Origin of the sequence: Gemmatimonas sp. (assembly GCF_031426495.1) — a bacterium.
Classification (GTDB): Bacteria; Gemmatimonadota; Gemmatimonadetes; order Gemmatimonadales; family Gemmatimonadaceae; genus Gemmatimonas.
Window position 1 is genome coordinate 57672 of sequence record NZ_JANPLK010000027.1, and the last position, 57671, is coordinate 115342.

Consider the following 57671-nt stretch of genomic DNA (forward strand, 5'->3'; position numbering starts at 1 on the left):
ACGGCGGTGAGCTGTTCGGCGCGCTGACGGTAGTAGTTTCCATCGATGCGCACGGTCTCGATCTGCTCGTTCAGCAGCTCGAGCACCCCGCGATACGACGCGCCGAGCGGCCGCCCGCAGGTCGGGCACGGCGACTCCTCACCGAGTCCCTCGAGCGTGTCGCGCTGTTCCGACAGCTCCGCATACTGTCCTCGAAGTCCTTCAAGTCGGGTGGCCGCTTCTTGACCATCTCTGGTCCAGGCTTTGCTCTCCGCGTCGAGCGTCCGCTCCGTCTCCGTGAGCGTGCCGCGCAGTGTCGCAAGCTGCAGTTGCGTATCACGCTCCAGCGTCGGCGCCGACTCCAGACGCACGGCGCGCTCGGCAAGCTTGGCATCTTCCTCTGCCACCGTGCGCACCCGCTCCATCAGCGCCTGCCGTCGCGCATCGGCGGCCGCGAGCTGTTCGAGCGACTCCAGTTCCGCGCGCAACGACAGCAGCGGCAGAATCGCCAGCCGCAACGGCGCCAGTTCGTTGTGCGCGAGGGCCACGGCGTCGAGTTCACGATCGAGCCGCTCGACCTCGCGGGCGAAGCTCATTGCTTCGCTCTCGGCCACGCGCAGCTCCGCCAGCAGCTGCTGCATCTGATCGCGCTGCGTCTGCGCATCGAGCCACTGGGGCGCCACGGCGCTCAGCCGGTCGGACGTGCTGACGCGCGCCACCTCGGCTTCGGCGGCACGTGTTCGGGCCACGGCGAGTCGGGCCTCGGCGTCCGCTACACCGCGCCAGATCGCATCGGCGTCGGGCATGCCCTGTTTCAATCCATTGATCTCAGCCATGAGCGCCCGACGCCGTTCGCGCGCAATCTCTTGTGCCCCGCTGATCCGATCGTAGCCCAACACCCGAGAAAGGAATCGCGCCCGCTCCGCCGGACCGAGCGCAGCCATGACATCGAGTTCCTTCTGACCCGTAAAGTAGGTGTGAAAGAATTCCGAGCGCGTCATGCCGAGTCGCCGTTGAAGAAACTCGGTGCTTCCCGATATGGTGCTCGCTACGGGTATGTCACTCCCGTCGAGAAAAACTTCTGCGTTGGTTAAGCCCCGCACGACGCGGTAGGCATGTCCGGCAAGCTCGAACGCCAACTCAACCCGTACTGAGGCGCGCGGCAGCGCCCGCGAGAAACGAATTGAATCACGGGTGCCGCGCGCGGCGGGCGTGCCATACAACGCCCACGCGATCGCTTCCAGCAGCGTCGACTTTCCCGAGCCGTTGGGACCGATGATACCGGTCAGGCCTCGCTCGAATTCGATGCGAGTGTCCGCGTGCTGACGGAAGTTCTGTAATCGAAGGGAAATCAGTCGCATGCGTCAGCCCTCCAGCACAGGGAGGGCAGCCATCGCCGCGTCTTCGGCCTGCTGCAGATACCGCAGGCCGAGCGACACGAGTAGTTCTCGATCGAGACCGGGGGACAATGGACGCTCGTTCAGGCGTTCGGCCACCAGCTCGGGCAAGGTGGCCCGACGACCCGGCGCACCTTCTCCCTTGCCACGGCGGGCCAGCACTTCCGGCCGACGTGCATCGAGATGAAAGTGCATCGCCCGCTTCCGGTACTCGCGGAGCGCCTCGTGATTGAGCTCGCGCGCGATGTGGCGTGCGATGTTGCGCACGGTAACTCGCACCACGCGATCATCGATGCCCCCGATCGCGCTATCCACGCGTGCTCGCAGTGCACTGTCTACGTCCGCGGCACCCATGCCGCTGGCGTCGATCGGTTCGAGATCCAGCAGCGGGCGCGATGGAACTACCGGATGAAATCGATGTGCACCGGTAATCAGGTCGTGCTCGACGAACCCTTTCCCGGCAACAGATCTTTCGCGCTGCTCCTTCAGTTCTCCCCACGGGTTCGAACTTGTATAGTCAATTGACCCGCTGTAAAACACGCGATCAGCTAACTTGCGGTACACGTGATAGTGTCCGAGGGCGACATAGCCCCACTTGTCAGCATTCAGCTCTTTGAGCGGAATCTCGACAGCCGCCCGCTCTGGAGACGCGACGTGCGAGGGGAGCATTCCCTCGATCTCACCGTGGACCAGCAACACGTTGTGCGCGAATCCCTCCGGCGGCGCCATGAGCGGACGGTCTACCCCTGGTGCGTCGGGCACGGCCATTACGCAAAGGGAAAGCTCGGGAAACTTGAATAGCTCCGGCTTGTCATCCGCTACGCTGATGCCGATCTCTCGAAACAATCGCAGAATGCACCCGGCGTCCGCCGTTCGTGGCGCGTCATGATTGCCGGCGACCATAACGATCTTTGTGCTCGGCAGCGCGTCCAGCAGTCGCTGAAACGTCCGATACGCGTGCAGGATCGCCTGGTTTGACGGGCGCACGGTGTGGAACACGTCACCGCCCACGACAATCAGGTCGGGCGCACACTCGATGATCTGGGCCACGGCACGCGACACCGTCGCGGCGACATCAGCCTCGCGCTGGTTGATTCCGGTCGGCGTGAGCCGCTGATACTGGCGGAATCCGAGATGGAGATCGCTGAGGTGGACCAGGCGCATGCTGCAACCTACAGAACGACCCCGCGACCTCAAAGCGCGAGGCCGCACCCGCGCCGGTCAGCGAATGCGAATGCGTTGTACGATGCGCAAGTCGAGCAGCATCGGCCGGGCCGCTTCGGCCGGACCGGGCGTGACCTCGGACTGTACGTCGATGACCGTTCGGGCGTCGACGATCCACGCACGCAGTCGGTCGAGGACCATCGTCCCGCGCACCGTCCCGGCGGTGACCACTCGCGTGCCGGCGGGGAGTTCCCGGGCAGCGCCGTCCCGGCGGAGTTCACCCTCCATCGAGATCCACGCGTTTCGTCCGCCCTGTGTGAGGGAATCGAGGCGGAAGCGGGTGCGTACCACGCCGTCGGTGCGATAGCCACTGAGCGGAAGCGAGGGGAGCACGATGTCGCGCACCCAGCGCTCGCCTACCCGCACCGCGTTCTCGGGCAGCAGCGCGGGCATCGAGGCCAGGGTGGCGCCGAGTTCCATGGCACCCGGCGGGGGATCGCTCACGCGCATGGCGCCGTCGGGCGTTACGCGCACACGGACCTGCCGTCCATCGGCGGGAAGCGGCAGCATTTCAAGGCGGGCCTGTTCGGCGGCGGTCCCGGCCCACATGGCCATCGAATCGGTGGTCGCCAGCAACGTCGTGGACGACAGATCGCTCGCCTCGACCAGTGAGTGCGCGTACATGACCAACTTGGTCACTCGAAGCGAGGCCCGTGCGCGACGCGGTCCGTACTCGGGTGACTTCGACGCGGGCGGCACCGTGCCGCCGGCGCGACGTCCATCGATACCCGCCCCCGAACCTACCGGCGGCACCGAGGATTCCGTCCGGCGTCCGCTCATTTCGATCGTCTGATCCATCTGCAGGCGCAGCATGTCACCCACCCGCGGGCGCACGATGAGCGTGACCCCATCGGGACCCGGCCGCATGGATTGCGCGAACAGCCGTGGCGCGGCGGCAGACGCGCCCGCGAGCACGAGCGTGCAGGACCCGGTCAGCAGGCCGCACGCCCTGGCGAGCAACCATCCGCGGATTCCACTCGGCAACGTCATCCGCCGTATTCGTCGGGCGAGAAGGAGCGGAGTGCGCGCGGGCGGGGCGTCACCGCTTCGACCTCACTCGCCGTTGGACGCGCTCGACGTGTCAGCTCACGCGTGAAGGCGCGCTTCACGTCGTCAGGACGGGTACGGATCACGGCATTGCGCGCGGCGAGCACGACATGCTCGTCGTAGAGCAGAATGGTCTGCTGGACAAACCCGAGTTCAATGGTGTCGTCGAGTCGACGCAGCTCGCGCGTGACGGCTTGCGCCAACGTCGGCTCAGGCGCCTGCGGAAACCGTTCTACGCCCTCGCGCCCGGACATCACCGACGGGCGCGGAAAGCGCACGAATACCGGCTGCGTGAAATGCGGATGGCGCACCATGAGCTGGCCCTTGTCGAGGGTAGCCATACGCGCTTTGATGGCCGGACTCAACACTTGATAGCCCGGTGATGCCAACTCGTCGCCATCCATGCGCCCGTACAGCGCGGTGCCCGCATTCCCCGTCACGCGACGATGCACCTGCGAGCGAAATTGCTGGGCACCGAAGAGCACGAGCCCGAGATACCGGCCACGTTCGGCGATATCGAGCAGCATTTTGCGGACATAGGTATCGGGACCATCGTGAGGCGCATACTTGTTCAGCTCATCGACGAAGACGATGACATGATCGACACCGAGTTCCCGCCGCTCGAGTTGTTCACGCAGCCGGGACACCACACGGGCGAAGACGAGATCCTGCGCGTCTTCCTCCACGTTGGCGACATCGACCACATACACCGCGCGATCCACAAAGCTCCCGAACGGCAGATCGGACACGGCGCCGTCATCGGTGACCAACCCCGCGCAGCGCGTGGACAGATTGGACAACCGGTTCCGGACTTTGCGCACCGTGGCGGCATGGTGTGTGCGCCAGGTATCGCCGTTCGAATCCTCGAGCTTGCGCAGGACATCACGGAACCATGCGTCGAGATCGGCGAACGATTGCACGCGGTGCGTGCGCGTGAAGCCAGGCTCCTCGAAGTCCTTCCCGACGACGCGCTCGCGGATGAAATCGATGAGCGCATCGGCCTTCGCATCGATGTCGTCCTTGTTCAACAACACTTCGGCGAACTGCAGCACCTCACCGAGGCCCCACGTGAGCGGCGACACACTGTCGGCGAGCGCAGGATGCGAGCGCAGCGTGTTCAGCGCGAAGCCGCGGGCGGTGAAGGGCGCGAAGTAGCGCACATCTTGAAACGGCGTGGGCGGCACGCCAAGCATCTCGTACATCTCGAGATCCGCCGGCTCGAGCTTTCCCGGCTGATCGAGAAAGCACAGGTCCGGACCCTTCACGTTGAAGCACACCGCCGCCACGGTACCACGATGGGCCGGGAAATGCGCGAAGATCGATTGCAACAGCCACTCGATCGCACTGGTCTTCGTCGCGAGACCGGACACGCCGGAGATGTTCAGGTGCGCCGCTTCCGGCCCCACGAGAAAGTCGGCGTCGAGGAAGATCGGCGACCGCATGCCGCCGGCCCGATACACACCCACCGGAATGCCAGTCGACGATTCACCAGTGATGTAGCCGTCCATGCGCAGGGCCACGGCGACGTCGGCATCATTGGCGAGATACACCGCACCAAGCGGTACCGGTTGCAACGGTTCCTCAGGGATGTGGCGCAACACCGACGCCGTGTAGAGCCGGATCTCGGTGCGATCGGTGTGCGACAGCGGTCCGTCGTGGGGCCGGCCGTCGTGCCCGAGCACATCGTGCAGCGGCGACTGCAGATCGCTGTAGCTGAAGCCTTCCACCACGACACCGTACACGCGCGGGATCACGTTCTCCACCGGTGTATTGCCTTCGACGCGCACGATCGTGCCGATGCCGATCGGCGCGTCGATGGCCGTCCAGAAATGGAACTCGTGGGGCGTGTTCGGTTTCTTTTCCGTCGCCACGACACGACCGAGCGGCAGCGACACAGCAGCGGGAACAGTGGAAGGCGAGGTCACAGCGTCACGGCGAAGAAGGTCAGTGGCCCACGAGCGCATCGAGATACAGCTCACAGGCATGAATGCCGTAGGTGAGGGTATCCCATCGTGGATCGGGAAGCGAGAGCGGAGCCCGCTCGGCGAGGATGCCGGCGGAGAGACGGTCACAGTGCGCCGTGAGGCGCTCACGCGCGTCGTCGGTGATCGTATCAGTGTCGAGCATGTCCGCCGGCGGAGAAACTTCCACGCGAACCAGTCCGTGCAACGGATCACCACCGGCGGCGGTGCGCAGACGCAGATACCAGCTCGCGACGGCACGGCGCGGACGATGCCCGACGAGGAAGGCCGGCGAACGCTCGGCTTCTCTGAGCGCGAGCACCGACGCCACCTGTTCCGCGGTACCGTACAACGTCGTGTGCGATTTCACGACGCCGAAGGCCGTTGCCCGTTCGTCCACCGCCAGATTGCCCGAAATCCCGCCGTCGATCCACAGCCATCGCGATTCACGGCGGCACCACTCCGCGGCGAGTCGGCGTTCGAGCCCTTCCCGCTCCAGTGCCACCAGATCGAGAGCACGGGCGCGGAGTGCGAAAGGATGCACCGGAATCGCGTCGTCGGTCATCTCGGCGGTGATGTCCACCACGGAGACCCCGCTTTCCATCAGTTGGTTCCACGCGGTTTCGCCGAGCCGGCGGCGCGACACGAACAGCGCGCGACGCACACTGGGCTCGCGCCACGTTTCGAGACGCCGCGCCACGCGGTCGCGGACCGCGGCCGCGACCGACGCATAGATCAGTGGCGACCCGGCGACATAGCCCACGACACGGCTTCGCTGCACGCCGTCGAGAAAGGCGGCGACCAGCGGTTCGGTCGGCACCTCGACCGGCCGCGTGCCGGGCGCCTCCAGCGGCACGCACGGCGCCACGGAAGGTGGGTCACTACGCAGGGCAATGCGCTCGAGCGGCGGGCCGCCTCCCGCCGCCATGAGCGCTCCGTCACCGAAGAGTGCGCGGAGGGAGCGGAGGGCGCCGCGGAGCGAGGCATCGGCCGGTGGGCGTTCGTCTGTCACGAGGGGCACGCTAGCGGGACAGGCGCCCCCAGACAATCAGCACGCGGCGGCTGCCAGGACCGCAGGTGGTGGACTTCGGCGCCCCGGTCCACGAAACTCACCGTGTGACACTTCTCCGATCTTCTGCCATGGCCACCCCGCGACTCTGCGGCGTGGCCCTCCGCGCCCTGCCCCTGGCATTCGCGCTGTTCGGTGCCGGCTGCGACACCACTCAACGGGTCAAGAACGCCCTCAAGGCCGATCAGGGCGATCCGGTGTGGCAGGGCGACAGCACGTTGCTCGCCCCCCACCCGGAAGTGCTGTTCCGCGTGACCCGTGACAGCACCGGTCCGCGTATCGTGCCGCTGGCCACGATGGGACCGCAGGGATTCCGATTGCTCAGCATGAGTGATCGCGGCTGGCGCTCGTTCGACATCGATTATCTCAACGCCGGCAAGTCACTCACGCCGTATCGGGCGGGACGGGCGCTGCCGCCGGTCAGCTCCACCCGCGGCATGTGGGAAGGAGCGCCGCTCGACACGATCCGCGGCTGCTCGGTCATTCTCCCGGGAGCGCTGGCATCGATCCCCGAGGGCGTCGAGTTCTTCACCAATGGGAAGCGACCACCGCTCAAGCCGGTCACCTCGTTGTCGCCGGGAGAATTGCAGACGGCGATCGATGCCATTCCCACGCTCATCGCGCCCGCGGCCGGTATTTCGATGTCGATGCTTCCGCGCTATCGGCGCGAGGTCTACGTCGCCGAAAGCGGGAATGGTCCGCGTCCCACGATCGTCGTGGTCTACGACGACCCTGAAGTCGTGGCGGACAGTGTACGACCGATGGGCGCGCGCCCCCGCCACCTGGTGGTCGTGCTGGACAAGGGAGTGTACGGCTACAAGCCGACGTTCACGTACAGCACGCTCGGCAACAAGCTTTCACCGCCGCGCTATCGGTATCTCGACCACATCGACGTGGACGACGACGGCAAGTCAGAGCTCTTCTTCGGCCTCAAGATCAAAGGCGCCCCGCTGTACACCATCGTGCTGCGCTACGAAGCGGAGGCGTGGCGCGAACTGTTGCGCTACGAACGGCAGCGCTGCCAGGCCTGACCACATCGGGGCCGACTACTCGACCCCGATGTCCCACGCCTGCTCGAGATCATTGCGACTGTAGGCGCGGAACGCCGTGAGGGTTTGCGTCCGGACAATGCCCGGCACTTTGGCAAACTCTTCGGTCACGACGGTCGCGATCCGCTCGAGATCGGGTACGCGCACGATGGCCACGAGATCCCAGGCACCGGATACGGAGTAGACCTCGCTCACGCCTTCGATACCCGCCAGCGCGGTGGCGCACGCGGGAATGGTTTTCGGATCGGCCTGCACCAGCACAATGGTCGTGATCATGATCGCCTCGAAAATCGTGAAAGAGTCGGAGCGCGCGCGAACGCGCCGCCTCAGGTGCCGGTGAAACAGCGGGCGATGCGCGTCACGCCTTCGACTGCCACCGACTCCGTTGTCGCGTAGCTCGCGCGGATCCAATCGGGCGTGAGAAACGCGCTGCCCGGCACGACCGCCACCTGGTACTCCTCGAGCACGGCCGCCGCGAACGCCGCACCGGCGTCGGCGGCCCCGCGGAAGCCGGCCACGTTGATGTACACGTAGAACGCGCCGGCCGGGTGTACGTAGCGGATGGTCGGAAACGCGGCCAGCGCCGCCACCACGGCATCACGGCGCTGCCGGAATTCCTTGACCATGTGGTTCACGGCCTCGTCGGCCTCCTCCTGGCGCGCCAGGGCGGCCAAGGCGGCGTGCTGCGACACGGCCGCCGCGTTCGACGTCGTGTGCGATTGAAACGCCGTCATCGCCTTCGAGACGGCCACCGGCGCGATCGTCCAGCCGATACGCCAGCCGGTCATCGCGTAGGCCTTCGCGACGCCGTTGATCACGATCAGGTTGTCGCGCGTCGTCGCGACTTCGAGCGCCGACTGCGCACCGCCTTCGTAGGCGATCCGCAGGTAGATCTCGTCGGCGAGCACCCACCATCCTTGGTCGGCGGCGAGGTCGAGGATCGCCGTGAGTTCGTCGCGCGTGTACACGGCGCCGGTGGGGTTGCTCGGTGAGTTGAGCATCACGCCCTTCGTGCGCGGCGTCGCGGCGGCCGCCAGCTGATCGGCCGTGACCTTGAGATCGTTGGCGGCGTCGCCGAACACCGGCACAGACACGGCACGCGCCAGTTCCACCATCTCGTAGTAGCTCGTCCACGCCGGCGTCGGAATCAATACCTCATCGCCCGGGCCGAAGCAGCAGACGCAGGCGTTGTAGAGCGACTGCTTGGAGCCGTTGGACACGACGATTTCTGCTGCCGTGATCGGCGTCCCGTGCGCCAGCAATCGGTTGGCATCCGCAGCAATCGCTTCACGCAGCGGCAGAATGCCATCCGTGGCCGTGTAGCGCGTCGCTCCCGCTTCGATCGCCGCCGTCGCGGCCTGCCGGATGAAGGCCGGAGTATCGAAATCGGGTTCGCCGGCGCCAAGGTCGATGATCGCCTGACCGGCAGCCTTGAGCGCCCGGGCCTTGGCGGCCACCGCCAGCGTCGCGGATTCCTTGAGTCGGGCGATGTTGGCGGACGGCTGGAAGACCAGAGACATGATGGAGGCGCGGAACGGAGGTGGATGTCCAAGGCAAACGCGCCGACCCCCTGCAGTTCGGGACCGGAATTGGCTACTTTATCATGCTGGACATGAAGCAATTAAGCGCGACCGTGAAAGGTGCGCTACGCAGGTGCGGTGCGCTACGCAGGTGCGGTGCGCTACGCAGGTGCGCTACGCAGGTGCGGTGCGCTACGCAGGTGCGGTGTGCTACGCAGGTGTGCGCCATAGGGGCGCGACAATCACTGGCCGTTGGGCGGCCAGGCTGACCGACAATCGATGGGGTGGGGCGTGGGCGAGCAAGAACGGGAAGAGACGTCGCCAGGGGCGACGCGGAGCCAGCACGTCGTGCTGCAGGGACCCGCAGATCTGCGGATGATGACTGCCGCCATGCGTCCGGGGATCGAACGCAGCCGGCGAATGCAGGGCGTGGCAGCGCCGGCCTGCCTGGTGATCACCCCCACGGTTGAACAGGCGCTCAGCGCGGCCGAACAGGCGCGCCAACTGTTGGCCGACGACAGCCTGCGCGTCGTGCCCGTCACCTCCGCCACGCGCGCCCGTCGCGTGCTGGCCGCTGGTCCGGTGGCCGTGGTCACCGGCACCGCCGCCGATCTACTCGCGCTGCGCAAGGACGCCGCGATCGACCTGCAGCAACTACAGGTCCTCGTGGTCTTCAGCCTCGACGAGATCCTCACCGACAAGATGGGCGATACGTTGCAGGCGTTGCTCGGCGATTCGCCCGACGACATGATGCGCGTCGGCACCATCGACAGCGAGTCGGAGGAGATCGAGGCGTTCCTCGAAGCGCAGATGCGACGCGCGCGTCGTCTCACGCCGATGCTGGCCGGTGACACTCCGCTCGCGATGACGCCGAGCTTCGTGATCACGTCGGCCTCGGGTCGTGCCGATGCCTTGCGCGCAATTCTCGATGAAGTCGATCCGCCGTCGGTCGTGGTTGTCGCCACGACGGACGCCGGTCAGCGCGAGGCCCACGCGGCCATCACGCGCATCGGCATGGTGGTCGACGGGCTCAACGTGCAGGTCGTGCGGCAGGCCACCTCGCAGCACGTTGCGCTGGTGGTGTTGTGGGAGTCGCCGGTGTCGTACGACGCGCTGGTGGAAGCGCTCGCGGCGCGACCGGTGGACGCCGTGGCCTTGCTGATGGCCGACGAACTCGCCGCGTTCCGTCGGATGACCGCCGGTCTGGCCGAGGCGTGGACGCCGGCCGCCCGCAAGGCGAACGCGGAAAGCCGCGTGCAGGCGTTGCGCGCGGCGCTGCGCACCACGCTCGCGAATTCCGGCGGCACGTCGGCCAGCGAAATGGCGTTGCTGGCGCCGATGCTGGAAACGCATGACTCGCTGGAGATCGCTGCCGCCGCCCTGCGGTTGTACGAAGGGGCCCGCCGCGAGCTGGTCACGGCACGGACCAAGGCCACGATTGCCGGTCCAACCCGCACGCCGCTAGCTGCCGGCCACAAGCCGGACGCGCCGGTCGTGGACGGCAAGCAGCGCGTGTTCCTGGCCGCCGGGAAGCGTGACGGCGTGCGCGTCGGCGACATTGTCGGTGCGGTCGCGAACGAAGCCGGCATCCCGGGCGACCGGATCGGTCAGGTCGAGCTGTTCGAGTCGCACGCGATCGTCGAGCTGAACGCCGAGGACGCGGCCAAGGTGGTTCAGGCGCTGGGTTCCGTCTCGCTGCGCGGTCGTCGACTCAGCGCCCGGATCGACGAGCGCAGCGGAGAAGCCCCGCGCGGTGGGGATCGTGGTGGCGATCGTGGCGCGCGTGGTCCGCGCAGCGAGCGCACGTTCGGCCCGCCGCGTCGTGACGCCGGTGATCGTTCGCCTCGCGGCGGGGATCGTGGCAACGATCGTGGCGACCGTCCGGCCCGCCCGTCGTTCGGTGGTGACCGCGGTCCGCGTCTGGAAGGCCGCGGCGGCCCGCCGCGTGGTGGCAATGACCGTCCGCCGCGTGCCGACGAAGAGCGTCGCGCGTTCGGCGACCGTCCGGTGCGCGAGCGCGCGGAAGGTCGGGAAGAGTGGTCGGAGCGTGGCGCGCGGATGCAGAATGCCAGCCGCAAGCCGCGTCCAAACACCGACGCGAATCCTGAGGGGAATCCTGAAGGGAAACCCGAAGGGAGCCGCGAGAGCTGATCATGAGCGGCAGCTTCCAGGTCTCCGGCGGGTGGATGGAGGTCGTCGCTGGCTCGATGTTCAGCGGCAAGACCGAAGAGCTGTTGCGGCGCGTGCGGCGGGCGACCATCGCCCGCAAGCGCGTGCAGGTCTTCAAGTCGCACCTCGACGACCGGTACGCCGGGCTATGGAATGTCTCCAGCCATGACCGGCGCACCTTCGAGGCGATCCCGGTCGACTCGTCGTCGCAGATTCTGCTGCGTCTCGATCCGATGGCGCAGGTGATTGCCATCGACGAGGCGCAGTTCCTCGACACCGGGATCGTGCAGGTGGCGTCGAGCCTGGCCGATCGCGGCCGGCGGGTCATTCTTGCCGGCATCGACAGTGATTTCCGCGGCGAACCGTTCGGTCCGATGCCGCAGCTCATGGCGGTCGCGGAAATGGTCGACAAGCTGCACGCGATCTGCGTGCTGTGCGGCTCACCGGCCAGTCGCAATCAACGGCTGATCGGCGGCAAGCCTGCGCCATACGACTCGCCCACGATCATGGTGGGCGCGGCCGATTCGTATGAAGCGCGCTGTCGCGCCTGTCACGTCGTGCCCCGTCCCACCGAAGGACAGCAGCAACTGCTGTAGCGGGCTCCGCGCGACGCCTCAGTCGGCCGCGCGCGCGAGGGCCAGCGACATGGCGTCGGCGAGTTGCCCGCTGGTGAATGGCTTGCTCACGAATGGTACGCGTCGCGCGTCGATCGCCGCGCGTGCTCCCGGATTGATGCTGAAACCGCTGACCGCCACCATCGGCATCGACGGGTAGCGGGCGGCAACGGTCTCCATCAACTCGAGGCCGTTCATGCCCGGCATCGTCAGATCGGTGATCAGCACGGAGACGGCGGCGGCGTGCGAGTCCAGGACTTCCAGCGCATGCTGCGCCGACGGTGCCACCACCACCGCGTGTCCCATCTTCACCAGCATCCGCCGACCAAGGTCGAGCAGCATCGGATCGTCGTCGACGAGCAGGATGCTGCGTACGGCGGGTGCGGCGATCGGTGTCAAGGCCGACACGTCGCGAGACACGTCGTGAGACACGTCGTGAGACACGACGTGAGACACGACGTGGGTCGACGACGCCGGGGTCACGCGCGGCTCGGGTACGGGCGCCGCCGGAATGAACAGGCGGAGCGTCGTGCCCTCACCGGCGGCCGAATCGCATTCGATAAAGCCGCGACTCTGGTGCACGAGACCGTGCACGGAGGCGAGTCCCATCCCCTTGCTCGCGCCGAACTCCTGCGTCGAAAAGAACGGCTCGAACAGGTGCGCCTTGAGCTCGTCACCCATGCCAGTACCCGTATCGGCGACGGAGAGCACCGCGTACGGACGCGGGGCGTCCCCGGTCGGTGCCTGTGGATGCCGCGCCAGCACAAGGGCGGTAGCCAAGGACAGCGTGCCGGTCTCCGCCTTGGCGATCATCGACGCGCTCGCATTGTCCACCAGCGTGCGCAGCGCATCGAGCAGGCGCGTGCGATCGATGACGGCGGTGACCGGCGCGGCGCTAACGTCGAGTCGCACGACGATGGACAGGGGCACTTCCTCGCGAATAACCAGCAGCTGATCGCGCAGCAGCTGATTGAGCTCCACCGATTCCGCCCGCAGCATCTGCCGACGTCCAACCGCGAGCAGCCGTCGCGTGAGCTCCTCGGCGCGCTCCGTGGCCCGCTCGATCGCATCGAGATCCTCGGCGTACGGCGAGGTCGGCCCAAAACCGTCTCGCAGAAACCCCGTCGCACCACGAATCACGGTGAGCAGATTGTTGAAGTCGTGCGCGATACCGCCAGCCAGCTGTCCGACCGCTTCAAGTTTCTGCGCCTGACGTAGCCGCTCTTCGGAGCCTCGCGCGTCGGTGACGTCGGTAAAGACCGCCACCGACGCATAGGGCCGCAGTTCGCCCGAGCGGACGAGCGGATCCGCGGTGACGTCGAGCCAGCCAAACGTGCCGTCACCCCGCTGCACGCCCATCAGCGCCCGCGCCTGACTCTGGCCGCTCTGCAGCGCAACGATGGCGGGATGCGTGTCCGCAGGCCACGGCGTTCCGTCTTCACGCACGGCACGCCAGTCGCGATCGACCGGCTTGAGCCCCAGCAGTTGCGCGCCCGTCAATCCGAGAATGCGTTCGGCACTCGGGTTGTAGGCGCGAATCGCACCCGTTTCGTCGTGCAGCACGACGCCTTCCTGCATGCCGGCGATGACGGCGCGGAACCGCGCCTCCGACTCGCGCAACTGTCGTTCGACCCGCACACGATCGGTGGTGTCCTGAATGATGATGTGCAACACGCGACGCCCGGCGATCGCCACCACGCCGATGAATGCCTCGACCTGTCGCAGCTCGCCATTGGCGACGCGATGCTCGCGCGGCACGCGAAGTCCGGTTCCCGTCGCGATGGCCGACGTCGTATCACGCCAGTGATCGAGCGCGACCGCTTCGAGATCCGTCACATACATCGCGCGCATCGTGTCGCGCGGCCAGCCGTAAAACGCCACGGCCGCCGGATTCACGTCGACGATGCGAGCCGTCTCGATATCGGCGAGCAGCTGCACCGCACCATTGTTCTCGAAGAGCTCGCGATGTCGGGCTTCGCTCTCCTCAAGCGCAAGGCGCTCGAGCTGCCGCGGCGTGATGTCACGCGAGGCGATGGCGACAGTATCTTCGCTGACCGGCACGAGCTGGCGCTGCAGCCAGCGCTGCGGCTGCTCGGCCGTGGGTGCGTGCTGTGTCGTTTCCAACGGCTCGCCGGTGATGAGCACGGAGCAGCACTGTTCCCACAAATTCCAGTCACGGCTGTTCGGAAACATCTCCATCAGCGATTGACCGAGGAGCTCCCCACGCGTTCGCTTCACCATGACGGCGGCGCGGGCGTTCACATCGAGAATGTCGAAGCGCTCAATCGTACCGTCGCTGGCGCGGTAGGCGCGGGCGATCACGAAGGCATCGAGGCCAGCCTCGATGACGCCGCGCAATCGGCTCTCCGATTCCCGAAGTGCCTGTGACGCGACCGCCTCGTCGGTGACGTTGCGCGCGAGCCCCAGCAGATGGGTCGCCATCCCGTCGGCGTCGCGAATCGCACTGAGGCGCGTTTCGAAGACGAGACGGCGTGCCTGGAGAGTTACCCCCTCCCGATAGGCAATCGCCGCCCGCGATACGAGCGCTTCCTCGCATCGCGACCGCATCAGCGCGGCCTCTACCGGCGGGAAGACCTCCTCCGGCACGCGTCCCACCAGCTGCGCGGCGTCGGTACCGGTCGCCAGAAGATAGGCTGCGTTGACCGACTCGAAGCGAAACACCCCGGGCGCTTCGACGCGGAGGCTGAACGCCATTTCGTGCATGTGCTGGGTGAGCATCCGGAGTCGCGCTTCTCGTCGCCCCGCCTCGCGCGCCGCGAGCGCCCGCGCCGTGACGTCGCGAAGCTGCACGGTGAGAAAGGGCGTCCCGTCGGTGGCCGTCCCGACCAGCTGCCGAGCCTCCCAGACGCGTTCGCTCGCATCGCCCCCGAGCGAAAACTCGAACGGCGGCGCCGCGTCGTCGGGCCGGGCGACCTCGAGCCACGACGAGAAGGCGCCGTCGCCCAGGTGCTTGGCGCACTGCGTCAGCAGCTGTCCCCGGAGCGCCTCGGGTGGGAAACCAATCACGCCGCCGGCGGCCGCATTCGCGTCGAGAATACGGCCCCGTTCGTCGGTCACGAACAGGGCATCACCCAGGGCCATGGCGGCCGACAGAAGCAACGCAGGGGAGTCGGGAGGGCTGGGGGGCACGAAGCGAACGCGGTCAAATGAGAGCAATCTCGGGCGGCGGCGGCGATGGCGAAGGGGAGAAATGTGTAAGGGCGCAGGGACTACCGTCAGTGGACGAGGGGGCAATCGTGTGACGGATAGTGACCATTGCCCAGCCCGCCGCGTCTTTTGGCTGATGTCAGTGTCAAGTCCCCCTTTCCCCGAACGGATCGTCGCATGGGTGTAATCGCGACGCTCCTCGCACACGAGCCCCGGCTCGCACGGCTGCGTACCGCCGCGCGGGACCGTTACCGCTTCGTGCCTTGCGAGGACTGGACGTCTCTGACCCGCGCTTGCGAGCGTGGGCCAATCAACGTGGTGGTCTTCGATCTATACGTCGATGGCCGCGCGGATTTCGAGCGGGTGCGCCAGTTGCGCGTTCGTGTGCCACGAGCGGCCCTGGTGGCCTATGTGGACATGACGCGTGAACGAGCCAAGGACATGTTCGACGCCGGTCGTTGCGGCATCGATGTGCTCGTGGTCGCCGAGGAAACGGATACGCCGCAGATGCTCGCGGCGCTTCTGGATCAGGCCGAAGCGCGCAGTGTCTCGAGTCTGCTGAAGCCACATCTCGCCGGACTGCGCAGCGTGGTGCGGGACGCGGTGATGCTGTCGGTGACCCGGGCGCACGAGCGCCTGACGCCGGACAGCCTCGCGCGCCTCATCGCCGTATCGCGTCGGTTGCTCTCGAAGCGTCTGGAAGGGGCGGAGCTTCCACCTCCCCATCAGCTGCTCACCTGGGGTCGACTGATCGTAGCCGCCAGCATGCTCGAAGACGGCTCCCGCAGCGCCGACGGCGTGGCCAGTGCGCTCGACTTCCCGTCGGGCAGCGCGTTCCGCAACACCTGCCAGCGGTACCTCGGCTGCACGCCCCATCAGATTCGTCTACGCGGCGGTGCGAGCTGGGTGATCCAGGAATTGCTCGTGAACCGCGAGAAGCGGCGCGAAATCTCGGAATCGGAAGACGACATGCACGATAGCGCGGCGGCCTAGCTCCGCTCGCAGCGACCGAAGAACCAGAGGGCTCCGGCAATGCCGGAGCCCTCTGGCATTGGTGATAAGTTTATGCATGCTTCACCTTGCGCTCACCGGAAATATCGCCAGCGGCAAGAGTAGCGTGGCGTCGCTGCTGGCGGCGCACGGGGCGACGATCATCGACGCCGATCTGCTGGCCCGGGACGCGGTGCGACCAGGCACGACGGCGCTCGACGCGATCGTCGAGCGCTTCGGCCCGACGGTATTGCAGCCCGATGGCACGCTCGACCGGCCGGCGCTGCGCCGCCGCGTGTTCCGGGACCCCGTCGCGCGCGATGCGCTCAACGCCATCGTGCATCCGGCGGTCGGCCGGTTGCGCGACGAGCAGCTGGCGGAAGCCGAGCGCCGTGGTGACGCCGTGGTGATCTCCGATATCCCCCTGCTCTTCGAAGTGGGCCTCGAGCACGCCTTCGATGGGGTCATTCTGGTGGATGCCCCCGAGCCGGAGCGCCTCGCGCGGCTCCAGCGTGACCGTGGGCTGACGCGCGAGGAGGCACAGGCGATGATCGACGCGCAGTGGCCTTCCCTGCGCAAACGGGCGGGAGCGACGTGGATCATCGACAACGACGGTCCGCGCGAGCAGCTTCCAATCCGTGTCGACGAACTGTGGCAGACCATTCAGGCGCTTCCCCTCCGCAGGTCATCTGCGGATACTTCACTGTGATCGTTCTTTTTCCCCATCTGGAGTCCTCGTGTCGAACATCCCCGCCGATCTGCGCTATACCAAGGAACACGAATACATCCGCACCACCGACGACGCCGCGATCGTGGCCATCGGCATCACGGATTTCGCGCAGGGTGAGCTGGGCGATATCGTCTACGTCGAACTGCCCAAGATCGGCGCGACGTACGGATCGCACGACGTGTTCGGCACCGTGGAAGCGGTGAAGGCCGTCTCCGAGCTGTACATGCCGGTGGCGGGCGAAGTGGTCGAGATCAACGGGCGCCTCGACGGCGAGCCGGCGCTGATCAACACCGACCCGTACGGCGACGGCTGGATGATCAAGGTGCGCGTCGCGGCCGGCGGTGACGCTGGGCTGCTCTCGGCTGCCGAGTACAAGGGCGTGGTGGGCGAGTAGTTCTGTTCTTCGGCTGGATCGTGGTACGTGGGGCCCTGAGCTTTTTGCTCAGGGCCCTTCGTCTGTGCCGTCGGCGGGTGCGGTGTGCGCGACCGCCCCGGTCGGTACGTGGGATCCCCTTCGCGGCTTTTCTGTGGCGGCGGGCATGGGAGCGCCGCGCTCGGTCGGCGCGCCCGCCACAGAGAGCCGCTCAGCGGACCCACGTCCCTCGCGGGGCTCCGTGAATCGCACCGCGCTCGGCGCAGTTCGCGGATGGCCGGGCAATCGCACCGCCCCGTTCCCCACACCCCAGCCCGCGATGAGCCCCACTCGCCCGTGGTGCGCGCGTGCCACTCCACAGCCGCCACGCGACGTGGTCACACCGGGGGATGGAATCCCGTCGCGAGCTTTTCGGTGGCCACGCCGTTCGGTGGAATGCGGCACAGCGCCGTGCCGCACGCCCCCCCGCGCCGAGGCCAGCGGCTGCCGGGCCGGGCGTCCCCGGAGCGGCCCTCTGTGGCGGGCGCACCGACGCCGCGTGGCGCTCCCAAGCCCGCCGCCACAGCAAGGCCGCGAGGGGGATGACCCGCGCCCGGAGCCGCGGCTCGTCGCACGCCAGCGCCCGCCCAGCGGCCCATAGCCCATAGCCCATAGCCCATAGCCCATAGCAGAACGGCGTGACCACCGAAGCAGTCACGCCGTTCTCACCACTCAAAACTCAAACACTCACGACGTCGCGTACGACTCGATCGGCGGACAGGCGCAGACCAGGTTGCGATCCCCGAACGCGCTTTCGACGCGGCCGACGTACGGCCAGAACTTCCGTTCCCGCGTGAACGGCGTCGGATACGCCGCCTGCTGACGCGTGTACGGGCGATCCCACTCGTCACTCGTGACATGCGCGGCCGTGTGCGGCGCGCGCTTGAGCACGTTGTTCTCCCGATCCGCTTCCCCGCGCTCTACCGCTGCGATCTCTTCGCGAATACCGATCATCGCCTCGATGAACCGGTCGAGTTCCGCCTTCGACTCGCTTTCCGTGGGCTCCACCATCAGCGTGCCGGCCACCGGGAACGACAACGTCGGCGCATGGAAGCCATAGTCCATGAGACGCTTCGCGATGTCTTCCGCCTCCACACCCGAGGCGCTCTTCACGCCGCGCGTGTCGAGAATGCACTCGTGCGCCACCAGACCATTCTGGCCGCGATAGAGCACCGGGTAGTGCGCTTCAAGCTGCTTGGCCACGTAGTTCGCGCTGAGGATCGCGACCTTCGTCGCCGTCGCGAGACCCTCGCCACCCATCAATTTGATGTAGACGTACGAGATCGGCAGGATGCTCGCGCTGCCCCATGGCGCCGCTGAGATCGGACCGATCGCCTGCGTGCCACCGGTGGCAATCACCGGATGCGTGGGCAGGAACGGCACGAGCTGCGATGCGACGCCGATCGGGCCCATACCCGGTCCACCACCGCCGTGCGGAATGCAGAACGTCTTGTGCAGGTTCAGGTGGCACACGTCGGCACCGAGGTCGCCGGGACGCGACACACCGACCATCGCGTTCATGTTGGCGCCGTCCATGTACACTTGGCCGCCATGCTCGTGGATGATCGCCGTGATCTCCTTGATGCGTGCTTCGAACACGCCGTGCGTGCTCGGATACGTCACCATCAACGCGCCGAGATTGGTGGCGTGCTGCTGCGCCTTCTCGCGGAGGTCGTCCACGTCGATATTGCCGTCGGTGTCCGTCTTCACGACGATCACCGAGAAGCCCGCCATCACCGCGCTCGCGGGATTCGTCCCGTGCGCCGACTGCGGAATGAGACAGACCGTGCGGTGGGCGTCGCCACGTGACTGGTGATACGCGCGAATCACCAGCAGGCCGGCGTATTCGCCCTGCGAGCCAGCGTTGGGCTGCAGGGACACACCGGCAAAACCCGTCACTTCCGCAAGGTCGCGCTCGAGTTCGTCGAACAGCTGCGCATAGCCCTGCGCCTGCTCCGTCGGGGCGAACGGATGCAGCTGACCGATCTCGGGCCAGGTGACCGGAATCATCTCGGCCGTCGCGTTCAACTTCATCGTGCACGAACCCAGCGGGATCATCCCGTGCACGAGCGAAAAGTCGCGCGCCTGCAGCGCGTGAATGTAGCGCAGCATCTCCGTCTCGCTGTGGTAGCGATGGAACGTGGGATGCGTGAGGAACGGTGAGACGCGGCGGAAGCGCTCGTCGTAGCGCGCGTCTACGCCGGTGGTCACGTCGGCGTACGAGAAGTCGACGGCGGCGTTGTTGTTGAACACCGTCCACAGATCGGCGATGTCCTGCTGCGTCGTGGTCTCGTCGAGCGCGACCGCAATCGTGCCCGGCTCGAGCACGCGCAGATTCATGCGATGCGCCGCCGCGGCCGCCAGAATGTCTTCCTGTCCGTGCGCACCGACTTCCACGCGAACGGTGTCGAAGAAATGCTCGTGCGTGATCGCGAAACCGAGTCGCTCGAAGCCGGCCGCCAGGGTCACCGCATTGCGGTGCACGCGCTCGGCGATCTGCACGAGGCCATCGGGCCCATGGTACACGGCGTACATGCCGGCCATCACCGACAACAGCACCTGCGCGGTGCACACGTTGCTGGTCGCCTTCTCGCGACGGATGTGCTGTTCACGCGTCTGCAGCGCCATGCGCAGCGCCGGCTTGCCTTCGGTGTCGCGCGACAGGCCGATGATGCGGCCCGGTAGCAAGCGCTTAAATTCATCGCGCGTGGCGAAAAACGCCGCGTGCGGTCCGCCATAGCCCATCGGCACACCGAAACGCTGCGTGTTGCCGACTGCGATATCGGCGCCCCACTCACCGGGCGGTGCCAGGAGACACAGCGCCAGCAGGTCGCTCGCCACCGTGACCAGCGCGCCGGCGGTATGCGCCGCTTCGCATAGACCGCGATAATCCACCACCGCGCCGTCGGTGCCGGGATACTGCAGCAACGCGCCGAACACCGCGTCATTGAATGCGAACGTGCGCGGATCACCGACCTGCACCACGATGCCGCGCGCCAACGCACGCGCTTCGACCACGGCGATCGTTTGCGGATGACAGTCGCTGCCGATCAGGAACACGTTCCGCGTGGCACTGCCGCGCGAGCCGTAGCAGAGCGCCATCGCTTCCGCAGCGGCGGTGCCTTCATCGAGCAACGACGCGTTGGCGATCTCGAGTCCGGTGAGATCGATCACCATCGTCTGATAATTCAGCAACGCTTCGAGGCGGCCCTGCGCAATCTCGGCCTGATACGGCGTATATGCGGTGTACCACGCCGGGTTTTCCATGACGTTGCGCAGAATCACATTCGGCGTGTGCGTGCCGTAGTAACCCATACCGATGAACGACCGGTACACCGCGTTGCGCGACGCGATCGTCTTCAGCGCGCCGAGTACCTCGGCTTCACTGCGCTCGGGACCGGTGTTGAGCGTGCCTCGGAACCGGATGCTTTCCGGAACGACGGCGTCGATGAAGGCGTCAAGGGAGTCATAGCCGAGGGCGGCGAGCATCGCCTGCTGTTCGGCGGCACTCGGACCGATATGGCGCGGAATAAACGAATCGACCGCGACCGGCGCGGACGAGATGGTGCGCGTACCCATGACCATCCTCAAACGGGCCAAGCCCGTGCAAGCGTCGTGAAATCGTTGGGGCCACGAAGGCGCGTTTCGCCCGTGACACCGTAAATTTAATCGACGTGAGCATTTCCCGAGTCGTCCCCCCAATCGCCGCCGCGATGCGTCAGTCCGGACCGCCCGCGATCGGCGCGTCGACGAGCGTGCTCGCACGGCGCTGGACGTTCCTGCGCTCACCCGCATCGGACGGTATCACGAACATGGCCATCGATGCGGCGTTGCTGGACCTAGCCGGCGAGACGACGCGCGCGGTGTGGCGATGCTACGCGTGGGAAATGCCGACTGTTTCGTTCGGGAGAAACGAGCAGACACGCGGCCGATTCTCGGCGGAACGGCTCCGTGAGGCCGGACTGCGCGCCGTGCGTCGTCCCACCGGGGGCCGAGCGCTGCTGCACGCCCGCGAGGTGACATACAGCGTGACCATGCCGCTCGACGAACGGCTGTCGTGGCGCGTGGCATACGCCGCCGTGAACCACGTGCTCCTGCGCGCCCTGCAGGCACTCGGCGTGCCGGCACAGTTGGTCGCCGACCATGAGACCGAGTCGGTGGCGCCGGACGGGCCGGCGTGCTTCGACCGACCGGCCGCTGGGGAGATCACCGTGCACGGAAGGAAGCTCGTGGGCAGTTCGGTCTGGCGGCAAGGCGGCGCCTACCTGCAACACGGCAGCATACTGCTGGCGGACGATCAGGCCCGGCTGGCCGATGCAGCCGACGTGCCGCTGCCACCAACGCCACCGGCCGCGGCGCTGGAGGCCTGCGCGCCGACGCAGGCGCGTTGGCCCGTCGTCGCCGACGCCCTTGCGGCGTCGCTCGCGGCCACGCTGGCGACGGGAAGCATGCCACATCCGGAGGGGAGAATCGCACCGTTCGACCCGCCTCCCGACTTCCCGCAGCGGTTGGCGTCGCATAGCGCCGCGCTCGGTCATGACGACTGGCTCTGGCGCCGATAGTGAGTGTCGGGCATCGTACCCTCGTGTGGTCGCCTCGATGATCGACCAACCCGTCTTTCCCGCAACACCGCCTCACATGCGCCTTTCACGAACCCGTTGGCTGGCTGGTCTTCTCTCGTTGACTCTGGCGGCGTGTCCCGGCACCGATAGGGGGCCTCCGGTTGCCGACGGCGATACCGGCGGCACGATGATCGTGACCGTACCCGCCGAACCGTCCACGCTCTTCCCGCCGCTGATGTCCGGAACGCAGGGCGCGGCCATCGTCGGGGTAATCTTCGATCGACTCGCGGAGATCGGTGACGGACTCGAGACGTACGGGGATCGCGGTTTTCAACCGCGACTGGGCACGTCATGGACCTGGTCCACCGACTCGCTCTCGATCGCCTTCTCGCTCGATTCGCTGGCGCGCTGGCACGATGGAAAGCCGGTGACCGCCGAGGACGTGCGCTACACGTTCCGCGTGTACACCAGCGACTCGCTGGTCGTTGAAGTAAAGTCGCTGCTGGGCAACATCGATTCAGTGTCGGTGCGCGACCCTCGCACCGCTGTCTTCTGGTTCAAGCGACGCATGCCGCGGCAGTTCTACGATGCCACATACCACATGTATGTGTTGCCGGCGCACCTGCTCGACAGCATTCCCATGACGAGACTCGAGAGCGCCACGTTCGGCCGCAATCCCGTCGGCACGGGGCGGTTCCGCTTCGCACGCTGGGAGCCCGGTCAGCGCATTGAAATCATCGCCGACACGGCCAACTCACGCGGTCGTGCGAAGCTGGATCGGGTGATCTGGAGCATCGCGCCCGACTTCGGCGCCTCGACCGTGAAGCTGTTCGCCGGGGAAGCCGATTTCCTCGAGCAACTCCGACCCGAAAATCTGGCGCAGGTCGCGCGTACGCCAACCTTGCGCCTGATCGACAACCGCGCGTTGAGCTACGGCTTCCTGGGCTTCAATCTCCGCGACAGCAAGGACCAGACGCGCCCCAACCCGATGTTTGCCGATCTTCGCGTGCGGCGTGCCATGCACATGGCCGTCGACCGCGAACGATTGGTCCGCAACGTGTTCGATTCGCTGGGCATGGTCGCCCTCGCACCGGCGCCGCGCGCGCTGATCCCCGACACGGCGGCATTCAAACAGCTTCCGTATGATGTCGCGACGGCGCGCGCCTTGCTCGACTCGGCGGGGTGGCGTGACAGCGACAACGACGGCGTGCGCGATAGGAACGGCCTACCGCTCGCCTTCAACATTCTCATCCCCAGCAGCAGCGCATCACGACAGCGGTACGCGGTGCTGTTGCAGGAGCAGTACCGGGCAATCGGCGTGAAGGCGACGCCGCAGGTGCTCGAGAACAACGCGTGGAGCGATGCCGTCGACAATCATGCCTTCGACGCCTACCTCGGTGCGTGGCAGCCAAGCCCAGGGCTGGTTGGATTGACGCAAACGTGGGCGTCGCGCGGAAGCTCCAACGCCGGCCGTTACGACAGTCCCGTGTTCGACGCCCTGCTCGACAGCGCGCTCACGACCTTCGATCCAACGGCAAGCCGCCGGTATTGGGCGCGGGCCTTCCAGCAGATTGACGAGGACGTGCCGGCGGTCTGGTTGTACGAACAGCGCTCGCCGGTCGCGATCCATCGCCGATTCATCACGGCGCCCTTGCGCGCCGATGGCTGGTTCGTCGGCCTCGCCGACTGGCGCGTCGATCCGGCACAGCGCATCGATCGCGATCGCATCGGGTTGGGGACGCCTCCCTGACCACGATCGCCAGTCGCGTGATTCTGCGCGTGCTGCAGAGCGTGGCCGTCGTCTTCTGCGCGGCCACGCTCGCGTTCGTGCTGCTGCATCTCGCGCCAGGCGATGCGGCCACCGCCCTCGGCGAAGGCATTGCACCCGAGACGCGCGCGGCGATCCGCGCGCAATACGGGCTCGATGAGCCACTGGCCACGCAGTACGGCCGATGGCTCTCGACACTGCTTCGCGGTGACCTCGGATATTCGCGCGATCAGCATCGACCCGTGGCCGCTGTGCTGGGCGACGCGCTGCCACGATCGCTCTTCCTCATGGGATGCGCCCTCAGCGTGAGCCTTGTGGGCGGCATGCTGATCGGTGCCTGGCAGGGGGCGCGGGCAGGCTCTCGGCGCGATCGTACCACGTCGACCGCCCTGCTGGTCCTCTATTCGCTGCCCGAGTTCTGGCTGGCGCTCGTGCTGCTCGTCGTGTTCTCGTACCAGCTCGGCTGGCTGCCCGCCACCGGGATCACCAGCGAGACGTACGACTACATGACGCCCGGCGACCAGCTTTGGGATCGGTTGTGCCATCTGGTGTTGCCGCTCGTGTCGCTCTCCTTGGTCGGCGTGTCGGTCTTCGCGCGCTACCAGCGTGATGCCATGCAGGAGAGCATGGCGCAGGCCTTCGTGCGCACGGCGCGGGCGAAAGGACTTCCCGAGGCAGGCGTCCGTCGGCAGGCGTGGCGCAACGCGCTCTTGCCCGTCATTACAGTCACCGGCCTGATGCTGCCAGCGCTGATTACCGGTGCCGTGTTTGTGGAGCGCGTGTTCTCGTGGCCCGGCATGGGCTTCGCCATGATCCGCGCGATCGAAGCGCGCGACTATCAGGTCGTGTCGGCCGGCGTGATTCTGGGCAGCGCCGTCACGGCAGTCGGCGCGGCGCTCGCTGACATCGCACGGGATATCGCCGACCCACGGTTGCGCAGCCAGTGAAGCCTCGCCTCTCACCAGCCGTCGTGCTGATCGTGTTGCTGGTGCTGGTCGTGGCGGCTGGTCCGCTGCTGTCGCCGTACGCCCCGAACGCGCAGCTCGACATCATCGCCCTGCGCAGCCAGGCACCGTCGTTGTCGCATCCGTTCGGCACCGATGCGGTGAGTCGCGATGTGCTCAGTCGCGTGCTCGACGGCGGACGCGTGTCGCTGGCGCTGGCGATCCTCTCCGTCTCGTTGTCGCTCGTGGTCGGCACGCTGTATGGTGCCGTATCCACGCTGGCCGGTGGCGTCGTCGATACCACGATGCGCCGTTTGCTGGACGTGGCCTTGTCCATTCCGCGGCTGCTCGTGCTACTGGCTGTCGGCGCCCTGTGGGGCGCCCTTTCGTTTCCGGCGCTCGTGCTGCTGATCGGCCTCACCGGGTGGTTCGACACCGCGCGGCTCGTTACGGACGAACTGCATGCGCTGAATGGGCGCGAGTTCATCGTGGCCGCTCGCGCGGTGGGGGTTCGCGGGCCCCGCCTTCTGTGGCGGCACCTGCTGCCCCACGTGCTGCCGACGCTCGTGATCAACGCCAGTTTCGGTGTCGCGGGGACGATCGCGCTGGAAGCGGGTCTCAGCTATCTCGGCCTCGGCATCCAAGCACCACAAGCCAGCTGGGGCACGATTCTTCGCGATGGCGCCGGCGTGGTGCAGACTGAATGGTGGCTGTCCCTCTTCCCCGGACTGGCTACCGTCTTCGCCGTTCTCGCCTGCAATGCTGTCGGCGATGCCTTGCGCGAGCGGTTCGCACCGAATCACGTTCCGAGTCCCGACGCTGCACCCGCCCACGTTCCCGGGGTGGCGTCGCCCCCCGCCCTATCCTCTTCCCGTACCGTGCGCCCGTGACGATTTCTGCCACACGCGACTCGACAACCGCGCCCGATCGTCCGTTGCTCGATGTGCATGCGCTACAGATCGCCTTTCCCGCAGGCAACAGCGTGGCGCGCGCGGTCGACGGGGTTTCGTTCACCGTCGCCCGCGGCGAAACGGTCTGCCTGGTCGGTGAATCCGGATGCGGGAAGTCGCTGACGGCGCTGTCACTGCTCCGCTTGGTGCCACCGCCGGGCCGCATCGAGTCGGGAAGCCGGATCATGTTCGATGGCGGCGACGTGCTGACGCTCGATGACGAGCGACTGCGTGACATTCGCGGTCAGCACATGGCCATGATCTTCCAGGAGCCGATGACGGCGCTCAATCCCGTCCTCACGGTTGGTGACCAGATCGCGGAAGTGCTGCGCGTGCACACGAAGCTCTCGCGCCAGGAAACCTGGTCGCGCACGGTAGACATGCTCGCTCAGGTCGGCATCGCCGACGCGGCGGCGCGCGCCAAGCAGTATCCGCATGAACTCTCCGGCGGCATGCGCCAACGCGTGATGATCGCGATGGCCCTCATCATGTCCCCCAAGCTGGTCATCGCCGATGAACCGACGACCGCCCTCGACGTCACGATTCAGGCCCAAATTCTCGAGCTGCTGCGCGATCTGCGCGCGCGCACGGGCATGGCGCTGCTGCTGATCACTCACGATCTGGGCGTCGTGGCCGAAATGGCGTCGCGCGTGATCGTGATGTATGCCGGCCGCGTGGTCGAGGAAGCGAACGTGGAAGATCTGTTCTCGGCGCCGAGCCATCCGTACACCGAGGGACTGCTGGCGGCGATACCAAAGCTAGGGCAGGAAGAAGCGCGCCTGCAGACGATTGCCGGGTCGGTGCCCCCGCCGACCGCGCTGCCCAGTGGCTGTACGTTTCGCGACCGATGTCCGTATGCGTTCGAGCGCTGTGCGACGGAGGAGCCGGCCCTGTTGCAGGTGGGGTCGGCCCATCGGGCGCGCTGCCATCTGATCGAAGAGCCGACACGACGCGCCACACGTCACGAGGTCGTGCGCACATGAGCACCACGCCGCTGCTCGAGGTGCGCAACCTCACCAAGCATTTCCCCATTCGCACGGGCCTGCTCCAGCGCGTCACCGGCGCGGTCAAGGCGGTGGACGGCGTCTCGTTCGATGTGCACGCGGGCGAGACCCTCGCGCTCGTCGGTGAATCGGGGTGCGGCAAGACCACCACCGGCCGCTCAATCCTGCGTCTCATTGAGCCGACGTCGGGCTCCGTGCGCTTCGATGGGACCGATGTGCTGGCACTGCGCGGCGAAACGCTGCGCCGCATGCGACGACGTATGCAGATCATTTTTCAGGATCCCTACGGCTCGCTCAATCCGCGCATGACGGTCGGTGCCGCGATCAAGGAAGGGCTGATCGTGCATGGTCTCGCCGAGGGCAGCGCTGCCGACCGTCGCGTGTCCACCTTGCTCGACGAAGTCGGCCTGCGCCCGGAATATGCGGCGCGCTATCCGCACGAATTCTCCGGCGGCCAGCGTCAGCGTATTGGCATCGCGCGCGCACTGGCCGTCGAACCGTCGTTCATCGTGTGTGACGAACCCGTGTCCGCGCTCGACGTGAGCGTGCAGGCCCAAGTCGTGAACCTGCTGCGCGATCTGCAGCGGGAACGCGGCCTCTCGTACCTCTTCATCGCGCACGATCTCGCCGTCGTCGCGCACATGGCGGATCGCGTGGCCGTGATGTATCTCGGTCGGATCGTGGAACTCGCGCCGCGTCGCACGATCTTCAGCACCCCGCTGATGCCGTACACGCAGGCGCTGCTGTCGGCCGTGCCGGTGCCCGACCCCACCGCCAAGCGCCAGCGCATTCTGCTGCCGGGTGATCCGCCGTCGCCGGCGAATCCGCCGAGCGGCTGCGTCTTTCATCCGCGGTGTCCGAATCCGCGCAAGGATGCGGAGTGCACGCGCGTCGTCCCGCCGCTCGAAGAGAAATCACCCGGGCACTTCGTGGCCTGTATCAAGCAGCCGCTTCTCCACCTTTCATCCAACGCGTCGTGACGCCTTCATCACACCCTTCGCAGGACCGCGCGTTCTTCGGTCATCCGCGCGGCCTCGGTCTGCTCTTCATGACCGAGATGTGGGAGCGCTTCTCTTTCTACGGACTGCGCCCGCTGTTGGTGTTGTTCATGGCAGCGGCACTCGCCGACGGCGGCTTCGGCTTCGATCGTCCCGCAGCGTCGGCCATCGTCGGCATCTATGCCGCGTCGGTGTATCTCGCGTCGCTACCCGGTGGCTGGATCGCCGACCGTTGGCTTGGGCTCCGTCGCTCGATCCTGATCGGGGCGATGCTGATCACGTCGGGACACCTGTCCATTGGTATCTCGGGCCTGGCCGGAGCGGGCGTGGGCAAGATTTTCTTCTTCCTCGGCCTCGTGCTGATCGTGCTCGGCACCGGACTGCTCAAGCCGAACATTTCGGCCATCGTCGGTGATCTCTACCCCGAAGGCGGCGCGCGTCGTGATGCCGGCTTCTCGATCTTCTACATGGGTATCAACACGGGCGCCTTCATCGGGCAGCTGGTCACAGGCTATCTCGGTGAGCGGGTCAGCTGGCACTGGGGCTTCGGCGCAGCTGGCGTCGGCATGCTTTGCGGCTTGCTCATGTTCTGGCTCAAGGCGAAAGACATGCTCGGCAGCCTCGGGCAGGACATCGTGCGTGATCCCAATCCCGACGTACAGGCGAAGCGCGAAGCGCGGGTAAAAGTCCTCACGTTCAGCGGACTCTCGGTGCTGTTGAGCGTGTTCGTGCTCGCCGCGTCCGGCAGGATCACGCTCGATCCACAAGCGATCGGCGGCGCGATGACGTTCGTCCTCGTTGGTATCGCCGTTGCGTTCTTCGGCTTCCTGTTCGCGTTCGGCGGGCTCACGCGCGATGAAAAACTGCGCTCCGGCGTGATCTTCGTGCTATTCGCGTTTGCCGCGATCTTCTGGGCCGCGTTCGAACAGGCGCCGACCTCGCTACAGCTGTTCGCCAACGACTTTACGGACCGCAATCTCTTCGGCTTCGAGATTCCCGCCACGTGGTTTCAGTCGGTGAACTCGGCGTTCATCATCCTCTTTTCGCCGGTATTCGCCGCGCTCTGGATCATGCTGGCGAAGCGCAACATCGACCTGTCGAGTCCGGCCAAGTTCGCGCTCGGTCTCGCGCTGGCCGGTGTCGGCTTTCTCGTCATGGTGTTCGCCGCCAACCGCGTCGTCGCCAGCGGTGGATCGGTGCTCGTGTCGCCGTGGTGGCTCATCATCAGTTACATGTTCCAGACCTTGGGCGAGCTGTTCGTGAGCCCGGTTGGTCTGTCATCGATGACGAAACTGGCCCCGCGACGCTATGTCGGACAGATGATGGGCATCTGGTTCCTGGCCACGTCGGTTGGGAATCTGGTCGCCGGCCTCGTGGGCGGACACGTCGATCCCACGAAGCTCGACCAGACGCCGCTCGTGTTCACCGGCACCGCCATCGCGCTCTTCGGCGCCACCGTGATTCTGGCGTTGATGATCGTGCCGATTCGCCGCCTGATGGCCACGGCGAAATAACCACGAGTAACGGCGAGTGCTTACGGCCAGGTGAAGAGGCTGGACGGGGCGGTACGCTCGCGTCCAGCCTGCACATCGCGCGGCTCGTTCCAGAACACACGCGAACGGTCGACACTGGAGAAGCGCACTTCGAATCGACGCTGCGGATCGGCGCTGATCGGCAGCGCGAAGTCCACGCGCCACAGTCGCCGCGAACGCGGCGGCACCGCGGCCAGCACCGACACGCCAACCGCCCCGCGCCATGGCGTCGAGAGGGAGTACGGCACCGACGGATCCGCCCACAGTCGACCGGCTTCGGCAAATCCGGCGAAGCCCACATCGGCCACATTCAGCCGGGTGGGCACCACCAGACGCTGCTCGGCGCGCAAGACCAGACGACGTGCGCCGGCTTGACGCGACGCCCGGTGGCCCATGATGCCGCCCTCGCGATCGGCGAGCGACAGCTGGAAGGGCACGCGCATGTCGCGACCGGCGCTCCACTCCGTCTCCACGACGGAGGTCTGTCGCACGGCCGGACGGAAGTACCAGGCGAGCCGTCCGCTCGTGACAAAGTTGTCCCACGCCTTGGCGTCGCGATCGTACCGCGCCTCGGTGACCGCCTGCAGACCGACGAAGCTGCGCGTGCCGCCGAATCCGCCATACAGATTGGCCGCCACGAAATGATCGCGATCGCGGGCCTGCCGCACGACGATCGAACGACCGGCGACGAGTCCGAGTTGCATACCGACGCGAACGTCCTGCGCGCCGGTGAGGGCGTCGAAGCCTTGCACCTGCACGAACCGAATCGCACGCACGCCCAGCAGCGCGTTGGCGCGCACGACGCGCTGCGGCCGGAAGGTCGGCACCGCGACGGCGGTCGTATCCGCGATAACACCGTCGCGCGTGAGCAATAACGACTGTTCGTCGGTGCGCTGCACTTCGCGCGTGAGCGATGCCCCGAGCAGTTTGAGTCGACCGACCGGACCGAGACGCGAAACGGCGCCGACGTTCGCGAATTCGCGACGCACCGTCAGGGCATTGCGCGGCAGATCGCCGCGCCGGAACTCCATCGGTTCACGCGTGCCACCCAGGCCGCCAATCCACGCGTACCGCTGCAGGTCGGTGTAGTATGGCCGGACCAGCTCGAGCCGCATGTCCTGTCCGAACCGATTGCGCTGGGCGGAGAACCGAAATTCGTTTCGCCCGCGTCCGAAGGCGTAGTTCGCGAGGTCGACACCCAACAGATCGTTGTACGCGCGGCCGTCGCGCCAGTTGATCGCCGCCAGCGTGGCCGATCCGCCAAGGTTCGAGTCACCGAAGCGCATGCCGCGCACCAGCGGCGATTTCGATTGCAGCGTCGGCTCGAAGACCAGGCTGAAGTCGTCACGGGTCTCGACTTCGAGCCGCACACCACCGGCCTCGTCGTCGAACACCCGGATGCGGGCATCCACCAGAAAGGGCTGCGCACGCAGAATGCGCTCCGACTCGGCGCGGCGGATCTGATTGCACGCATCGCCCACTTTCATCAGCAGGAAGCGGCGCACCACGTCGTCGCGTGTGTTCGCATGCGTCCGCCGGACGGTTCGGCGCACCCACTCGAGACGCGTTGGCAGACGGTCCGTGAACGGAGGCTGCGTAATGACGATGATGTCGCTGATCGGCTGCCCCGCGCACCCCGTCACCGGCAAGCGGCCGCGACTCGAGACCGGCGGCTGCTTTTGTCCGTTGGCGCGCACCTCCTGAGCCGCCGCGGCGCACCACGGCAGAGCAGCGGCCAACAAGACCCCGGATATCACACGGCGGTGGGTCACTTGCCCATTCGGCGCTTGAGGTCCGCCAATCGCTGCTCGGCGTCTGCCTCGCGCTCGGCGCGCGTGCGACGAACTGGTGAGAGCAGGGGGTCCGTCATCGGGTCCGTCATCGAGTCGTCCAACGCGCTGTCTCCGTCCACCGTGCCGCCGTGTTCGAGAGACGACTCGGCCGGGATGTCGTCCGACGCCATCGGTTCCTCGGCCGCGGCCGTGTTCGACCGCGCACCGGGAGCGACACCGGACAGAATCATGCGCAGTTCCCCCGCCATGTCTTCGTAGTCGCGCTCAGCGAGGGAGAGTTCGTGTTGCTGCACCATCTGTTTGGTCTCGAGCATCGAGACGCGTTCTTGATGCTGCACCGCAAAGCGCTCGGCGATCGCGACCGTTTCCTCATCGTTGATCTGCGCGGCCAATCCCTGTCGGCGGCGCACCGTGTCGAGTTCCGCGCGCTCCGAGGCCAGACGCGTATTCGTCGTCGCGAGCGACGCACGAAGGTCGTTGAGCCCCAGCTTCGCGTGCACAAGCGCGTCGCGCATGGCCTGCGTTGCCGTGCGGCGTTCATCTGGATCAAGGCGCGTGGAAAATCCGCGCAAGGCGTCGCGTAGCGGTTCGAACATGGGCGGGAAGGAGATCGGGGAAACTACCCGTCGTGCGCCCGAAGGATAATCGGGGCTAGCTGGAAGCCCGCCACCGCGTGTCGTCGCGCACCTGGCGCATCAGACGTTCGGGCGTGTGCACGTTGGGAAACAGCAAGCGGTCGCTCACGCGGTTCAGCGCCACCCGCAACCGAGGAAATCGCTCGGCCGCCGCGGCGAAGAGTGGGGTCAGACCATGCTCACCCGCCAGCCGATGGTCGGCGGCAAGCCGAAAGCCCCGCTGTCCCATCGTTTCGAAATACCCCAGATCAGGTCCGCCTCGACGCCAACGCCGCTGTTCGATGTGATCGGGAAAGAGCCCGCTCAGCCACAACGCATAGTTGCCCAGATGCGCTCGGGCCAGGAAGCTCCTCGACGCGTCGCCGCTCTCGAGATCGTCGCCGAGCGAAGCGAGCGTGTCGTACGTCGCGTCGTCGTGCTCGGCGATCTGCCGTGCCCGCTGCCGCAGCCCGAAGTGAAGCAGGATTGAGGCCACGTAGTCGGCGATCGGGCGATCCTCTTCGCCGGCCGTGCGCAGCGCGTGCCGAACCAGCACGTAGGTGAAGAGTGGCCACGAGGCGTGGGCACCCTGCCGCGCGCCCAGGAGCCCCTCCAGCAGCCGCGGATCGTCCAGGAGCGCATCCAGTCCTTCATCGAGCAGTTTGGCCTCGGCGTCGTCCTGGGCGCGGCCGGAACCACGCGAAACGAGCCGAACCACCAGTTGAGCATCTTCGCGTCCAAGCCGAGCGCGTGTGTTCGCGAGAATCATGGCGCATCCTCCTTGATTTCACGTACCCCGATCTCCTCTCGCCGGAAACGCTCCGCCGGAGGCCTCTCTCTGTTATTATCGGACGCACACCAGTACGCCAGCGTTTTTTCGGCTGGCTCGCGCGTCCCGTTACCGGCTCCTGTGCTCTACCTCGCCATTCCCGCACACAATGAGGTCGCCACCATCGGCGTCCTGCTTTGGCGGATCCGCACCGTGCTCGCTGAGTTTCCTCGCGAGTACGAGGTCGTCGTGTACGATGATGCGAGCTCCGACGAAACGGCGGAGGTGGCGGAGCAGTACGCGCACGCGATGCCCGTCACCGTGCTCCGCGGGACGGCGCACGTGGGATATGCCGGCGCTCTCGACGCGCTGATCCGGCATGTCTCCGCGCAGACGCGCTATCCGCGTCGCGACGCCATGCTGCTCGTGCAGGGTGACTTCACCGATCCGCCGGGCATCGTGCCCGAGTTCGCGCGTCGCTTCGAAGGCGGTGCCGACCTCGTGGTCGGCGAGCGGATGGTCGTGGCTGACGCGCCGGTGCCGGTTCGCCGGTTGTTCAAGGCGGCGCATTGGGCCATGCGCCTATTCGTGCGCGTCGACGGCGTGAATGACCTCACGGCCTCGATGCGCCTGATCCGGATTTCCGCGCTGCGTGATCTCGTACGCCAGGCTGGCTCCGAGCCGATCTGCGTCGGTGATTCGTGGACGGCGAACGCCGATCTGCTGCTCAAACTGGTGCCGCTGGCCCGTCGGGTGGAGTCCGTCCCGATGGAGCCGACCTACGGCGTGCGCATGCGCGATACGCGCCGCGTGGCAATGCGTGATGCCCTCGCCGCCCTCAAATGGGCCTGGGGAGCGCGCGGCCGACGTGCCGTGGCCGGATCGGCCGCCGACGCCGCAGGAGACGCGGAACGCCGTCCACCGCGCGGAGTCGCGGCCGCCGGCAAGCGCCGCGAAGAAACAGAACTCTCGGTCGAAAAGCTGCGTGAGCGTGTGCGTGACCGGCCGCGTATCGAGGACGAAGAGTCCTTCAACGGTCGGCGCGAAGGGCGGCGGCGCGAGCGTGAACGAGCGAAGGGCGAGCGTCCCGTCGACGAGCCGAGCGAGGCGCCCTCTGGTATTGTCGCGCAGCGCGACGTGGAGAGCGACGTGGACCGCGTGGTGGAGCGCGCAGCGGAAAAGCCGGCCACTGAATCCCGGCCGCTGCGCGCCGAGCGTCCGGAGCGCCCAAAGCGCCCACGTGCCGAGACCAACGACGGCGAGGCCAAGCCAGCGCGCCCCGAGCGCCTGCCGCGTGGTGAGCGTCCGGCGAAGAGCAGTGCGCCGCGTCCACCTCGACGCGGACGCGAGGAATCGCGATCGCCGTTCAGCGATCCATCGGTTGAGCTCGAGGATCCGTTCGCGGCTCCGTCGGCAAAGCGCGATGGACCCGAGCGTGCGCTCGAACGTGCGCTCGGCCCTGTGGATGCCATCGAGCCGTCGCCGGACGCGCGTGATGATGAGAGTGGTGACGACGCCGACACGGGCGACGGTGATGCCTTCGAGGCTGGCGACGGTGCTGGCGGAATCGAGGGAGACGAAAGTGCCGCGCCGCGCAAGAAGCGCCGGCGCAACCGTCGTTCACGTCGCGGCCGTACCAAGAAGGACGGCACGGCAGATGATGGCGCGTCCGAGGAAGGCGCCGAAGCCGACGCCGACTCGTCGAGCGCGTCCCCCCCGGGTGACATCGACTCGGACCTTCCCGTGGCAGGCGCTCCGCCCCGTTCGCGCACTCGTGCGCCGAAAGCAGACACGGAAGACGGCGACAGCTACAGCGACGGCGATGCCGGCGATGGCGACGAGGCACTGGCCGACGGGGACGAATCGGATCTCGATAGCGCGGCGCGCGCGCGGCGGCGTGGACGCCGCGGACGGCGCGGCGGTGCGCGACGGTCGCGCGGACGGCGCGACAAGGACGGCGGGGACGGCGGCGAGCCGGAGAGCGGCAGCGCGGGCTCGGAAGGCTGAGAGCTGGAAGCGCTCGAAACCCAGAGCTCAGAGCTGAGAGCGAAGACAATCAGGCTCAGGGATCAGACTTGGTATAGTGCTCAGAATTCAGCAACGACAGTTCCCAGTGTCGCGTGGCGGTGAGCCGATAGCCATCAAACCCCTCGAAACTGTGCACTCCAGTTGCTGAACGCTGAACACGATAAAAAGTCTCAAGCCAGAACTCAGGACACTGAGAACTGAGTACTGGGCCTACCCCCGGATCGCGCGTTCGATGCGCTCCGCCGTGGCCGGGCTGATCACCCGGATCACGAAATACATCACGGCACCGATCAGGACGACCCGGATCGCGAAGCCCAGCAGCATGAACAGGAGCCCGACCAGCGGCCCCAGCAGCCCGAAGACCAACTTCAGGGCGACCAGGCCAAGCATGGCGATCAGGCCGACGGTAAACAGGGTACGGAGCATGGTCTGCCTCAGGTCAGAGTGGGGTTTCTTCCATGTACGGTAGCCATCCCGCAAAGTTTCCGCACCTTGGGATTCCGTCTATTTCTGACTTGATGGTTACTCAAGGTTTGCCGATCCCGTGCACCGGGCTACCTTCCCCAGACCACGTCCCGGACCACCCCGGGCCTTTCCCAGCAGAATATGGCCGAGCAGTTGGTTCAGATCATGGGACGCCACCGCCGCGAAGCGCTTCCCGAGCGCAAGCCGTCGTGGCTCAAGGTGAAGGCCCCAGGGGGCGCGAACTATGTGCGCCTCAAGCAGATGATGCAGGAACTCGATCTCCACACCGTCTGCCAGGAAGCCCATTGCCCCAACATTGGCGAGTGCTGGGAGCACGGCACCGCCACGTTCATGATCCTTGGTGACGTCTGTACGCGCAACTGCGCCTACTGCGCCGTGTCCCACGGACGTCCACCGAAGTACGACATCGAGGAGCCGTCGCGTGTCGGGCAGGCGATCGCCGAACTGAATCTGCGGCATGCCGTCATCACCTCGGTCGACCGCGACGATCTCCCCGACTTCGGCGCGTTCATCTTCGCCGAGACGATTCGTCAGATCCATGAGCGCCTGCCCGGCTGCTCAATCGAAGTGCTGGTGCCCGATTTTCAGGGCAACGAAGACTCGATCCGCACCGTGCTCGAGGCGCGACCCGACATCTACAATCACAATACGGAAACGGTGCCGCGCTTGTACAAGAAGGCGCGCCCCGGCGGTCGCTACGAGCGGCTGCTGGAAATTTTCCGGATCGCCAAGCGCATCGCCCCCGATATCCCCACCAAGACCGGCATCATTCTGGGTCTTGGCGAGACGAACGAAGAAGTCGTCGAGGTCATGAAGGAGCTTCGTTCCGTCGACGTCGACATTCTCACGCTCGGCCAGTACCTCCGCCCCTCCGACGGCCACATCGCGCTCGATCGCTATGTCACGCCCGAGGAGTTCCGCGAACTGTACCTGGTCGGGATGCAACTCGGCTTCAAGCATGTCGAAAGCGGCCCGCTCGTGCGGTCCAGTTACCACGCGTGGGAGCAGGTGCAGGCCGCCGGCGTCTGACCGGACGAGCGCCACTCGACCTCGTATTTCACACTCGAACACTCCCCATGTCGACCGCGAAAACCCGCAAGAAGGGCGAGCCTGTGCGCGCCGATGCCAAGGCGACGGCCCATGCATCGGAGGACACGTCGGCCGCCACGAATCGTGAGCTGCTTTATTCGATGCTGTTGCAGCGTCGTTTCGAGGAGCGCGTCGCCGAAATGTATGCTATCGGTCGTATCGGCGGCTTCTGCCATCTCTACATTGGACAGGAAGCCATCTCCACCGGCGTGATCTCGCTGCTGCGCGCCGACGACTACATCATCACGACGTACCGCGATCACGGACAGGCGCTGGCCCGCGGCATGACACCGCGCGCCGCGATGGCGGAGTTGTTCGGACGACAGGACGGCTGCGCGAAAGGCAAGGGCGGCTCGATGCACATGTTCGACAAGCAGCTCGGCTTCCTCGGCGGACATGGCATTGTCGGCGGTCACATCCCGATCGCCGCCGGCGTTGGTTTCGCCATCAAGTACCGTGGCGGCGATCAGGTCATTGTGTGTTTCATGGGTGAAGCCGCGGTGAACAACGGTGCGTTCCACGAAGCGCTGAACATGGCCGCACTCTGGAAGCTGCCGTGCCTGTTCATCATCGAGAACAACCGCTACGGCATGGGCACCGCGCTCGAGCGCGCCTCGGCCATTCACGACATCTATAAGCGCGGCGCGTCGTACGACATGCCGCGTGATGTGGTCGACGGGCAGGATGTGCACGCCGTGCGCAAAGCCACCGAAGAAGCAATCGAGCGTGCGCGTACCGACGGGACGCCGACGCTGCTCGAAATCCGCACGTACCGTTTCATGGGCCACTCGATGTCCGACGCGGTCAGCGGTACGTATCGCACGAAGGAAGAGCTGGAGCAGTACCTCAAGCGCGACCCCATCGCCCTGCACCGCCAGCGCATGGAAGAGGCGGGTGAGATCTCGCCAGCCGACGTGGCGGCGATGGACGAAGAGATCAAGAAGATCGTGCAGGACAGCATCGACTTTGCTGAGCAGAGCCCGGAGTTGCCGCTCGAGGCGCTCATGGAAGACATCCTCGTCGAAACCACGAGCTGAGAGCCCAACGACCATGGCCGTGATCACGTACCGCGATGCGCTCAACATGGCGCTCCGCGAAGAAATGCACCGCGACGACCGCGTCTTCCTCATGGGTGAGGAAGTCGCGGTCTACCAGGGCGCGTATAAAGTCTCGAAGGGGCTGCTGCAGGAATTCGGCGAGATGCGTGTCGTCGACACGCCAATTACCGAACTCGGCTTCGCCGGCGTCGGTGTCGGCGCCGCGATGGCCGGCCTGCGTCCCATCATCGAGTTCATGACGTGGAATTTCGCGCTGCTGGCGCTCGACCAGGTGGTCAACGCCGCCGCGAAGATGCTGTACATGTCGGGCGGTCAGTTCCCGATGCCAATGGTATTCCGTGGCCCGAACGGCGCGGCGCTGCAACTTGGGGCGCAGCACTCGCAGGCGTGGGAATCGTGGCTGGCGCACATCCCGGGCCTCAAGGTCGTGGCGCCCGCCACGCCGTACGATGCGAAGGGACTGCTCAAGGCGGCCATCCGCGATGACAACCCGGTGTGCTTCCTCGAAGGCGAGATGCTGTACAACACGAAGGGCGAAGTGCCCGACGATGATTACATCGTGCCGATCGGCAAGGCGGAGCTCAAGCGTGAAGGCGAGCACGTCACGCTGGTCTCGCATGGCAAGATGGTGCTGGTGGCCCTTCAGGCCGCCGATCAGATGGCGAAGGAGGGCATTACCTGCGACGTCGTCGATCTGCGCACGATCCGCCCGATGGATGTCGACGCCATCACCGCGTCGGTGAAGAAGACCAGCCGGTGCGTCGTCGTGGAGGAAGGTTGGGAAGTGTGCGGCGTGGGCGCGCAGGTCGTGGACTACGTCCAGCGCCATTGCTTCGACTACCTCGATGCCCCGGTGCTCCGCGTGCATCAGGCCGATGCGCCGATGCCGTATACCAAGAGTCTCGAAAAGGCCGCCAAGCCCGACTTGCCGAAGACGATCGCGGCAATCCGACAGGTTCTCTACCTCGACTGACCCAGCGATCATGGCAACGAAAGTGATGATGGAGGCGCTTTCTCCCACGATGGAGGAAGGACGCCTCGTGAAGTGGGTGAAGAACGTCGGTGACGCCGTAAAGACCGGCGACACGATCGGTGAAGTCGAAACCGACAAGGCGATCATGGAACTCGTGGCGCGCGGCGACGGCGTGCTGCGCGCGCAGTTGATCACCGAAGGCACCACGGCCGCCGTCGGCGCGGTGATCGGTGTGATCGCCGCGGCCGACGAAGACATCGCGTCGCTCACCGGCGCCGCGGCGTCGGCGCCGGCTGCTGAAGCGCCTCCTGCTGCACCCGCTGCTGCACCCGCTGCTGCACCCGTGGCCGCACCCGCTGCGGCACCCGTGGCCGTCGACGCAGCGGCGCCGTCGGGCCCCGTGCGTTCGTCGCCGCTCGCGCGGCGCATGGCCGCCGAAAAGGGCGTGAACATCGGGGCCATCCACGGTAGTGGACCGGGTGGCCGCGTGATTCGCCGCGACATCGAAGGCGCGGCCGCCGCGGCACCAGTCGGAACCGCGGCCACGCCCGCCGCCGCCGCGCCCGCCGTGGCACCAGTCGCCACCGCGTCTTCCAAGGCCGCGCCAACGGCCGTCGCCACGGCCATGCAGATCGACGGCGAGTTCAAGGACGTGGCGCTCACGCAGATGCGCAAGACGATTGCGCGTCGCCTGAGCGAGTCCATCGGTCCCGTGCCGACGTTCTACCTCACGTCGGAAATCGACATGACGAAGGTGGGACAGCTGCGCGAGCAGATGGTGGCGAACGGCGATCAGTACAAAGTGTCCGTCAACGACATCATCATCAAAGCCGTCGCCATCGCGCTCACCCGGCACCCCGAGTGCAATGCACACTGGATGACGGATCACATCCGCTACTTCAGCGCCGCGCATGTCGGTATGGCCGTCGCCACCGACGATGGGCTGATCGTGCCCGTGATTCGCGACGCGCAGCTCAAGGGGCTCGGACAGATCGGCAAGGAAGCGCGCGAGCTGGCGAAAAAGGCACGTGAGCGGAAGCTGCAGCCGGCCGAGTTCACCGGCGGCACGTTCTCCGTGTCCAACCTCGGCATGTTCGGCATCGATCAGTTCACCGCCATCATCAATCCACCTGAGGCGGCGATCCTGGCCGTCGGAGCGACGGAGACAAAGCCGGTGTGGGAGAACGGCCAGTTCGTGCCGCGGCAGCGTATGCGCGTCACGCTCAGCTGCGATCACCGCGTGATCGATGGCGCGGTCGGCGCCAAATTCCTGCAGACGCTGCGCGGTCTGCTCGAAGCGCCGATGATGATGCTCTTCTAGCCGTGACGTCGCACGATTCGCATTTTCCAGAATCCAGACCGTTTCGACACCGCCGCTAGCGTCACAACCAGTACCGGAACGCACCAATCGCCTCGCGCGGTTGGTGCGTTCGGCGTTGTCAATCGTCCTTGACGCAGCCCTCAACGCCCAGTCAATGCGACGATTCTCCACGCGCTTAGCGCTTCTCTGTGTCCTGTCAGTGCTCTCGGCCTGCTCCGGCGGCGATTCGCCCGCCGGACCGACCGCGCCCCCGCCGCCACCTACCCCGGCACCGATTCCGCCGGGTGTGTTGAGCCTCGTCGTGGCGGGCCTACCGACCGGCACCAACGCCGATATCACCGTGGCCGGCGCCGGGTTCACACGCGCCGCGTCCGGCACCGTGAGTTGGGTCGATATCCCGGCCGGTCAGCATACGATCACCGTGCGTCCCGTGCGTGCGGTCGATGGGACGTATACCGCCACGCCGTCTGCGTTCATCGTGACCGTGGTGAGCGGGTCCACATCAACGGCCGCCACGATCACCTACGCGCCCCTGCCCACCGCACTCGACCTCGCCATCGCCGGCGTGCCGGGAGGCGTGGATGCGCCGGTTACCGTGTCGGCGCCGGGGGGCGGCGATATCGCCGTAACGTCCTCGCGCCTGCTGACCAACGCCAACACCGGCCGCTGGAAAGTCGCGGCCGGCACGCTGCTCTCGGGCGGATTCCGCTATGCGGCGTCGCCCGCCGCCATCGATACGCTCGTGCTGTACGGCGACACCGCGCGCGTGACGGTGCGCTACAACGTGTCCAGTGGTGCGCTGGCGGTGGCGCTCACCGGTCTCCCATCTGCCTTGGCTGGCGCCGTGCAGGTAACGGGTCCGGAGGGCTTCCGTCGGGCGCTCACCGCCACGGCCACGCTGACCGAGCTCACCCCTGGTGCCTATCAGGTGGTTGCGTCGGCCGTCAGCGCTGGCGGCATCAGCTACCGCCCCGCCGCCGATACCGTGAACGTCACCGTGAGTGCCTCGCTGATCGCCGCGCCAGCGACCGTCGTGTACGCCGCCCAGGTCGGTCGCGTGGTCATCACGACCAGCGGCCTCCCTGCCGACGCGGCGCCAGCGTTGACCCTGACTGGCAGCACCGTCGCGCGGGCCCTCAGCGGCCCCGCCACGCTCGATTCGTTGCCCGTGGGCAGCTACGCCCTGTCCGCCGGTCTGCTCACGGTGGCGGGCGTGCGCTACATGCCGGTCACGGCCACCCAGAATCTCGCGGTCACCACCGGCAATACGACCACAGTCAACGTGCCCTTCATCGTGGTGCCCACGGTCGTCGAGGTTCCTGTGTCGGGGTTGCCGAACGGCACCGCCGCCAACATTTCACTCACGGCGCCGAACGGGGACGTTTCGCCGGTCACGGCGACCACCCGTATCAGCCCCGCGGCCTCCGGACGTTGGCGGCTCACGGCCGGCAGCGTCACGAGCGGCGGCGCGAGCTATCTGCCCACGCCGACGTCGCGCGACACGTCCGTGACTGCGGGTGACACACTCCGACTTCCGGTGCAGTACACGATCACGTCCGGCTCGATCGCGGTGGTCGTGGGCGGTCTCCCGGGTGGAGCCGCCGGCAGCGTCACCGTGACCGGACCGGGCGGCTACTCGCAAAACGTGACCGGTACGACGACGCTGACCCTGCTCACGCCGGGCAGCTACACCGTGTCCGCCGCCAACGTATCGGCGGCTGGCACCACCTACGTGCCGACGCCCACCTCGCAGTCGGTTGCCGTGGTGGCCTCGCTGGTTGCCGCGCCGGCCACGGTGTCGTATGCGTTGGCCACCGGCGCCGTCACTATTTCCACCAGTGGCATGCCGGGCGGGGTCACCCCCACATTCTCGCTCACCGGTACGGGCGCACCGCGATCAGCCAGCGGCACCGGAACGGTTTCGTCGCTTGAAGTCGGAAGCTGGACGATCACCGCCAACACGATCGTGAGCGGTGCCACGACGTACACGCCAGCGCCGTCCTCGCAAAGTGTGTCGATCACACCGAACGGCACGGCGACCGCCAGCTTCGCGTATACGGCAACGGTGGCGACGAATTACGCCATCACCAACGTCTACCTCACGCAAGCGATTCAGAGGCTCGACAACTCGGTCACGTTGGTCGCCGGTCGCGACGCGCTGCTGCGCGTATTCGTGCAGGCCAATGCCGCCAACACCGCGCGCCCCGATGTGCGCGTGCGCATCTACGACGGCGTCTCGTTACTGCAGACCACCACGGTCACGGCCCCTGAAACCAGCGTTCGCACCGCCATCGCCGAAGGCACGCTGACGTCCACCTGGAACGTTCTCGTGCCTGGGGCAAGCATCCGCACGACCACGCGCGTACTTGTCGATCTCGACCCGACGTTGGCGATCACCGATGCCGACCGCAGCGACAACACGTGGCCGACCAATGGCACGCCGCAGAGCGTCAGCGTGAACACGGTGCCGACCTTCAACGTGCGCTTCGTGCCGATCGTCGTCGGCGCGCTCACCGGCAACGTGACCGCGGGCAACAGGGCGTCGTTCCTGTCGTCGGTGTCGCGTATGTTCCCGCTCGGCACCGTGTCCTCTGATGTGCGCGCGCCATTCACCTCCAGCGCCACGGAAATCCAAAGCAACGACGGCAATAACCAGTGGCTCACCGTGCTGAGTGAGATCAACGCCTTGCGTACCACCGACGGCGCGCCGAACACCATGCACTATTACGGCGTGCTCAAGGTGTCGTATACCAGCGGCATCGCCGGCTATGGCTACGTGCCCGGACGCGCCGCGATCGGCTGGGATTATCTGCCCAGCGGAGATCGTGTGGCCGCGCACGAGTGGGGGCACAACTTCTCGAGACAGCATGCGCCTTGTAGCACATCGGGAGACACCAGCTATCCCTACGCGGGCGGTGTGATCAACTTCTGGGGTTGGAACAGCTTGTCGAACACGCTGGTGTCGCCCACTTGGACCGATGTGATGGGCTATTGCGGCAATCAGTGGATCAGCGACTACAACTGGGCGGCCGTGATGCAGTACCGCAGCACCTCCGGCGGCGTCTCGTCTGCCGACGCGCCTGGTGAGGGATTGCTGGTGTGGGGACGCGTGGTGAACGGACAGATCCGGCTCGAACCGGCATTTCGGGTGAACGCCCCGGCCACTGCCGGGACCACGTCGGCGTCGCATCGTCTCGAGCTGCTCGATGCCGATGGCACGGCGCTGCTCGATACGCCAGTCGACGCGCAGCGCGTGGACCATGCGACCGCATCCGACGAACGGCAGTTCGCCGTGATCGTGCCGTGGAGCAGCGCGCTCGAGGCGAGACTGGCCTCGATCAGGGTGCGCGACGCTCGTTCCCCCTTGTCAGCCGTATCGCGCAAGAGCGCCCGGGTGACGGCGCCCGGGAGCGGCGGCACCGGCGGCACGCAAATCGCCCCTTTGCTCCAGGCTCAGGTGGATCGCACCGCCGAGGGCCGGGCGCGTGTCACGTGGAACAGCTCGGCCTATCCTATGGCCATGGTGCGTGACGCGTCGACGGGCGCGTTGATGGGCTTCGTGCGGCGCTCCGGCGACGCGGTCGTGACCGGCGGTCGGGCGGTCGAGGTGGTGTTCTCCGACGGAGTGCGCACAGTTCGCCGGTAGCGTGTGTTTTCCGCTACTTTTCCTGTGCTCTCCCTAGAACACGTCTATCCCCGACTATCATGGCTTTGTTCGACGTCATCATTCTTGGCGGCGGTCCCGCCGGCTACGTCTGCGCCATCCGCTGTGCCCAGCTGGGCATGCAGGTGGCCGTTATCGAACGTGAAGCACTCGGCGGCACCTGTGTGCTGTGGGGCTGCATTCCGGCCAAATCGCTGCTCGAAAGCGCCGGCCTCGCGGTAAAACTCGGCAAGGCGGCCGAACACGGCATCACCATCGACGGCATCACGCTCGACTTCGGTCCGGCGATGAAGCGCTCACGCAGCATCAGCGCTCAGAACTCCAAGGGCGTCGAGTTCCTGTTCAAGAAATACAAGGTGCAGTGGATCCGCGGTGAAGGCGTCATCGAGAAGGCCAAAAAGGTGAGCGTGACGCTGGCCGACGGAAAGAAGGAGACCCACGAGGCCAAGAAGGCCGTCGTGATCGCTACCGGATCACGCGTGAAGGGGCTGCCGCAGGCCGGTCTCGAACTCGACAAGAACGTCGTGCTGTCCAGCGATGATGTGCTCGTGGCGGAGAAGGCTCCGGCATCGATGGTGGTGGTGGGTGCTGGTGCGGTCGGCGTGGAGTTCGCCGATGTGTTCGCTGCCTTCGGTACGAAGGTCACGATGGTCGAAGTCGCCCCCACGATTCTTCCGATCGAAGACGCCGATTGCAGCGCTGAGCTGGCGAAGGCGTTCAAGAAGCGGAAGATCGAGGTGCTCACCGGCGCCAAGCTCACCAGCACCAAGGTCACCAAGACCGGCGCCACGCTAGTGGTCGAAGCGGGCGGCAGCACGCACACGCTGGAAGTCGAGAAGGTGCTCGTGGCGGCCGGTCGCGCGCCGAACGTCGAGAAGATCGGTCTCGAGACGGTCGGTATCGCGAAGTCGGAGCGCGGCTTCGTGAAGATCAACGCGAAGTTCGAGACCAACGTGGCAGGCTATTACGCCATCGGTGACGTCGCTGGCAATCAGATGCTGGCTCATAAGGGCTCACGCGAAGGGCACGTGCTGGCCGATCTGCTGGGCGGCGAGCATCCGCATCTCGTGAATTACAACAACATTCCGAGCTGCACCTACTGTCATCCGGAAGTCGCCAGCATCGGACTCACCGAGCAGGCATGCAAGGATCAGAAGCTCGATTACAAAGTGGGCAAGTTCCCGTTCTCGGCGAACGGCCGCGCGCGCACCAGCGGAGAGACCGACGGCTTCGTGAAGATCATTCGCGACGCCAAGTACGGTGAAATCCTCGGCGCGCACATTGTCGGCGCGCATGCGACCGAAATGATTCACGAGCTCGTGGTCGCCCGCGAAAACGAGTTCACGGTCGAAGAGATCGACCTCGCGATCCACGCCCATCCCACGCTCAGCGAAGCGATTGGCGAGGCGGTACTGGATTCGTTGGGCAAGATGATACACGCCTAGTCTGACAACTGCGAAGTAGGGGGTACGGGGTACGGGGTATGGGGTACTTCCTTCTCCGTACTCCCTACCCCTTACTGTTTTTTATGCTGTTGTATTGCCTAGATCTCGGCCTCACCCCGTACGACGCTGTATGGGCGCTCCAAAAGCGCGCGGCGTTAGCGCGGAGCGCGGGCACGCTCGATCAAGACCTGCTCATTCTGGTGCAGCATCCTCCGGTGGTGACGCTGGGGCGGAGTACGAAGCCCGGCAATCTGTTGGTGACACCCGAGTATCTGGCCTTGCGCGGCGTGGAGCTGCGCGATGTCGAGCGCGGTGGCGACGTGACCATCCACGAGCCGGGGCAATTGGTGGCCTACCCCATCATTGATCTCAAGCGCCACAAACAGGACCTGCACTGGTACCTGCGTCAGGTCGAGGAGTCGATCATCGTAGCGCTCCGCGCCTTTGGCCTCGAGACGGGTCGCGTGGCAGGCCTTACCGGCGTCTGGCGCGAGGATTCCGCCGGGCGGCGAAAGCTGGCCAGTATCGGCGTGCACGCGCGTGACTGGGTCACCTGGCATGGGGTGGCACTCAACGTGGAGAACGATCTCTCCACCTTTGAGCACGTGGTACCGTGTGGCATCGACGAGGTGCAGATGAGCACCGTGGCGCGCGAATGTGCCGCCGCCGGTTTGGTGGTACCGTCGTTCGGCGAAGTATCGGAGGCCGTGGCCGCCGGTGTGGCGTCGGTGTTTAGGCTGACTCCCGTGCGATCCACGTTTCAGGGCATCGACGCGATGATCTGACTCCGCGCACCTTCAGCTCGTAGTCATGGGTGCACAACGGGGCCGCTCTCCAGGAGAGCGGCCCCGTTTCACGTGCGGTTCGAGCTGATGGCCGGCCCTACTTGCCGCCCGACTGCGCCTTACTGATCGAATCAAGTCGTTCCCGGCCGCGAATGGCGTTCGGGATGCCCGCCTTGGTGGCGAATTCCTCGTAGAAGCTCCACCCGCCACCCTGGAACTTCCCGTCCTTCAGGACAACGGGCGTTTCAGTGACCTTGGCGATGGCGTCTTCAAGCGTGCCCGGTTCCTCACGGTACCAAATCACGTCGACTTTTCCGCCTCCCGCGATGTAGGTCTGCCGGCGGAATCCGCCGATCAATCGCAGTGAATCGGCCGGCAGCGGCGCCGTGAGCGGTCCTGAGCCCAGCTCGGCGACGACCTGCTCGATGGTGCCTTCCTTGGGAATCTTCTTGATTTTGGCCGCACCGAGGTCGGAGCTACAGGCGGCCAGTGACGCGAGAACGAAAGTGACAAGCGCGAGTCGCGCTGTTTTGACAAAACGAGTGTGCATAGCCTGACGAAAGGGTAAGACGGAGAATACGTCGAAAGACCGCAAACGCAAATGGGGGGGAGGCCCGAAGGCCTCCCCCCCACCTTCATGCGTCATGCGAGTTACGGCGTGACGGTCGAAGCAGAAACACTTGTGTTCGTCGACAGCGCACGGCCCTTGAGGACCGTCGGAGCGGCGAACGTTCCACCCGTGCCGACCGCGATGAAGCGGCGACCAGAGACCGAGCTCAGGGCAGCAGGCGTGTTCAGGCTGCTGGCACCGTTGACCGGCTGCGTGAGACGGTAGGTCCACACGCGGGTCGTGCCGTTGTCGGCGATGTACACCGGGCCCGCGCCAGTCGGCGAGACGCTCGGTGACGTCTTCGCATCGACGTTTCCGATGTACTGCCAGTTACCCGCCAGCAGCTCGTAGAAGTCGACGCGATCGAACGGCGAGTTGATCTGGTTCGTGGTGGCCGTCACAATCGCCTTGAGACCCGTTGCCGGGGCATTCCACTGCACGATACCCTGGCCCAGCGTCCAGCTGACGAGGTTCGGGTTGGCCGTGTTCCACGTCTGCGTGTCGTTGCCGACGTTCGCCGAGAGGAGCGCAACACCCGAGCCGACGCCGACATAGAAGCCGGAGTTGAGGCCAGCAGCATTCACAATGCGCGCCGTAACAGTGTCCGGGCGGTTGTTGCTTGCCGCGGCCAATGCACCAGCTGCATCAGTCTGCTCGATGTTCGTGTAGTAGTTGATGCCCGACGTGAACGGCGTACCGACCGTAATGTTGCCATTCAGGCCGATCACATCGTTGAAGCGGGCGTTATACAGCGTGGCCGGGAAGAGCAGGTTCGCGTCGGTCGTACCATCGGTCAGACCGCTGTACGAGGCACGGAAGTTGGTAAAGTGCGCTTCAACCAGTCCCGTGACATTCGGCGTGAACATGTTCGGGCCCGCGGCCGTGACCGTACCCGGGAGACCGAGGCCGGTGATCGTCGGCAGCGTGACGCTATGCAGCACGCGGCGGATGCCCGTGAAGCTGGCGTTACCAGCGCGGTCGATGACCGACGCGCGGTAGGTGTAGTAGCCTTCCGTGGCGATGTTCGAGCCAAGGACGCGGGTGATCGGACGGTAGCCGTCAGACATCGCCGTGCCGAGGAACGCAGGCGCCATGGTGCAATTCGGGGCGGTGATGAACGCCGATCCGATACCACCCAGCAAGGCCGTGAAGGCCGTACCGACAACGCAGGAACCGTTCGGCGAAGCCTGATTGGCACGCGCCAGATAGTGCTCGGCGGTGTTCAGGCCCGAGCGCTCGTCGAGCGCTTCGGCGCCGAAAATCGTGTCGGTCGCGAGCGGAGCCGCGAGGAACGAAGCGGCCGTGAAGAGCGACTGATTCGGCGGTCCACCAGCTACCGTCGTGTACGTCGTCGTGTCCAGAGCCGAACCCGGGCCCTGTCCCGGCGTCGCCGGAACCGGCGACGTGCCGCCGATTGCAGAAGCCGAGTAACGGATTGCCGGGGCAATGTTGTCGATAGCGAACTGCGCCGTCGTCGTCGTACCCGTGTTGCCGAGCTGGTCGTTACCCGTGGCCGTGACCGTGTACACGAGGTTCGTGAAGTTGGTCGCGCATTCCGGGATGCCGGCAGCCGTCGTCGGGCTCAGGGCAACGCCCGTCACGCCACAACCGCTGTAGGTCCACACGTTCGCCAGCGTACCCGTGCTCGTGCCGACGCCGTTGTCCGTGGTGGTCGTGTTCGTCGAGAAGCTGAACGGCGAGGCAATCACGCCCGAGAACCACGCGCCGCTCGCGACGCCAGCGATGGCGACGGTCGGGTTGGCGTAGTCAAGACGGATGGCGATCGGAGCCGGAACCGTGATCGACGTGCGGTAGCCCGTCGTGGCCGAAACCGTCGGCGCCGCGTTGTTGCTGTTGTCCTGAGCAGCGGCGACGCGCGGGAAATCGCTCGAGTTCGTCTGCGGGTGTTCCCAGCCCGTGCCGTTGATCGTGTACAGCGTGCTGCTCTTGCCGAAGGTCGTCGCCGCCGTGGCCGAGTACGGCACGGTCGCACCGAAGTTCGACATGTTCACCGAGGCCGACTGCACCGTACGACCGGCGGTGTAGAACACCGGGACGTAGCGGATCGAGCCAGCGCCCGAGGCGTTCGGACCACCGTAGTAGTTGAACGCCACGCCCGACACCGTGCGCGTGGCCGCGGCGGTCGGGTTCGTGAACTGGACAGCCCAGCCGTCCACATTCGTGAAGTTCAGGATGCTGTTGTTGTTCGTCGCGGCGAAGTTCTCCGCTCCAGCAGCCGTGCGGACCGACGCCCGGATGACGTGCAGGCCGTTCGCATACTTGATCGTCGACGTACCCGTGGCGAAGTCGGCGGTGAAGTCAGCGGTGTTGATCGAGAGCTGCACCGTGCCTTCGTTCGCCGCGTTGCCCGTGTACGTCTGCTCAGCAGCCGGGGCACCACAGTTGTTGCCCGCAGCGTCACACACGTAGACACGAACCGCGCTCACCGCCTGGCCGTTCGGCTGGAGGTTGAGCGAGACCTGGATCTGGTCGCGCGTGTTGTTGATGTCAACCGGCTGGTTGACCTGCATGTTCGCCGAGAAGGTGATACCCGTGTTGGCCGGGCCACCCGCCGAAGCGACCGGACCCTGCGTCACGTTGGCGATCGTCACGTTCGCCGGAGCGGCGACCGTCACGGCAACCGACGACGAGAGCGAGGACGCCGCGAAGTTCGTGTTGGCAGCCGAGGCGGCCGTCACAGTGATGATCGCCGTACCCGGCGCGTTGGCCGTCACGACACCAGCGGCCGAAACCGAGGCAACCGCGGTCGACGACGACACGTACGTGATCGTCGCAGCCGGCGCGCCCGAGGGCTGCGTCGCGTTGGCGCCGATCTGCGCCGTGTTGCCGATCGCGAGCGCCAGTGCAGCCGGCGTCACGTTCAGCGTAGCAATGCCGGTCGGAAGCGCCGTCACCGTGATGGCAACCGCCTGGCTGATCGACGTGCCGCCCGACGTGGCGGTCACCGTGATCGTGGCAACACCCGTACCAACCGCCGTCACAACACCAGCCGTCGAAACCGACGCGATCGTCGCGGACGACGAGGCGTAGGTGTACGTGGCGGTGCGGCCGGCCGGCTGAACGCTCGGCGACAGCGTGAGCGTCTGGTTCACCTGGAGCGACGCCGCAGACGGCGTCACCGTGAGGCCCGTGATCGCCGGAGCGACCGTAACGGACGCCGCGGCCGACTGGCCCGTGGACGCCGTCGCCGTGACCGTCGCGTTACCGGCGGCAACCGCCGTCACGCGGCAGGAAGAGCCCGACACGGCAGCCGTAGCAACCGTGGCCGAGCTCGTCGTGCAGCTAGCCAGCGTCGGGCCACCCGTGGACGGGCCGCCCGAGATCTGTACGGCAAAGTTCACCGCTTCGCCAACGTTCATGCTGGCAGAAGGCGGCGTGATGGAGAGCGTGATAGGCGGGTTCGGTGTAACAGGCACCGTAACGTCATCGCCGCAAGCACCCAGCGCCAAGGCGCCAAGGCTCAGGGCAACGATCGCCTTGTTCCGAGAAAAGAGTTGCATTCATCCCCCTCTTTCGAGGTCGTGGAGGTAGCTGCCGTCGATGAGGGTGGGTTGCCTCATCCACAACGTCTTGCGATGGCAAGCGCTCGCCGCTTTGGCATGCGCTTCATCATGCGCTTCTCGCAGAGGAGCAGGACTTGGCTCGGGGAGCGGCCGGATCAACATCCTGACGTGCGAAAACCATGATGCCCGAAGAACCGAATTGCTGACCTGCGGGCCCTGCATCACGCGTCGCCAACCCAAGCGTCGGTTCCTCGTGACTCCTGCACGTGCGATTGCTCACACGTTTCCCAACACACAATCGTGACGCACATCGGCAAGAAAATGGGCGCTATCCCCCCAAAGAGGACACGCACACTTCTCCCGCCATCATCAAGTGGCAAAGGTAGGGGTGATCTGCCACACTAGTCAAGCAGGAGAATCACCCGGCTTTTCGCGACCGCTGTCACAATCCTGTGACCAAAGGCTGGAAAATGCCAGTTATCCACATCACTGGCCTCGTCTCACCGCCCCTCGCCTCTCGAATCCTGTGACACCACGAAGTGGACGGCCCGTACGGCACGAACGTCACATCCTCGGCAGTCACAGGCACTTGCGTCTATACTTCGGCATGGCCGAGCCCCCCCGGATCCACGTCCCCGCTACCCGGGTGGTCCTCCCGCCCCCTCTCTCGGCCGAAGGGCCCGCGCTCAACGCCGCTCAGGCCGCCGCCTCCAGCCACGGTGACACCCCGCTCCTGATTGTGGCCGGTGCCGGCTCCGGCAAGACCAGGACGCTCATTCACCGGGTCGCCCACCTTATAGGGCGAGGCGTCCCCGCCAGCCGCATTCTGCTCCTCACCTTCACCCGGCGCGCCTCCCAGGAAATGTTGGGGCGCTGTGAGCGATTGGTCGGCTCCGCCTCACATCACGTGCACGGCGGCACCTTCCACGGCGTCGCCCATCGGCTGCTGCGCCGCTTCGGGCCATCCGCCGGCCTCCCCGCCGACTTCACTATCCTCGATCAGGCCGACGCCTCCGATCTCATGGGAATCTCGCGGGCCGCCCTCGGCTACGCCGATCTCAAGAACGCGCCGCGATCCGCCCCCCGCTTCCCGCGCGCCGAAACGCTGCAATCGATCTACTCGCGCCACGTCAACACCGAACGCCCCATCGTCGACCTGCTCGGCGAGCAGTGGCCGCACTTCCTCGCCTGGACCGGCGATATCGAGCGGCTCTTCGGCGACTACGTGAAGCGCAAGGCCGAACGCAATCTCCTCGACTACGACGACCTGCTGCTGTCGTGGGCGCTGCTGCTCGAGCAGGCGCCGCCGATCGCGGAGCAGATTCGCGCGCTGTACGATCACGTGTTGGTCGATGAATACCAGGACACCAATCCGCTGCAGTCGCGCATCCTTCGTGCGCTCTGCACGAACGGCAAGATCACGGTCGTCGGCGACGACGCGCAGAGCATCTACGCCTTCCGTGGCGCGACGATTCGCAACATCCTCGATTTCCCGCACCAGTTCCCCGGCACGCACATCGTCACGCTCGAACGCAACTATCGCTCGACCGCGCCGATTCTCGATACCACGAACGCGCTGATCTCACGCAGCCGTGAGCGCTACTCGAAGCAGCTGTGGACCGAGCGCACTGGGGGCGAGCCACCTTGGCTGGTCACGGTGAAAGACGAACATGCGCAGACGGCGTTCGTCGTCGATCGGTTGCTCGAACTGCATGAGGAAGGCATCCCGCTGCGCGAGATGGCGGTGCTCTTTCGCGCCGGCTATCTGTCAGCCGATCTCGAAATCGAGCTCGCCAACCGGCGCATTCCCTACGAGAAGTGGGGCGGGCTCAAGTTCCTCGAAGCCGCGCACATCAAGGACATCCTGGCCTTCCTCCGCGTGCTGGAGAATCCGCGCGACGAAGTGAGCTGGTACCGTTTGCTGCGCCTGCTTCCCGGCGTGGGCGATGCCACCGCGCGCGCGGCGATTGACCTGCTGACGCATCACGGCTGGGAGCCGATGGCCCTCGGCGCTACCAAAGCGCCGGCACGCGCCCGGCCGGCGCTGCAGGCGTTGGCGGCGCTGCTCGATGGCATGCGTCGCGTGGAGCGGAGCGACAACCCGCATTCACCGGCCGAAAGCATCCGGCTGTGCCGTCATCTCTACGATCCGATCCTGCAGGGCACCTACGACGATGCGCCGCCGCGAATGGCTGACCTCGATCAGCTCGAAGTCATCGCGGCCGGCTATCCTGATCGAAGCACGTTTCTTTCGGCGCTCGCTCTCGAGCCGCCGTCGAACACACAGGATCTCGCCGTGGGCAGCACCGATGAGGACGACGCGCTGATTCTGTCCACCGCGCACTCGGCGAAGGGCAAGGAGTGGGATGCGGTGTTCGTGATTCATGCATCCGACGGGGTGTTCCCGATGGCGCGGTCGGCGAATGATGATGCGCAGATCGATGAAGAACGGCGGCTGCTCTATGTGGCGATGACACGCGCACGCGACCAACTTTTCGTCACGTACCCGTTGCACAGCTATGCCACGCGCACCGGCGCCGACTTCGCGTACAGCCAGCTGTCCCGTTTTCTGGACCCTGGGGTGCGCTCGTCGATGCAACGGGTGACCGTTGGCGAAGAGATGCCACCTGCCCTGCCAGCCCTTCGAGGTGACGCGCCGCCGCTCGATCTGCGTGCGTTGCTCCGAGGCCGGTTCCCCGCCGAGTAATACCCACCGAGTACGTTGTAGCGCACTTCACCTTGACGAGGATCCATTGAGTTTCTTCAGCAATCTATCGGTCGCCGTGCTCGCCGCGGTCATCACTGCGAGCGCTACCGTGGCCGACGCCCAACGACCCGCGATCAAGCCCGCCCCCAAGTCGCCGGTTGATTCCTTCGCGCTGCCCTCAGCATTGCCCACCGACGCCGCCGTGCGCATCGGCACGCTACCCAACGGCATTCGCTACTACATCCGACGCAATGCGAAGCCGGAACAGCGCGCCGAACTGAGACTGGTCGTCAACGCCGGTTCCATTTTGGAAGACGAGGATCAGCGCGGGCTCGCGCACTTCATCGAGCACATGGCCTTCAATGGCACGAAGTCCTTCGCGAAGAACGATATCGTGAAGTATCTCGAGTCGATCGGCGTGCGATTCGGCGCTGACTTGAACGCCTTCACGAGCTTCGACGAAACGGTGTACATCCTGCCGGTGCCGACCGACAGTGCGGGCATTCTCGAGAAGAGCTTCCGTTTCTTGGGTGATGTGGCCACCGGTATCCTGTTCGACTCCACGGAAGTGGTGGCCGAACGCGGCGTCGTGTTGTCGGAGTGGCGCAATGGTCTCGGTGCCGGGGAACGGCTTCGCGACAAGCAGTTCCCCGTGATCTTCCGCGGCTCGCGCTACGCGGAGCGGCTCCCCATCGGCAAGCCCGAGATTCTCGAGAAGGCGAACCCGGCGCCGCTCAAGCGCTTCTGGCGCGACTGGTATCGCCCCGACCTCATGGCCGTGGTGGCGGTCGGAGATGCCGATCCGAAGCAGCTCGAGTCACTGATCCGTTCCACCTTTGGCGGCATCGCGCCCCGCAAGGGGGCTCGCCCCCGCCTGATCGCGGCCGTGCCCACGCACGACTCCACGCTCATCTCGATCGCGACCGACAAGGAGCTCAGTGGCTCGTCGGTTGGCGTGCTGTGGAAGAGCAAGGGCCGCACGACACGCACGGTGGGAGATCTCCGGCGGGATCTGCTGGAGCGCCTGTACGACCAGATGCTGAACCAGCGGTTCGGCGAACTGGCGCTCAAGCCCGAGACTCCCTTCGTCGGTGCCGGCGCCGGCGGCGGTAGCTTCGTGCGCAGCAGCGAGTACTACTCGCTCGACGCGCGGGCGAAAGAAGGACAGCTGCTGGAATCGTTGCAGGCGCTGCTGACGGAGGCGGAACGCGTGCGTCGTCACGGCTTCCTCGCCACGGAACTCGAGCGGGCCAAGACCAACACGCTTCGCGGCTATGAGCGCGCGTATCAGGAGCGCGACAAGACGCCGTCGGCCGCATTTGTCGATGAGTACGTGCAAAACTTCCTGCAGGGCGAAGCGATTCCCGGCATCTCGTTCGAATACGCCGCGATGCAGCGCTTGCTGCCCACGGTCACGCTGGCCGAAGTGAATGCCCTCGGCGCGAGTCGCGTCGGCGAGGCGAATCGTGTCGTGACCGTGAGCCTACCGGAAAAGGACGGACTCAAAGTGCCGACCGATGCCGACATCCGCGCGGTGTTCGGCAAGGTCAATGCGGTCACGATCACGCCGTGGGTGGAAACGGTCATGGCCGGAGCGCTGGTGGCGAAGGCGCCGGCGGCCGGACGGGTGGTGAGCGAGAAGAAGACGGAGTCGCTCAACCTCACCGAATGGACGCTGTCGAACGGGATCAAGGTGTTCGTCAAGCCCACCGACTTCACGGCCGATCAGATCGTGATGACCGGTTGGAGTCCGGGTGGCGCCAGCCTGGTGTCCGACAAGGACGTGTTCAAGACGTCGCTGACCACGACTGTCATCGAGCGTGGTGGCGCTGGTGAGTACTCGCTCGTGGATCTGAACAAGAAGCTGACCGGCAAGGTCGCGTCGGCGTCGGCCGTGATCTCCGACCTCAGCGAAGGGGTCAGCGGCCGCGCGTCGCCGAAGGACTTGGAAACGATGATGCAGCTCACGTGGCTGCGACTCACGTCGCCGCGCGCGGACACGTCGGCCTTCAAGGCGCTCCTGCAGCAGTTCGACCAGGTGCTCAAGAACAAGGATGCGAATCCGGCCGCCGTATTCAGCGACACCGTGCAGATGACGCTGGCCGGTGGTCATCCGCGGGTACGTCCGCTGTCGGCCGAGATGCTCAAGGAGCTCACGCTCGACGAAATGCTGGCGATATACCGTGATCGCTTCGCTGATCTGGGGGATTTCACGTTCCTGTTCGTTGGCAACGTGGATCTGGCCGTGTTGAAGCCGTTGGTGGAACAGTGGCTCGCCCCGCTGCCGGCGGCCGGTCGCAAGGAGACGTTCAAGGATGTCGGCCCCAAGCTGTTCACCGGCCAGATCGACAAGACGGTACGCAAAGGCATCGCGCCGCAGAGCCAGACGGCCATCTTGATGGCCGGCGCCGCCCCGTGGAGCCGCGAGGACTCGTACTTGCTGTCGTCGGTTGGTGAAGTGCTCGAAATGCGCCTGCTGGAACGTTTGCGCGAATCACTGGGCGGCACGTACTCGGTATCGGTAAGCGCGCAGTACTCACGCCATCCGCGACAAGAGTGGCAGTTGGTGATCGGCTACGGCTCGGCGCCGGACAAGGCGGAGTCGATGTTCGCCGCCGTGAGGCAGGAGCTCGATTCCCTGCGTCGCGTGCCGCCGAGTGCAGCGGAAGTGGAACGGGTGCGCGAGCAGCAGCGCCGTGAGCTCGAAGTGGCGCGCAAACAGAACGGGTACTGGCTCAGCACCATCCGCGCGCGACTCGAGAACGGGGATGATCTCGGCACCATCGGCAACGAAGATCCGATGATCGCCGGCCTCACCGCTGAGAAGCTGGCCGCGGCGGCCAAGAAGTACCTCACGGAAGCGAACCGTGCGCGGTTCGTGCTGCTACCCGAGAGCAAGTAGCGCCACGAATGCTCAGCGATCCTTGCGACTCACAGAATCCTTGTGGGTCGCAATGATGCGCTGAATGGCCCGTTTCAAGTCACGCCCCTCGGCCACGTACACCGAATCGAAGCGATCGAGGCGCTCGGCGTACACGCGGCGCGAGAGCAGCACCGCGTTGTTCAGTTTCACCTTCTGCGACCATCCGTCGGGATAGGTGCGAAGCAGTGGGCCGATGCTGTCCACGAGTCGGATCCGCGCGCGCGCATAGACGCGGTCACGCGCCGTGATGCGCGCCGTGCTCGCCGAGTCGGGCAGCGCGGCGAAGACCTGCTCGATCTCGTTCGACGTGCGTTCCCAGAACGCGCCCAGCAACAGATCGTCGTGCCACTCGTCTTCCGCGCGACGCAGCGACGCCGAATCGCCGCGCGCCCGGAAGAAGTGTTCGACGCCGCGGCCACCCACGAAGGTGGCGAAGGACTCGTTGAAGGACACCTGCCCCTTGGCGAAGAAAGTGTTGTGCAGCAGCTCATGAATGATCGTGTTGACGAGCGTCACCGAATCCGCTTTGACGGTGGTGCTCACGAGTGGATCATTGAACCAGCCAAGCGTGCTGAAGGCCGCTGAGGGCCCGACGCTCACGTCGAAGCCCTGATCTCGCAGTGATTCCGCGGTACGTAGCGCCCCCGGGAAATCGAAGAAGCCTTTGTACGGAAAGCGCCCCACCACGGGAAACCACCAGGTTTTCCGCTCCAGCCGGTCGCGATAGGCGGCGCTGACGACGAGCACCAGCGTATCGCGGTCAAGCCGCGAGAAGGCGGTGAAGCTCTTGCGGGCCTTGAGATCGAGTGAGTCGATCGCGAAGCGACGCGCCTCCTGCACGAGACTGAGCTTCGCGCGCAACACGGGATCGGTGGCGGAGTCCGCCACCAGGCGCGCGATGGGCTGACGCCGCGACAGGATCCGCGCCTCCTCGTAGGCGGCGCGGGAGATGTAGCACCCGGTCGGGGTAATGCCGAGGACGACGGCCAGCAACACGGCGGTCGCGCCGGAGATGCGGCGCAACGATCGCCACGAGATCCGCCCATGCGGCATCCTTCGCTGCGGCATCCGACCGCGGTTGTCAATCCCGTGTTGCTGGTCGCCCTGCCCGGCTATCATTCTCGGTCCATGTCGTTCGTTCATCTGCACTGCCACTCCGAGTATTCGCTCCTCGACGGCGCGAATCGTATCGATGATCTGATCAAACGCGCACAGCATTACGAAATGCCGGCGCTGGCGATCACCGATCACGGTAACATGCATGCTGCCTGGGATTTCCAGGAGAAAGCGCGCAAGGCGGGCGTGAAGCCCATCATGGGGATGGAAGCCTACGTGGCGCCGGGTGACCGCCGCACGCGCGGACGTCCCGGGCCGGGTCAGAAGCCGTACTATCACCTGGTGCTGCTGGCCCGCGATCTCGTGGGCTACAAGAATCTGGTCAAGTTGTCGTCGTTGGGGTACACCGAAGGCTTCTACACGAAGCCGCGAATCGACCGCGAATTGCTGGCCAAGTACTCCGAGGGACTGATCGTCTCGTCGGCGTGCCTGGCCGGTGAAGTGGCCGGTCACCTCATGGAAGACCGCATGGACGCGGCGCGTGAAGCCGCCGCGTGGTATGCCGAGCTGTTCAAGGACCGCTACTACCTCGAAGTCCAGGCGCACACCAGCGAGGGCCAGGCGAAGCTCAACGCCAAGATCCTGTCGCTGGGCGACGAGCTGGGGCTGCCCGTCATTGCCACGAACGACGCGCACTTCCTGAAGCACGAAGATCACGACGCGCACGACGTGCTGCTGTGCATCGGCCTCGGCAAGGATCGCAACGACCGCGATCGCATGAAGTACGACGACGGGTTGTACTTCAAACCGCCCAACGAGATCCGCCCGTTCTTCCCGGGCCGCGAAGATGTGCTCACGAACACGCTGGCGATCGCCGATTCGGTGGACGTGCAGTTTGCGAAGCAGTACTACGTGCCGTCGTTCCCGCTGCCGCCCGGCGTCGAGACCGAGAACGAGTACCTCGTGCGACTCTCCACCGATGGCGCGAAGGAACGCTACGGCGATCCGCTGCCGGTGCACGTGCAGGAGCGCCTGGACTACGAGCTCGGGGTCATCACCAAGACCGGCTATGCCGGCTACTTCCTGATCACCGCCGACTTCATCAAGGCGGCGCGCGACCGCGGCATTCCGGTGGGGCCCGGTCGTGGCTCGGCGGCCGGCTCGCTCGTGGCGTATGCGACGCGCATCACCGACGTCTGCCCGCTTGAGTTCGACCTGCTCTTCGAACGCTTTCTGAATCCCGAACGCGTCTCGATGCCCGACGTCGACGTCGACTTCTGTTTCGAGCGACGCGGCGAAGTCATCGAGTATGTGCGGCAGAAGTACGGTAAGGATTCGGTCGGACAGATCGTCACGTTCGGAACGATGAAGTCGCGGGCGGCGGTGAAGGACGTCGGGCGGACGCTCGGCTTCACCCCCGGCGAAACCGACGCGCTGGCGAAGCTGATTCCGAACGCGCCGAACTTTTCGCTGACGGTGAAGGAAGCGATCGAGCAAGTGCCGGAGGTGAAGGCGTTCTACCAGAACGAGCCTCGCTACAAGCAATTGCTGGATTTCGCGATTTCGCTGGAAGGCCTCTCGCGTCACACCGGCGTGCATGCGGCCGGTGTGGTGATCGCGCCGGGCCCGCTGGACGAGTTCGTCCCGGTCTGCACGCAGGCGTCAAAAGGCTCCGGCGCCGGCGACGACGAGCGGGTGATCGTGACGCAGTACGACATGAACGCGCTGGAAAAGGCGGG

The 57671-nt window shown here is 66.0% G+C and carries 40 protein-coding genes (2 of these 40 cut by a window edge); 24 read left to right on the plus strand and 16 right to left on the minus strand.

Features of this window, described 5'->3' with window-relative positions; all coding sequences use genetic code 11:
* The 5 genes in view from RMP10_RS07785 to RMP10_RS07805 are tightly spaced (at most 57 nt apart) and all read right to left on the minus strand, a layout consistent with a single transcriptional unit that may run on beyond the window.
* A protein-coding gene (locus tag RMP10_RS07785) for an SMC family ATPase (RefSeq protein WP_310569785.1) crosses the window boundary here: on the minus strand, positions 1-1340 show its 5' portion. 1141 nt of this gene lie to the left of the window's left edge; the window shows 1340 of its 2481 coding nt (coding positions 1-1340); its start codon is at positions 1338-1340; its stop codon lies beyond the left edge, outside the window.
* Positions 1341-1343: 3 nt separating this feature from the next.
* Positions 1344-2540 carry a DNA repair exonuclease gene (locus RMP10_RS07790; RefSeq protein WP_310569786.1) on the minus strand — a complete coding sequence of 399 codons (1197 nt, stop codon included), beginning with the start codon at positions 2538-2540 and terminating at the stop codon, positions 1344-1346.
* A 57-nt stretch (positions 2541-2597) separates the two neighbouring features.
* The gene (locus RMP10_RS07795; RefSeq protein ID WP_310569787.1) at positions 2598-3590 is read right to left on the minus strand and encodes a hypothetical protein; all 993 of its coding nucleotides are present in this window, start codon (positions 3588-3590) and stop codon (positions 2598-2600) included.
* A complete protein-coding gene (locus RMP10_RS07800) occupies positions 3587-5572 on the minus strand; it encodes a hypothetical protein (protein ID WP_310569788.1) in 1986 nt (661 codons plus the stop codon). Before RMP10_RS07800 ends, RMP10_RS07795 begins: the two co-directional genes overlap by 4 nt.
* A gap of 19 nt (positions 5573-5591) precedes the next feature.
* Positions 5592-6620, minus strand: coding sequence for a hypothetical protein (locus RMP10_RS07805; RefSeq protein WP_310569789.1), 1029 nt, complete (start codon positions 6618-6620; stop codon positions 5592-5594).
* Positions 6621-6748: 128 nt separating this feature from the next.
* Here RMP10_RS07805 and RMP10_RS07810 point away from each other — a divergent pair, with 128 nt between their 5' ends.
* Positions 6749-7708, plus strand: coding sequence for a hypothetical protein (locus tag RMP10_RS07810; RefSeq protein WP_310569790.1), 960 nt, complete (start codon positions 6749-6751; stop codon positions 7706-7708).
* 15 nt (positions 7709-7723) lie between these two features.
* Here the strand turns inward: RMP10_RS07810 and RMP10_RS07815 are convergent, their stop codons facing one another.
* Together RMP10_RS07815 and RMP10_RS07820 are read right to left on the minus strand one after the other, a co-directional pair.
* A complete protein-coding gene (locus RMP10_RS07815) occupies positions 7724-8002 on the minus strand; it encodes an Lrp/AsnC ligand binding domain-containing protein (protein WP_309670718.1) in 279 nt (92 codons plus the stop codon).
* A gap of 50 nt (positions 8003-8052) precedes the next feature.
* Entirely contained in the window at positions 8053-9246 is a 1194-nt protein-coding gene (locus tag RMP10_RS07820; RefSeq protein WP_310569791.1) for a pyridoxal phosphate-dependent aminotransferase, read from the minus strand.
* A 375-nt stretch (positions 9247-9621) separates the two neighbouring features.
* Between RMP10_RS07820 and RMP10_RS07825 the strand changes: the two genes are divergently transcribed.
* Together RMP10_RS07825 and RMP10_RS07830 are read left to right on the plus strand one after the other, a co-directional pair.
* A complete protein-coding gene (locus tag RMP10_RS07825) occupies positions 9622-11397 on the plus strand; it encodes a DEAD/DEAH box helicase (RefSeq protein WP_310569792.1) in 1776 nt (591 codons plus the stop codon).
* 2 nt (positions 11398-11399) lie between these two features.
* Complete coding sequence (locus tag RMP10_RS07830) at positions 11400-12011, plus strand: thymidine kinase (protein WP_309670715.1); 612 nt, start codon at positions 11400-11402, stop codon at positions 12009-12011.
* Between the two features lie 18 nt (positions 12012-12029).
* On the opposite strand, the gene RMP10_RS07835 is transcribed toward RMP10_RS07830, so the two are convergent.
* Positions 12030-15179, minus strand: a complete 3150-nt coding sequence (locus RMP10_RS07835) for a PAS domain S-box protein (protein ID WP_310569793.1) — start codon at positions 15177-15179, stop codon at positions 12030-12032.
* 336 nt (positions 15180-15515) lie between these two features.
* Here RMP10_RS07835 and RMP10_RS07840 point away from each other — a divergent pair, with 336 nt between their 5' ends.
* The 3 genes from RMP10_RS07840 (at position 15516) to gcvH (ending at position 17311) form a co-directional block, all read left to right on the plus strand.
* A complete protein-coding gene (locus RMP10_RS07840) occupies positions 15516-16190 on the plus strand; it encodes an AraC family transcriptional regulator (RefSeq protein WP_309670713.1) in 675 nt (224 codons plus the stop codon).
* 76 nt (positions 16191-16266) lie between these two features.
* A complete protein-coding gene (gene coaE / locus RMP10_RS07845; protein ID WP_310569794.1) occupies positions 16267-16896 on the plus strand; it encodes a dephospho-CoA kinase in 630 nt (209 codons plus the stop codon).
* Positions 16897-16924: 28 nt separating this feature from the next.
* Entirely contained in the window at positions 16925-17311 is a 387-nt protein-coding gene (gcvH, locus tag RMP10_RS07850; protein WP_310569795.1) for a glycine cleavage system protein GcvH, read from the plus strand.
* Between the two features lie 705 nt (positions 17312-18016).
* Here gcvH and gcvP read toward each other — a convergent pair.
* Positions 18017-20914: an aminomethyl-transferring glycine dehydrogenase gene (gcvP, locus tag RMP10_RS07855; RefSeq protein ID WP_345785784.1), complete on the minus strand. Its 2898-nt coding sequence runs from the start codon at positions 20912-20914 to the stop codon at positions 18017-18019.
* Positions 20915-21003: 89 nt separating this feature from the next.
* Between gcvP and RMP10_RS07860 the strand changes: the two genes are divergently transcribed.
* The 7 genes from RMP10_RS07860 (at position 21004) to RMP10_RS07890 (ending at position 29069) form a co-directional block, all read left to right on the plus strand.
* Positions 21004-21891 carry a hypothetical protein gene (locus RMP10_RS07860; protein WP_310569797.1) on the plus strand — a complete coding sequence of 296 codons (888 nt, stop codon included), beginning with the start codon at positions 21004-21006 and terminating at the stop codon, positions 21889-21891.
* Positions 21892-21967: 76 nt separating this feature from the next.
* A complete protein-coding gene (locus RMP10_RS07865; protein ID WP_310569798.1) occupies positions 21968-23641 on the plus strand; it encodes a peptide ABC transporter substrate-binding protein in 1674 nt (557 codons plus the stop codon).
* Positions 23642-23658: 17 nt separating this feature from the next.
* Positions 23659-24606, plus strand: a complete 948-nt coding sequence (locus RMP10_RS07870; protein ID WP_310569799.1) for an ABC transporter permease — start codon at positions 23659-23661, stop codon at positions 24604-24606.
* Complete coding sequence (locus tag RMP10_RS07875; protein ID WP_310569800.1) at positions 24603-25493, plus strand: ABC transporter permease; 891 nt, start codon at positions 24603-24605, stop codon at positions 25491-25493. Before RMP10_RS07870 ends, RMP10_RS07875 begins: the two co-directional genes overlap by 4 nt.
* Positions 25490-26536 carry an ABC transporter ATP-binding protein gene (locus tag RMP10_RS07880; RefSeq protein ID WP_310569801.1) on the plus strand — a complete coding sequence of 349 codons (1047 nt, stop codon included), beginning with the start codon at positions 25490-25492 and terminating at the stop codon, positions 26534-26536. The genes RMP10_RS07875 and RMP10_RS07880 overlap by 4 nt, the downstream gene beginning before the upstream one ends.
* Positions 26533-27537, plus strand: a complete 1005-nt coding sequence (locus RMP10_RS07885; RefSeq protein ID WP_310569802.1) for an ABC transporter ATP-binding protein — start codon at positions 26533-26535, stop codon at positions 27535-27537. The genes RMP10_RS07880 and RMP10_RS07885 overlap by 4 nt, the downstream gene beginning before the upstream one ends.
* Positions 27534-29069, plus strand: coding sequence for a peptide MFS transporter (locus RMP10_RS07890; RefSeq protein WP_310569803.1), 1536 nt, complete (start codon positions 27534-27536; stop codon positions 29067-29069). The genes RMP10_RS07885 and RMP10_RS07890 overlap by 4 nt, the downstream gene beginning before the upstream one ends.
* Before the next feature lie 20 nt (positions 29070-29089).
* On the opposite strand, the gene RMP10_RS07895 is transcribed toward RMP10_RS07890, so the two are convergent.
* From RMP10_RS07895 to RMP10_RS07905, 3 genes are read right to left on the minus strand one after another with little or no spacing between them, the layout of a single operon-like run.
* Positions 29090-30859: a hypothetical protein gene (locus RMP10_RS07895; RefSeq protein ID WP_310569804.1), complete on the minus strand. Its 1770-nt coding sequence runs from the start codon at positions 30857-30859 to the stop codon at positions 29090-29092.
* Positions 30856-31476, minus strand: a complete 621-nt coding sequence (locus RMP10_RS07900; protein WP_310569805.1) for a hypothetical protein — start codon at positions 31474-31476, stop codon at positions 30856-30858. The genes RMP10_RS07895 and RMP10_RS07900 overlap by 4 nt, the downstream gene beginning before the upstream one ends.
* 55 nt (positions 31477-31531) lie before the next feature.
* The gene (locus RMP10_RS07905; RefSeq protein ID WP_310569806.1) at positions 31532-32263 is read right to left on the minus strand and encodes a hypothetical protein; all 732 of its coding nucleotides are present in this window, start codon (positions 32261-32263) and stop codon (positions 31532-31534) included.
* A 141-nt stretch (positions 32264-32404) separates the two neighbouring features.
* Between RMP10_RS07905 and RMP10_RS07910 the strand changes: the two genes are divergently transcribed.
* Positions 32405-34270 carry a glycosyltransferase gene (locus RMP10_RS07910; protein ID WP_310569807.1) on the plus strand — a complete coding sequence of 622 codons (1866 nt, stop codon included), beginning with the start codon at positions 32405-32407 and terminating at the stop codon, positions 34268-34270.
* A gap of 231 nt (positions 34271-34501) precedes the next feature.
* Here the strand turns inward: RMP10_RS07910 and RMP10_RS07915 are convergent, their stop codons facing one another.
* Positions 34502-34717 (minus strand): hypothetical protein, encoded by a 216-nt coding sequence (locus RMP10_RS07915; protein WP_309670698.1) that lies wholly within the window; start codon positions 34715-34717, stop codon positions 34502-34504.
* Between the two features lie 180 nt (positions 34718-34897).
* Between RMP10_RS07915 and lipA the strand changes: the two genes are divergently transcribed.
* From lipA to lipB, 7 genes are all read left to right on the plus strand, one after another.
* Complete coding sequence (lipA, locus tag RMP10_RS07920) at positions 34898-35806, plus strand: lipoyl synthase (protein ID WP_310569808.1); 909 nt, start codon at positions 34898-34900, stop codon at positions 35804-35806.
* A 47-nt stretch (positions 35807-35853) separates the two neighbouring features.
* The gene (gene pdhA, locus RMP10_RS07925; protein WP_309670697.1) at positions 35854-36903 is read left to right on the plus strand and encodes a pyruvate dehydrogenase (acetyl-transferring) E1 component subunit alpha; all 1050 of its coding nucleotides are present in this window, start codon (positions 35854-35856) and stop codon (positions 36901-36903) included.
* The gene (locus RMP10_RS07930) at positions 36833-37897 is read left to right on the plus strand and encodes a pyruvate dehydrogenase complex E1 component subunit beta (RefSeq protein WP_310569809.1); all 1065 of its coding nucleotides are present in this window, start codon (positions 36833-36835) and stop codon (positions 37895-37897) included. Before pdhA ends, RMP10_RS07930 begins: the two co-directional genes overlap by 71 nt.
* Before the next feature lie 10 nt (positions 37898-37907).
* Complete coding sequence (locus tag RMP10_RS07935) at positions 37908-39218, plus strand: dihydrolipoamide acetyltransferase family protein (protein ID WP_310569810.1); 1311 nt, start codon at positions 37908-37910, stop codon at positions 39216-39218.
* 286 nt (positions 39219-39504) lie between these two features.
* Positions 39505-42864, plus strand: coding sequence for a hypothetical protein (locus RMP10_RS07940; RefSeq protein ID WP_310569811.1), 3360 nt, complete (start codon positions 39505-39507; stop codon positions 42862-42864).
* Positions 42865-42923: 59 nt separating this feature from the next.
* Positions 42924-44327: a dihydrolipoyl dehydrogenase gene (gene lpdA / locus RMP10_RS07945; protein ID WP_310569812.1), complete on the plus strand. Its 1404-nt coding sequence runs from the start codon at positions 42924-42926 to the stop codon at positions 44325-44327.
* Positions 44328-44410: 83 nt separating this feature from the next.
* The gene (gene lipB / locus RMP10_RS07950) at positions 44411-45112 is read left to right on the plus strand and encodes a lipoyl(octanoyl) transferase LipB (protein WP_310569813.1); all 702 of its coding nucleotides are present in this window, start codon (positions 44411-44413) and stop codon (positions 45110-45112) included.
* Between the two features lie 97 nt (positions 45113-45209).
* Here the strand turns inward: lipB and RMP10_RS07955 are convergent, their stop codons facing one another.
* On the minus strand, positions 45210-45662 hold the full coding sequence (locus RMP10_RS07955; protein ID WP_310569814.1) for a hypothetical protein: 453 nt from the start codon (positions 45660-45662) through the stop codon (positions 45210-45212).
* A gap of 101 nt (positions 45663-45763) precedes the next feature.
* On the minus strand, positions 45764-49243 hold the full coding sequence (locus RMP10_RS07960; RefSeq protein ID WP_310569815.1) for an Ig-like domain-containing protein: 3480 nt from the start codon (positions 49241-49243) through the stop codon (positions 45764-45766).
* A gap of 610 nt (positions 49244-49853) precedes the next feature.
* On the opposite strand from RMP10_RS07960, the gene RMP10_RS07965 reads away from it, so the two are divergent.
* Together RMP10_RS07965 and RMP10_RS07970 are read left to right on the plus strand one after the other, a co-directional pair.
* Positions 49854-51953: an ATP-dependent helicase gene (locus RMP10_RS07965; protein WP_310569816.1), complete on the plus strand. Its 2100-nt coding sequence runs from the start codon at positions 49854-49856 to the stop codon at positions 51951-51953.
* A gap of 46 nt (positions 51954-51999) precedes the next feature.
* The gene (locus RMP10_RS07970) at positions 52000-54855 is read left to right on the plus strand and encodes an insulinase family protein (protein ID WP_310569817.1); all 2856 of its coding nucleotides are present in this window, start codon (positions 52000-52002) and stop codon (positions 54853-54855) included.
* Positions 54856-54867: 12 nt separating this feature from the next.
* Here the strand turns inward: RMP10_RS07970 and RMP10_RS07975 are convergent, their stop codons facing one another.
* Positions 54868-55899, minus strand: coding sequence for an aminopeptidase (locus tag RMP10_RS07975; protein ID WP_310569818.1), 1032 nt, complete (start codon positions 55897-55899; stop codon positions 54868-54870).
* 21 nt (positions 55900-55920) lie between these two features.
* Here RMP10_RS07975 and dnaE point away from each other — a divergent pair, with 21 nt between their 5' ends.
* Positions 55921-57671, plus strand: partial view of a DNA polymerase III subunit alpha gene (gene dnaE / locus RMP10_RS07980; RefSeq protein ID WP_310569819.1) — the 5' portion only. The gene runs 3115 nt beyond the window's last position; the window shows 1751 of its 4866 coding nt (coding positions 1-1751); the start codon lies at positions 55921-55923; its stop codon lies beyond the right edge, outside the window.

Excerpts from the sequence above, each read along its gene's own strand:
- RMP10_RS07790 (WP_310569786.1), bottom strand. The coding sequence starts at position 2,540 with ATGCGCCTGGTCCACCTCAGCGATCTCCATCTCGGATTCCGCCAGTAT.
- RMP10_RS07795 (WP_310569787.1), bottom strand. The coding sequence starts at position 3,590 with ATGACGTTGCCGAGTGGAATCCGCGGATGGTTGCTCGCCAGGGCGTGC.
- RMP10_RS07810 (WP_310569790.1), top strand. The coding sequence starts at position 6,749 with ATGGCCACCCCGCGACTCTGCGGCGTGGCCCTCCGCGCCCTGCCCCTG.
- RMP10_RS07815 (WP_309670718.1), bottom strand. The coding sequence starts at position 8,002 with ATGATCACGACCATTGTGCTGGTGCAGGCCGATCCGAAAACCATTCCC.
- RMP10_RS07820 (WP_310569791.1), bottom strand. The coding sequence starts at position 9,246 with ATGTCTCTGGTCTTCCAGCCGTCCGCCAACATCGCCCGACTCAAGGAA.
- RMP10_RS07825 (WP_310569792.1), top strand. The coding sequence starts at position 9,622 with ATGATGACTGCCGCCATGCGTCCGGGGATCGAACGCAGCCGGCGAATG.
- RMP10_RS07830 (WP_309670715.1), top strand. The coding sequence starts at position 11,400 with ATGAGCGGCAGCTTCCAGGTCTCCGGCGGGTGGATGGAGGTCGTCGCT.
- coaE (WP_310569794.1), top strand. The coding sequence starts at position 16,267 with ATGCTTCACCTTGCGCTCACCGGAAATATCGCCAGCGGCAAGAGTAGC.
- gcvP (WP_345785784.1), bottom strand. The coding sequence starts at position 20,914 with ATGGTCATGGGTACGCGCACCATCTCGTCCGCGCCGGTCGCGGTCGAT.
- RMP10_RS07865 (WP_310569798.1), top strand. The coding sequence starts at position 21,968 with ATGCGCCTTTCACGAACCCGTTGGCTGGCTGGTCTTCTCTCGTTGACT.
- RMP10_RS07885 (WP_310569802.1), top strand. The coding sequence starts at position 26,533 with ATGAGCACCACGCCGCTGCTCGAGGTGCGCAACCTCACCAAGCATTTC.
- RMP10_RS07900 (WP_310569805.1), bottom strand. The coding sequence starts at position 31,476 with ATGTTCGAACCGCTACGCGACGCCTTGCGCGGATTTTCCACGCGCCTT.
- RMP10_RS07905 (WP_310569806.1), bottom strand. The coding sequence starts at position 32,263 with ATGATTCTCGCGAACACACGCGCTCGGCTTGGACGCGAAGATGCTCAA.
- RMP10_RS07915 (WP_309670698.1), bottom strand. The coding sequence starts at position 34,717 with ATGCTCCGTACCCTGTTTACCGTCGGCCTGATCGCCATGCTTGGCCTG.
- lipA (WP_310569808.1), top strand. The coding sequence starts at position 34,898 with ATGGCCGAGCAGTTGGTTCAGATCATGGGACGCCACCGCCGCGAAGCG.
- pdhA (WP_309670697.1), top strand. The coding sequence starts at position 35,854 with ATGTCGACCGCGAAAACCCGCAAGAAGGGCGAGCCTGTGCGCGCCGAT.
- RMP10_RS07935 (WP_310569810.1), top strand. The coding sequence starts at position 37,908 with ATGGCAACGAAAGTGATGATGGAGGCGCTTTCTCCCACGATGGAGGAA.
- lpdA (WP_310569812.1), top strand. The coding sequence starts at position 42,924 with ATGGCTTTGTTCGACGTCATCATTCTTGGCGGCGGTCCCGCCGGCTAC.
- lipB (WP_310569813.1), top strand. The coding sequence starts at position 44,411 with ATGCTGTTGTATTGCCTAGATCTCGGCCTCACCCCGTACGACGCTGTA.
- RMP10_RS07955 (WP_310569814.1), bottom strand. The coding sequence starts at position 45,662 with ATGCACACTCGTTTTGTCAAAACAGCGCGACTCGCGCTTGTCACTTTC.
- RMP10_RS07960 (WP_310569815.1), bottom strand. The coding sequence starts at position 49,243 with ATGCAACTCTTTTCTCGGAACAAGGCGATCGTTGCCCTGAGCCTTGGC.
- RMP10_RS07965 (WP_310569816.1), top strand. The coding sequence starts at position 49,854 with ATGGCCGAGCCCCCCCGGATCCACGTCCCCGCTACCCGGGTGGTCCTC.